Source organism: Opitutia bacterium (genome assembly GCA_016217545.1).
Lineage (GTDB): Bacteria > Verrucomicrobiota > Verrucomicrobiia > Opitutales > Opitutaceae > Didemnitutus.
The window spans coordinates 344,712-402,382 of record JACRHT010000016.1; the positions used below are offsets into that span (position 1 = coordinate 344,712).

The window sequence follows — 57,671 nt, forward strand, 5'->3', positions numbered from 1 at the left end:
CGGCGATGCGACGGCGGGCGAACGTGTGTCCGCGCAAATGGTGTCGGACAACTTCTTCGAAGTCCTCGGCGTCGCTCCCGGTCTCGGACGATTCTTCCGCGCCGGCGAAGGCCTTCATGCCGGCGACGAGCCGACCGTCGTCCTCTCGCACGATTTCTGGCGCAAACGCTTCCACGCCGATCCGGCGATCATCGGCCGCACCGTGCGGCTCAACGATCGCGTCTGCACCGTCGCGGGCGTCGCGCCGCGCGGCTTTTTCGGCGGACTAAACTCGGTGAGCTTCGACGTCTGGGTGCCCGCCGCCTTCGCCCGCGAGTTCCAACCCGGCAGCACCGAGCTCACCGACCGCAAAGCGCGCGGCTACACGATGCTCACGCGCCTGCCGCCCGGCGTCGGCGCGCCGCGCGTGCAGGGCGAACTCGATGCCGCCGCCCGCTTCCTCCTCGAATCCTACCCGGAAACCAATCGCGGCCTCGGCTACACGCTTCTGCCGCTCTGGCGCTCGCCTCGCGGCGGACAGGCGATGGTCCTCGCGCTGGCCACGCTCCAATTGTTTGCCGCCCTCGTCCTCGCGGTCGTGTGCGCCAACACCGCGGGCCTGCTCCTCGCCCAAGCCTCGACGCGCCGGCGCGAGATCGGCGTCCGCCTCGCGCTCGGCGCCTCGCCCCGCCGCATCTTGTTACAGCTCCTCGGCGAAAGCGTCACGCTGTCGGCTTGCGCGATCCTCGGCGGCTACCTCGTCGCCCTCTGGGGCGGCGACATTCTCCGCAACCTGCCGTTCTCGCTCCCCGGCAATTTGCACCTGCGCGTTGCCACCGAACTCAACTGGCCGGCCCTCGTCTTCGGCGGCGGCCTCGCGCTCGTCTGCGGAGTTTTGTTCGGCCTCGCCCCGGCTCTTCAACTCACACGCGCCGACGTCGTCGACTCGCTGCGCAACGGCTCCGGCGCCCTGCCCGGACGCAGCCGGCTCCGCGATACGCTCGTCATGCTCGAAGTCGCGCTCGCGGTCGTGCTTCTCGTGCTGGCGGGGCTCTACTCGCTCAGTTTCCGCCGCGCCCTCGCGGCCAATCCCGGCTTCGACGTCGATCGCGTCCTCCTCGCATCCCTCGACCTCGGGGCCAAGGGCTACAACGGCGCGCGCACGCGCGCGTTCACGCCCGATCTGTTGCGCCGGCTCCGCGAGACGCCGGGCATCACCGGTGCCTCCGTCAGCAACAGCGTGCTCCTCGACCTCCACGGTCTGCCGACCGGCGTGATCGCCGTCGCAGGCTATCCGTTCGATGGCACGGCGAAGATCCGCTACGCCTTCGCCTCGCCGGGACACCTGCAAACCCTCGGCATGCCGCTGCGCGCCGGCACCGACCTCACGCCGCTCGAGCGGGCCGACCTGCCCGTCGACGCCGTCATCAACGAGCGCATGGCGCAGCTCTACTGGCCGGACGTCTCGCCGCTCGGACGCAAGTTCATCGTCAACGACACCGAATACATCGTCAGCGGCGTCGTGCGCGACGCCCGCTACGAATTCCTCAACGAGGCGCCCTTGCCGCTCGCGTGGCTCACGGTGCGCTCGCGCACGCTGGTGCAGCCTGTCCTGCACATCCGCAGCGACGGCGATCCGCGCGCCACGCTCGGCGCCGTGCGCGATGCCTTGCGGCAGGTCGATCCCGCGCTGCCGCTCCTCGAAATCCGCACTCTCGCGCAACACGTCGAAAACAACCTGATCACACAGCGCATGCCCGCGCAGATGCTCGCCTTCCTCGGCCCGCTCTCCCTCGTGCTCGCCGCCATCGGCCTCTACGCCGTCATCGCCTACGCCCTGGCCCAGCGCACGCGCGAGATCGGCGTGCGCATCGCGCTGGGTTCATCCACGGGTCGGGTCGTCGGCCTCATGGTTTGGCAAGGCATGCGCGTCGTCCTGATCGGCGGCGCAGCCGGTTGGGTCGTGGCGCTGACGATCGGCTATTTTCTGCAACGCCGCCTCGTGGGTGTGCACTTCGGCGAACCGATCGTGTATGCAGGCGTGCCGCTGCTCCTGCTCGGCGTCACTGCGCTCGCGTGCTGGCTTCCCGCGCGCCGCGCCGCCCACGTCGACCCGATGGTCGCGCTGCGCTCCGAATGATCACAGCTCGTTCTTTTGCCTCCCTGTCACGTCCGCCCGCTCCCGTGTTTCCCGTCCGCCGTCGCCGTGCGCGAAAACTGACGGTCGCGCCGCGGGCGAAGTAATTTCCTACTTCGCCCCACGCTGATCCTACCCGCCATGATGACCCTGCGCCTCGCCTTCCGCTCGCTGCTGAGAAATCCTGGCTTCACCGCCACCGTCGTGCTCGTCCTCGCGCTCGGCATCGGCGCCACCACCGCCATCTTCAGCGTCATCCACGCGGTGCTGCTCCACCCGTTCCCCTACAAGCAGGGCAACGAGATCCTCTTCGTCGCCTCGATGCGCACCACCGAGCCGGACAGCCAGTTTTCCGTCACCTACCCGGATTTCCTCGACTGGCAAAAGGCCGCGCAGTCCACTGAGGAACTCGTCTACGCCGGCGCCGACGCGGTGACGCTCACCGGCATTCCCGAACCGGCTTCGCTCCGCAACGCCACCATCTCCTCCGGCGCCTGGTCGCTGCTCGGCATGCAGCCGATTCTCGGCCGCGTCTTCACCGCCGACGAAGATCGCCCCTCCGCCACGCCTGTCGTCGTGCTCAGCCACGCCACGTGGAAGAACCGCTTCGCGTCCGATCCGGCGATTCTCAACCGGATCATCCAGCTCAACGGCGTCGCCCACACCGTCATCGGCGTCATGCCGCCCAATTTCAAATTCTGGGCCGGCGACATCTGGACTCCCGTCGGCCTAAACGCCGGCACGCCCATCCTCCAAAGCCGCGTGCTGCGCACCGACGCCTGGGTCGTCACGCGCCCGAAGCCGGGCAAGACCATGGAGGACGTCCGCGCCGAGCTGAACGTCATCGCCGCGCAGATCGCGCAGCAACACCCGGACACCAACAAGGACGTGGGCGTCCGCCTCGAGCGCCTCGCCGCCAACACCGGCTCCCAACTGCGCGACCCGCTCATGATCCTCCTCGCCGCCGTCGGTGGTGTGCTGCTCATCGCTTGCGCCAACGTCGCCAATCTGCTCCTCGCGCGCACCACCGCGCGCCGCCGCGAGTTCGCCCTGCGCGCCGCCCTCGGCGCCGATCGCGGCCAGTTGCTCCGGCAAACCCTCCTCGAGGGCGTGCCGCTCGCGCTCCTCGGCGGTCTCGCCGGCGTGGTCCTCGCTTACTGGGGACTCGAGGCGATCCTCGCCGTGATCCCCGCCGACGCCGTGCCGGCCGAGTCCGAGATTCGCGTTAACGGCCTCGTCCTGCTCTTCTCACTCGCCGTCACGCTCGGCACTTTGCTGCTCTTCGCGCTCTTCCCCGCGCTCGAAGGCTCTCGCGCCGCACTCGCGCCCGGGCTCGCGGACGACGCACGCGGCACCGCCAGCGCGCGCACCGGCCGCGTCCGCTCCGGCCTCATCGTCGCAGAAGTCGCCCTCTCGCTCATGCTGCTCGTCGCCGCCGGGCTTCTCCTGCGGAATTTCGCGCGACTCCAGCGCGTCGATCTCGGTTTCGACCGCGAGCACCTCCTCGTCATTCCCATCCAGCTGCCCGAGTCGCGCTACGCCTCCACCGAGCAATCGACACAGTTTTTCGAGGCCGCCGTCGAGCGGCTCCGCCAGCTTCCTGTCGTCGCTTCCGTCGCACACTCCACCAATGTTCCGATGATGGGCGGCAGCGGCATGCCGCTGGTCGTCGAAGGCAAAACCTACAACTCGCTCGACGACCTGCAGAGCGTCCAGTTCACCTTCGGCACCGCCGACCTCCTCCGCGCCCAGGGCATCCGCCTCAAACGCGGCCGCGGCCTCGAGCCCACCGACACCGCCGGTTCGCAACCGGTGATCCTGCTCAACGAGGCCGCCGTGAAGCGCTTCCTGCCCGACGGCGATCCGCTCGGCAAACGGGTCATGCTCGGCGTTCCCGAACATCTCAACAAGGGCGGCATCCTCCCATCCGAACTGTCGAAAACCCAATGGGCCACCGTCGTCGGTGTCGTCGAGAACGTCCGCCATTTCGGTCCAGTGAGCAGCGATATATTCTCAGCTTACGCTCCGCTGCGCCAGGCGTGGGACTTCCCGCCGCTGCGCCGCGCGGGCTTCCTGCTCGTCCGCACAAAGGGCGCGCCGCTCGACGCGGTCCCGATGGTCCGCTCCACCCTCCGCGCCCTCGATCCCAATCTCCCCGTCGAACGCATCACGACGATGGATCTCACGCTGCGGGATTTCCTCCGCGGCACGCGCTTCAACACGCTCCTTCTCGGCCTGTTCGCCGGCACCGCCCTCGCTCTCGCGGCGGTCGGCATCTACGGCGTCGTCGCGTGGAACGTCACGCAACGCACGCGCGAGATCGGCGTCCGCCTCGCCCTCGGCGCCGAGCCGCGCGCCATCCTGCGCCTCGTCATTTCCCAATCCATGCGCGTCGTCGCCCTCGGCCTCGTGCTCGGACTCGCCGGCGCGCTCGCCACCACGCGTTTCCTCCAGTCGCAGCTCGCCAACCTCAGCGCGTTCGACCCCTGGACGTTCGGCGTGGTCGTCGTCGTGCTCGCCGTCTCCGCGCTGCTCGCCTGCTGGCTGCCCGCCCACCGTGCCACGAAGGTGAACCCCGTCGACGCCCTCCGCGCCGAATAGCGCGCGCACGCGATCGGTTCGCACGCGCCCACTCATCCCGCGGATTGCAGTGCTCGTCCTGCACTGCGGCGGCCTGTCCGCTGTCGCGTTGCCCACCCCGGCGCGCCGCGCCATCAAACGCGCGCCCCTCCCCGCCCCAGCCCGCCCATGCATTCGCTCAAGACCGCTTTCCGTTCGCTCCTGAAATCGCCCGGCTTCACCGCCGTCGCCGTCCTCACCATCGCCGTCGGCATCGGCGCCAACACCACGCTGTTCACGCTCTTCGACCGCCTGATGCTCAACCCCGTCTCGTTCCCCGAGCCCTCGCGCCTCGTGGCCGTGTGGGCGGTGAACAACGAGCGGCAATTCGTCGCGCCCGCGATCTCGTGGCCGCGTTTCGAAGAACTCCATCGCTCCACCGGGAGTGTTTTCGAGTCGCTCACGACGTCGTCGTTCGACTCCCACACGCTCACCGGCAACGGCGAGCCGGAGCAGGTCACGGTGCTGCGCGTCACCGCCGATTTCTTTTCCACGATCGGGATCAAGCCGGCGCGCGGTCGCGCCTTCACCCGCGAGGAGGACCTGCCCAACGGCGCCGCCGTCGTCATCCTCGCCCACGAATACTGGCAAACGCGCTTCGGCGGTCGCGAGTCGATCCTCGGCGAGAACATCATGCTCAGCGGCACGCCGCACCAAGTCATCGGCATCATGCCGCCGCGCCTCGGCAACCCGTTCGTCGGCGCGCAGGTTTTCGTTCCGCGCGTCTTCGAAGTCGGCGGACTCCAGCCCGCGCAGATCCAGGCCGGCGCCGGCTACACGCAGGCGCTCGGCCGCCTGCGTCCGGGCGTGACGCTCGAGCAAGCCCGCGCCGCCTGCGCCGCACACGACCGCGCTTACCGCGAGCAGTTCGCCTCGCGCCTCGACGCCGACAACCAGATGGACCCGCGCGCGTTCACCGAGACGCTCGTCAGCGGACTGCGGCCGACGATGCGCATGATGCTGGGTGTCGTCGCGTTCGTCCTACTCATCGCCTGCGCCAACGTCGCCAGCCTCTTCCTCGGCCGCCTCTCCGCCCGGCAAAAGGAGATCGCGGTCCGCCAGTCCCTTGGCGCCACGCGTGGCATGCTCGTGCGCCAATTCCTTGTCGAAAGCCTCCTCTTCAGCGTCGTGGCGGGCGGGCTCGGCGTGCTGCTCGCCATCTGGTCGCTCTCCGGCATCCGCAGCCTCCTCGCCAACCAACTCCCGCCCGACACGCAACTCGGCGTGAGCCTCCCCGCACTCGTCGCGACCGTCGGCGTGACATTCCTCGTCGGCGTGCTGATCGGGCTCTTTCCCGCGTGGCAGGCTTCGCAAGTCGAGCTCACCGAAACGCTCAAGGACTCCTCGCGCGGTTCCTCCGGCGGCCCGCGCGGCAAACGCTTCCGCGGCGCGCTTGTCGTGGCGGAAGTGGCGCTCTCGGTCGCCTTGCTCGTCGGTTCGGGCCTGTTGCTCGCGTCGTTCCTGAAACTCCAGCGCACGCCGCCGGGCTTCTCGCCGCGCGGCGTGGCCGCCGCGTTTGTCGGATTGCCCAACACGCGCTACCGCACCGGCGCGGAGCAGGCGGAATTTTTCCGGGCCGTCATTGAGCGACTCCAGTCGATGCCACAGATCGAATCCGCCGCCGCCGTCATCGGCCTGCCACTCAGCGGCAACCTCCCGCGTGCGCCCTACACCGTCGGCACCGACGCCGCGCTGCCCCTCCCGCAGCGCCCGCTCGCCGGCCTGCGCATCGTCACTCCCGGTTACTTGAAAACCCTCGGCATCCCGCTCCGCGAGGGCCGCGACTTCACCGACCTCGACCGCCAGGGCGCACCGGGCGTCTGCCTGATCAATGAATCCTTCGCGCGCCGCCTCTTCCCCGGCCAGAGCGCGCTGGGTAAAGTCATCCGTCGCGGCCGCGACGCGGAGTTCGCCCACGAAATCGTCGGCGTCGTGGCCGACGTGCGCTCGCTCGGCCTCGGCCAGCCGCCGTCGGACGAAGTTTTCTACCCACTCGCCCAATTGCCGCGCCCTGGACTCGCGATCGTGGCGCGCACGGCGGGCGACGCGGCGGGCTTGCAGGCGATCATCCGGTCCGCCGTCGCGTCGGTCGATCGCGACCAACCCGTATCGTTCTTCCAAACGATGGAGAACTTGCTCCAGCAGAGCCTCGGTTTTCAACGGATCGTCGCCTCGCTCACCACGCTCTTCGCCGGCATCGCGCTCGTCCTCGCCGCCGTCGGTCTTTACAGCGTGCTGGCCTACTCCGTGGCGCAGCGCACCGGCGAGATCGGCATTCGGATGGCGCTCGGGGCGGCACGCAGCGATGTCGTGGCGATGATCGTGCGGCAGGGCCTCGGGCTCGTCGCCATCGGCTTGGGCGTCGGTCTCGCGGGCGCCGCTGGCCTCGCGCACCTGCTCTCGACGCTGCTCTACGAAGTCCGCCCGTTCGAGCCCGCCGTCTACGCCGTCGTCACCGTCGTGTTCGCCGTCGTCGCGGTGCTGGCCTGCCTGTTGCCGTCGTGGCGCGCGAGCCGCGTCGATCCCTTGGTCGCGCTGCGCACCGAGTGAGGGCACTTTCGGCTTCTCGCGTGGTCTGAATTGGCCCATCTCCTTTCACCCTCCATGCGCCCTCTCGCCCTCCTCCTGCTCGCCGCCACCACGCTCTCGGCCTCGCCCGCGTTCGACGCCGCCGTCGATCTCTACAAGCAGCGCAAAGACGCCGAAGCGCGCGCTGCGTTCGAGTCCCTCCGCAAGGCGGAGCCGAAGAACGCCGAAGTCCCCTACTACCTCGGCCGCCTCGACCTGCGCGCCAAGAAGGTCGACGACGCCGTCGAGCACTTCCAAGCCGCGATCGCACTCGATGGCTCGAACAGCACCTATCACCTCGAACTCGGCGGCGCCTACGGCAATCAGGCCCAGACCGCGGGGCTGCTGAGCAAAGCCTCCCTCGCCAGCAAAGCGCGCACGGAATTCGAAAAGGCCGTCGCCCTCGATCCGCAGAGCTTCGAGGCGCAGAGCGCGCTCTTCCAGTATTACATGCAGGCTCCCGGCTTCATGGGCGGCGGATTCGACAAGGCCCTCGCGCAATCCGAGGTGCTCATCAAACTCGACCCCATCCGCGGCAAGAACGCCAAGGCTGGCCTGCTCATGCGCGAGAAGAAGTTCGACGAGGCCTTCGCGATCTTCGACGAGATGCTCCGCGCCAACGCCGACGACTACGCCGCGCTCTACGGCCTCGGCCGCATGGCGGCGGAGTCGGGCCAGCGCCTCGAAGCCGGCCTCGCGCACCTCCAGAAATGCCTCACGATGACGCCGCCCGCCGGCACGCCGTCCCACGCCGCCGCGAACTGGCGCATCGGCAACATCCACGAGAAGAAAGGCGACAAGGCCGCCGCTCGCGCCGCCTATCAAGCCGCCCTCGCCCTCGACCCGAAGTTCCAGCCGGCGATCGACTCGTTGAAGAAGCTCGGCTGAGCCGCACGGTCATCGCTGCGGGCGGCCTCCGGACGCCGCCGCCTCTCGCCACTTGCCTACCGCAACGCACGCGCGCACCTTACGCGCATGTCCACCGGCCTCGCGCCTGAAGTCTCCGAATTCCTCGCCCTGCTCGACGCGAGCGTGCGCGACGGCACCTTCACGCGCCTCACGCTCGGCAAACCCCGCGGCGGCGACGACGCGACGCTCCAAAACGTCTTCGTCCGCCCCGTGCGCCTGAAATCCGGCGCGCACCTGAGCTTTCTCTGGCGCCACGACCGCCGCGACCTCACGAAAAACATCCCGCCCGCCGACGGCATCATCGAAGTCGGCCGGCTCGTCGGCACGATCTTCCACAGCGCCCACCTCTTCATCGGCGCGCGCACCGCGCAGCTCGAGTTCAACAAGAAGGGCGAACCGCGCCTCACCTTCGGCAAGAACACGCCGCCCGCCGCCGCGAAACTCGTGCGCGAAGACGCCCACGATCGCACCAAAGCCCGCCTGCTGCCCGTCTCGAGCCATGACTGGTTGCACGCCCTCGGCGTCACCAACTCGACCGGCATCGTGCGCGAAGGCATGGCCGACAAGCATCGGCAAATCCACAAGTTCGTCGAACTCCTCCACCACCTCGTCGCCGACGCCACGCTGCCGCACGACCGGCCGATCGAGATCGCCGACATGGGCTGCGGCAAGGGCTACCTCACCTTCGCCACGCACGACTACTTCGATCGCGTCGCCAAGCGCTCGGTTCGCGTGTGCGGCGTCGAGTTGCGCCCGGAACTCGTCGAGCAGTGCAACACCCTCGCGCACGACACCGACCGCGAAAAACTCTCCTTCGTCCGCGGCACCATCCAGGAGGCCACGCTGCCCGCGCCCGACGTGCTCATCGCGCTCCACGCCTGCGACACCGCGACGGACGACGCCATCGCGCGCGGCCTCGCCGCCGGCAGCGCGCTGATCGTCACCGCGCCCTGCTGCCAGAAGGAACTCCGCCCGCAGCTCCGCGCCGCGCCCGTGCTCGCCCCCGCGCTGCGGCACGGCATTTTCCAGGAACGCCACGCGGAATTCGCCACCGACGCCCTGCGCGCACTGCTGCTCGAATGGGCCGGCTACGACACGAAGGTGTTCGAGTTCATCTCGACCGAGCACACGGCGAAGAACCTCATGATCGCCGCGACCAAACGCACCCGCGCCGATAGCGCCGACGAACGCGCCGAGCGGGCGCAGGCCGTTCGCGCGCTGGCGGAATTCTACGGCGTGAAACGCCAGGCGCTCGCCGCCCATCTCGACTTCGCGCTGTCGTTGCCGTGACCGCCGCAGACTTCCGACGTTTTGTCCTCGCCCTGCCGGGCACGATCGAAGGCGCGCATCGCGGCCACGCAGACTTCCGTCTCGGCGGCCGCGTCATCGCCTCGCTCGATTCGCCGGATGTCGGCTGGGCCATGGTGAAGCTCACGCCCGCCCAGCAATCCGAGGTGCTCGGCGCGTCCGCGAGCGGATTTCGCCCGGCCAACGGCGCGTGGGGCGTCCAAGGCTACACCATTCTCTTCCTAGCCGACGCCAAGGCCGAGCCCGTGCGCGCGGCGCTCGCGCTAGCCGCCGCCAACGTCACCGCCAAAAAAAAGTCCCGCGCGCCGAAGCGCCGCTGACGGCGTTTCACGCCCACGCGCAGGAGTGATAAGTGCGGTTCCATGAACCGTCCGACCCCAGGTCCAGCACCGCGAAGCCGGCGCCCGTCTGGTGAAACACCGGCTTGCCCCACCAATCGGCGCTGACCGCCCCGTTGCCGAGATAGTGGACGCCGTCGTAGGCGACGTGGTCCTGCAGATGCAGATGCCCGCTGACGCAGAGCGTGACGCCGCCGCGTTTCCGCAACACCGCTTGCAGCACACTGCTGTCCGTGTGCATGAGCGCCGAGCTCACCACCCTCCCGCCGGAGGCCCGGCCCGGCGCGGGAAAATCGACCACTTTCTCAAGCACCTGTCCCCACTCGTGCACGGCCGCCGACAGAATGGGAATGTGCGAGCAGACTACCAAGGGCTGCGCGGCCGGCGTGCGCGCCACTTCGCCGCGGAACCACTCGAGCTGCTCCGGATCGAGGTGCGCGCGATAGTAGGTCTTCTCGCCGTCGACCACCGGCCGCGTGCTGTCCAGCACGAGAAACCGCCAGCCACCCTGCTCGAACGCATACCACGGGCGCTCCAGCTGCAGCTCATCCATCGCGCGCAGTTGATAGCGGAGCCCGCCGCGTTCGCGCGTCTCGCCGATCCAGATGTCGTGATTGCCGAGGCAAGCGCGCACCGGGGCGCGCAACCGCGCCGCCGCGCCACGCCAGACGTTCCACAGCTGGTCGACGCGCGCCGCGTCGCGCACGGCCCACGAATCCATGATCACGTCACCCGTGTGCAGGATGAAATCCGGCGCCGGATCGAGCGCCGAGAGTTCCGCAAGCAACTGCTCCAAGCCCGCCGCGCAGTTCGGGTTGGTCGTGACGTGGGTATCCGTGATGTGAGCCACGCGCAGCGCGCGCGGGCGGGAGGCGTTTTCCGCGGCAACAAGAAGCGGCGCGGCCGCAGCCGTGCCCGCCAGCGCGCCGAGGGTCCGAACGAAGTGGCGGCGATTCATGCGGCCGGGATGGGACGCGAGAGTCCGCCCGACCGCAAGACTGCGCTTTTCGTGCGCCGGAATCAGTCGACCAACAGCACCGCCTGCACACCCGGACCGTGGACGCCTTCGATCAGGATGCCCTCGACGTCGGCGGTCTTCGAGGGACCGGTGACCCAGATGATGTTCGGATCAGCGGGCAGCGCCGCGAGCGCAGCCGGGATGTCCGGGAAAATATCCATGCGCTTCAGGACGACGATGTGCGCCCACGGCGCCAGTGCCGCAAGCCGCGAGCTCGTGTCGCCGTCGGTCAGCACCACCGTGCCGGTCTCCGCGATCGCCGCCGAGGCGCGTGTGATGCCGAACGCGTAATCGTCGACGCGCGTGCGGTCGAAAGTCGTCTCCACCTGCACGCCGGCGAGCGCGGCTCCGAGCAGCGGCAGCAGCGCCGGATCGCAGTAGCCACGCGTCCATTGGTTCTTCGCCAGCAAATCGGCCAGTTCCGCCGCCGATTGCAGCGGCGTGCCGTTCACGCCCTTGAGTCGCGCGCAGAAGGTCGCGGTGAGATCGCTGGCGCCCTGCATCTGGCGCATGCGCACGAGTTCGCGCTCCCAATCGGGCAGCGCCGCGCGTTGCGGCAACGGCGCAAGGGCCGCGCGGACGCGGCCGAGGATCGCTTCGCGGTCGTTGCTCATGACTTCCTCCGTTGCTTCATCCACTTCCTGAACTCGCCGCCGCGCCACGCGGGCAGCGCGCGCTTCTCCTCCCACGCACGGAGCGCGGGCACGGGAATCAGTTTCGTCGGGAGATAGTTCAGCGCCTTGCCGCCGAACAGCGCGGCCTTCCACGCCGTCGGCTGCGACGCCATGAGCGCCCACGCACCCATCGGCGGCGTGCCGACCGAAGCGAGCGGCGCGCCCTCGCGCTTGCCCTTCTCGCGCAAGCGCAGGAGCAGATCGGGAATCGGGATGTTCACGGGGCAAACCTCGTTGCACGCGCCGCAGAGCGACGAGGCTTTCGGCAAATCCGCCAGCTCCGGAAACTTCTTCCCGGCGAGCAGCGGCGAGAGCACCGCACCGACCGGGCCGGGATAAACGCTGCGGTAGGCGTGGCCGCTCGCCTGCCGGTAGACGGGGCAGACGTTCAGGCAAGCGCCGCAGCGGATGCAGCGCAGGATCTCGCGGCAATCGGAGGCGAGCACCTCGGTGCGTCCGTTGTCGACGAAGATGACGTGCATCTCCTCCGGCCCGTCGGGCTGCGTCGCGCCCTTCGGCCCCGAGATGAACTCGGTGTAGACCGTCAGTTGCTGCGCGGTCGCGGAGCGCGCGAGGAGGTTGAGCAGCACGCCGAGATCGCGGTCGCGCGGAACAAGCTTCTCGATGCCGACGAGCGCAATGTGGACTTTCGGCGCGGCGAGGCTGAAGCGCGAGTTGCCCTCGTTCGTCACGAGCACGATGCGCCCGCTCTCGACGGAGACGAAGTTGGCGCCGGTCAGGCCGACGTCGGCTTCGAGGTATTTGTGGCGGAGAAACTGCCGCGCGCGACGCGTGATCGTCTCGGGATCGTCATTGTAGGCGCCGAGGCCCTCGCGCTCGAAGCTCGTCGCGATCTCGCGGCGGTTCTTGTGAATGATCGGCCGGACGATGTGGCTCGGGTGGTCCTTGTCGATTTGGACGATGAATTCGCCGAGGTCGGTCTCGAGCGCCTCGATGCCGTGCTTCTCGAGGTAGTGTGCGAGCTCGATCTCCTCGGAGACCATCGTCTTCGCCTTCACCATTTTTTTGGCGCCGTGCGCCTGCATGATGCGCAGCACCGCTTCGCAGGCCGCCTCGCCGGTCGACGCCCAGTGGACCTGCGCGCCGTTGGCCTTCAACTTCGCTTCGACGGCGGGCAGCAGCGTGTCGAGGTTCTCGATGACGTGCTGCTTGATCTCGCCCGCGCGCTGGCGCAGTAGGTCGGGATCGTTGAATTGGTCGAAGAGCAGCTTGGTGCGCTTCTCGTGCGTCGCCTTCGTGCTCTGGTAAACCGAGACGCGCTTGTCGGCGGGCAGCGTCGCGGCGGCTTGGTCGATGAGTTGCTTGGCCATGGTCAGCGCAAGAGCCCTCCGTTGCGGAGCGCATCCCGCATCACCTGCGCGATGTGCTGGGTTTTGATCGGCTGGCCGGCCTTCTGCGCGAGGCCGCCCATGTGCATGAGGCAGCTCATGTCGCCCGAGACGAGCACATCGGGCTGCGCGGCGCGGATGTGGTCGAGCTTGAGCGTGCCCATGCTCGAGGAGACGTGCGGGAACGCCACCGAGAACGTGCCGCCGAAGCCGCAGCATTGCTCCTGCTCGCCGAAGGGAACGACCTTCGCGCCCGCGATCGAGTTGAGCAGCGCGAGCGAGGCGGCTTCGCTGCCCGTGCCGCGATTGTGGCAATTGCGGTGAAACGCGATCGTCGCGTCGTAGCGGCCGGGCCAGGTCTTCACGCCGAGGGCATTCACGACGAAATCGGCGAACTCCCACGTGCGTGCGGCGAGCGCTTTCACTTCGGGCAAGTCGGACTCCTTCTCGAACTCCAGCAACGCGCCATGCCGCAGCATCGCCGCGCACGAGCCGGACGGCAGCAGCACCGGCGCGGTGCCGGCGAAGGTGCGCAGCGTGTGCCGCACGACCTTGCGCGAGGCCGGCCAGTCGCCGCCATTGAACGCCGGTTGTCCGCAGCAGGTCTGGCCTTCGGGAAACTCGACCTCGACCCCGAGATGCTCGAGGACTTCCACCGTGGCGCGCGCGACGTCGTCGTAGAACGCGTCGCACAGGCACGTCGCCATCAGCTGGATTTTCGGCCGCTCACCGGGCGCGAAAGGCGAAGGACGGACGGGAGCATGCATCAGGATCGCGGAGTGTAGATGGTCGCTTTGAGTTGGCGAGCCAGGTGGGCACGGAAGGCGTGGATATCACGCACGACGCCGAGTCCGATTAGCTGGTTCGCCAGATTGCCGACGGCGGTGCCTTCGAGCGAATACGACACGACGGGCAGGCCGGCAGCATCGGCGGTCGCCTGGCAAAGCAGCCGGTTCTTCGAACCGCCGCCGACGATGAGGATGCGACGGAATTTGCGGCCGGACAACCGCTCGAAACTCCGCACGGCGTCGGCGTGGCCGCGCCCGAGCGAGTCGCAGATGAGACGAACGTAGCCGGCGAGGTCGCGCGGCGGGCGCGCGCCGTTCTTCTTCAATTGCGCGTCGATCGCGGCGCGCATGTCAGGCGGGTTGAAGAGCGAGGCGTCGGTCACGTCGATGAGCTGCGCCGGCGCGGGCGCCTTTTCGGCGAGCGCGATGAGCTTCTTCCACTGCGCGGCGTTGGCCGGATGCGCGGAGAATGCCGGCAGCGTTTTCTCGAGCAGCCACAAACCGAGACAGGAACACAGCGGCCGGTAACGGCCGTCGCCCATGCGCTCGTTCGAAATGCGCGCGGCGCGCGCCGCTTCACCGAGCACCGGCGTGTCGCTTTCGAAGCCGAGCAGCGACCACGTGCCGGAACTCAGGTAGAGATCGGAGCCGTCGGGCGCCGCCGGCATCGCGGCGAAGGCGCAGGCCGTGTCGTGCCCGGGCACCAGCACCGTCTGGACGCCGGCGAGTTCGGGAATGTCGCGCACCGGACCGAGTTTCTGCGCGGCGAGCGCAGGTTGGCTGAACCAGTGGCGCGGGATGCCGAAGTATTTCATCGCGGCCGCCGACCACTCCGTGCTCTTCACGTCCAAAAACTGCGAGTGGCTGCAGATGGAGATCTCGTTCTCCATGCGCCCCGAGAGCAGGAAATTGAAATAATCCGCGATGAACAGGCAACGCGCCGCGGTGCGCGAGATGCCCGGACACGCGGCGAGCGTCTCCTGCAATTGGAGGCTGGTGTTGAAGACGTGACTGGGCAGGCCGGTCAGCGCGTAGATGCGGGGATAGCCGGTCTGCTCGAACTTCTTCGCGGGTTCCAGCGTGCGCCGGTCGCGGTAGGCGTGCACCGGATAAACGGGACGGCCCGACGCGTTCACCAACACGTGATCGACGCCCCACGCATCGCAGCCGACCGAGGCTAGCTTCGGGAATTGCGCCTTCGCCTTCAGCAGGCCGGCGCGGGCTTCGCTCCAGAGATACGGCAGATCCCAGTAGTCGTTCGCGCCGAGCGAGCGGAACTGGTTCGGGAACCGATGGACCTCGGTGAGTTCGAGCCGGCCCCTCGTCCAAGTGCCGACAATCACGCGGCCGCTCGTGGCCCCCAAATCGATCGCGGCACAATGGACGGTTGCTTTCATAGAATCATCGCAGGAAGGCCTCGTGCAGGCCGCCGTCGACCGTGATCACCTGGCCGGTGGTCTTGCTCAGGCGCTGGGACACGAGGAGGAAATACGCTTCGGCTTGGTCGGCGGGCGTGATCGGCGCCTTCGTCAGCGTGCGGTCGGCGTAGAACTGCGCCAGTTTCTTCACGAGCGACTCGGTCGCCTCGTCGTCGGCGTAGGGAATGTTGTATTTCGCGAGCGAGCCGATGACGCGGTCGCGCGGGAACATCGCGGAGCCCTGCACGACCGTCGCGGGCGCGACGCCGTTCACCCGCACGAGCGGCGCGAGTTCGATCGCGAGTTCGCGCACGAGGTGGTTCGCGGCGGCCTTCGACGTGTCGTAGGCGACGGAGCCTTTTTTCGCGACGACGGCGTTGGCCGAGGTCGTGAGCACGAGGTTGCCGCGCAGGCCCTGCTCTTTCCAAGTCTTGGCCGCCTCGTCGCCGACGACGTAGCTGCCGGTGACGTTGATGGCGAAGGTGAGCGCCCACTTGTCGTCGGGAATGTGGCCCGAGGTGTCGCTCGGCACGAAGATGCCCGCGGTGACGCAGATGGAATCGAAGCCGCCATAGGCGAGCGCGACGTTGTCGAGCATCGTGCGGACGGACGCGCGATCGGTGATGTTCGCCGCGAGCCCGACGGCCGGGCCGCAATTGGAAACACCCGTGCCGGCGACGCCGATGCCGACGCCGTATTTCGACTCGATCTCCTTCGCGGTCGCCTGCGCGGCGGTCTCGTTAAGATCGACGGCGACGATGTGCGCGCCTTCCTTCACGAGGCGGTGCGCAGTTTCCTTGCCGATGCCGGAGCCGGCGCCGATCACGACGACGACTTGGCGCGCGAGTTCCTTCTCGGCGGGCATGCGCTTGAGCTTCGCTTCCTCGAGGAGCCAATACTCGATGTCGAACGCCTCCTGCTGCGGGAGCGCGATATATTTGTCGATCGCCTCCGCGCCGCGCATGACTTCGACGGCGCAGTTGTAGAATTCGGCGGTGACGCGCGACTCGGACTTGTCCTTGCCCCACGCGACCATGCCGAGGCCAGGGATCAGCACGACGGTCGGATTCGGGTCGCGCATCGCGGGCGAGTTGGCGTGTTTGCAGGCCGCGTAGTAAGCCGCGTAGTCCTTGCGGTAGGCTTCGAGGCCGTGTGCGAGTTTCGACTTCAGCTCGGCGACGGTTTCCTGCTGCGGATTCCAGTCGACGTAGAGCGGCTTGATTTTGGTGCGAAGGAAGTGGTCCGGGCACGACGTGCCGAGTTCGGCGAGACGCGCGGCATCCTTGGAATTCACGAAGCGCAGGATCTTCGCGTCGTCCTGCACGGTGCCGATGAAACGCTTCTCCTTGGAAACCTGGCCGCGGAGCCACGGCAGGATCGCGGCGAACGTCGCGCGGCGCTTCGTGTCGTCGAGCGTGGTGTATTTTTGTCCGCCGAAGGCCGCGGCGTCGCCGCCCTTGGCCGCGTAGGCTTTCTCGATGTAGGCGGAGGCTTCCTCAATGAAGGCCAGCGTGTCGGTGTAGCACTGCTTGTCGTCGTCGGCCCACGAGATGAAGCCGTGCTGGCCCATCATGATGGCGCGAATGTTCGGCTGCTCGCGCGCGATTTTCTGCATCGCGAGGCCGAGTTCGAAGCCCGGGCGCATCCACGGCACGTAGGCCATGCGGCCGCCGAAGATTTCCTTGGTCAGCTTTTCGCAATTCGCCGACGCCGCGATCGCGATGATCGCGTTCGGGTGCATGTGATCGACGTTCTTGCCGGGCAGGAAGGAGTGCAGCGGCGTGTCGATCGAGGACGCGCGCGGGTTCAGGTTGAACGTCGCGTGCGTATACATGCCCACCATGTCGTCCTCGGCGGGCGACTTCAGGCCCTTGTCCGCGCGGGCGGCGTAGAGCGATTGGAGGCCGACGAGCTTGCTCTGGTAGAGCGACGAGAAGTTCTCGCGCGTGCTCGTGCGGAGGTCGCCGCCGGAGCCTTTGACCCAGAGAACCTCCGTCGGCTGGCCGGTCAGCGGGTCCTTTTCGGTGAGCTTCGAGGACGTGTTGCCGCCGCCGGTGTTGGTGATGCGTTGATCGCTGCCGAGGAGATTGGAGCGATAAACGAGGCGGGCGACGGGATCGAGGGACGCCGCTTTGGCGTCGTCCCACAGATAGTTGACGAATTGGTAGGAAGGCATCGTGGAATGCGTTGCGTGGAGAGAAAGCGAATCAGCGGCGCTGCGCGAGCACTTCGCGCTCGTAGCGTGTCACCGCCGGGAGCCACTGGCGGTCGCCGGGCACATTGGCGCGGCGGCAGTGCTCCTCCCAGATGGCGCCGAGCGGGAGCGTCTTGAGCTCCTCCAGCAGCGCGAGGCGGCCCGTGTGGTCGCCGGCCGCTTCGAGATCGCGGAGGCGCTGCGACGGCTCGAGCAATGCGGAGAGCAGGCACTTCTGGGCGTTGCGCGTGCCGATGACCCAGGCCGCAACGCGGTTGATGCTCGCGTCGAAGTAGTCGAGGCCGATGGCCGTGCGCGGGAGAAAGCCGCCGCGAACGAGTTCCTCGAACAGCGCCTTGGTGACGTCGTCGAAGAGCACCACGTGATCGCTGTCCCAACGGACGCCGCGACTCACGTGCAGCAGCAGGCCGGGGGCAAATTGCAGCACAGCGGAAATCTTGTCCGCGACCGACTCCGTCGGGTGGAAGTGCCCCATGTCGAGGCAGAGCATCTTTTTCCGGGTGACGGCGTAGCCCAGGTAGAATTCGTGCGAGCCGACGACGTAGCTCTCGGAGCCGATGCCAAAGAGCTTCGACTCGACCGCGTCGCGGTGAACGCGTTCATCGATTTGCTCCTTGAACACGGCGTCGAGCGACTGCTCGAGGCGCTCGCGCGGGCCCTTGCGGTCGGCGGGCAGGTCCTTGTGGCCGTCGGGAATCCAGACGTTCGTCACCGTCGGCGTGCCGAGCGCCTGTCCCATCGCCGCGCCGATGCGGCGGCACGCGATGGCGTGCTCGATCCAAAACTGGCGGATGGCGGGCTCCCGATGCGAGAGCGTGAAACCGTCGTTGGCGAGCGGATGCGAGAAGCACGTCGGGTTAAAGTCGAGGCCCATGCCGCGCTGCTTCGCCCAGTCGATCCAGCTCTGGAAATGCTCCACGCCGATCGCGTTGCGATCGACCTTCTTGCCGCCGAAGTCGCCGTAGATCGCGTGCAGGTTCAGGCGGTGCTTGCCCGGGATGAGCGCGAGCGCGGCGTCGAGGTCGCTGCGCAGTTCGGCGAGCGTGCGCGCCTTGCCGGGATAGTTGCCCGTCGCCTGGATGCCGCCGCCTTCGAGCGTGGCGCCGGCGCGCTCGAAGCCACCGACGTCGTCGCCTTGCCAGCAGTGCAGCGAGATCGGCGTGCGCGCGAGCGTGGCCAGCGCGGCCTCGGTATCGACGCCGAGCGCGGCGTAGGTTTCACGGGCGGAATCGTAGAGCGAGGCAGTCATGGAGGATGCAGCATTTGCCGCGGAGCGGCGGGGTGGACGGAAAGCAGCGTAGCCCGTCAGTCTACAGTGGAGCACAGCGGCCGGGAATCCGCGCGATGATCTTTGGAATACAGAAATTGCCTAGGACATATTCGTCCGGTTTCGAGTCGCCAAGCGCCGCGTCGTCCGTTGAATCCGGCTTGGTCGCTCCTCCCCCGCGGCGGCCGCGCCTCCCATGCCCTGCCCTGTCCTTTTCCGCCGCGGTGTCTGGCTCTGCCTCGCCGCTTTCCTTGCGGCCTCACTGCGCGCCGACGTGCGTTGCGCCAAGCTGTTCACCGACCACATGGTCCTCCAGCGCGAGCGCCCCGTCCCGATTTGGGGCACCGCCACGCCGGGCGAGAAGATCGCGGTCGCTTTCGCCAACCAAACCAAGGAGACCGTCGCCGCGACCGACGGCGCGTGGCGCATCACGCTCGATGCGCTGGCAACGAGCGCGGAGCCGCGCGAACTCGTCGTGCGTGGCGCGAACAAGGTGACCTTCCGCGACGTGCTCGTGGGCGAAGTCTGGTTCGCCTCCGGCCAATCCAACATGGAGAAGCCGCTCGGCGAGCGAAAGGGCCAGAAGCCCACGACCGGCTACGACCTCGAGATCGCCGCCGCGCGCTATCCGCTGCTGCGCCTGTTTCAGGTGCCGCGCACCGACCTCAAGCAGGACGGCGCGGGCGTCTTCCGCTGGTTGCCGTGCTCGCCCGAAACATTGCGCGAGTCGAATTTCTCGGCCGCGGCCTACTACTTCGGCTGGCAGGTGCAGCAAACGCTCGGCGTCCCCATCGGCATCATCCACTCCAGCTTCGGCGGCACGCGCATCGAGGCGTGGCTGCCGCCCGAGGCCTTCGCCGACCCGCAACTCGCCGGACTCGAAAAGGAGCACTACGCCGCCTGGGTGCCCGGCGTGCAACCGACCGAGCTTTTCACGAGCATGGTTCGTCCCTACGCACCGTTCGCCGTGCGCGGCTTCCTCTGGTATCAGGGCGAGACCAACTGCATGGTGCCCGACTCCGACCGCTACGCGCACAAGCTCACGACGCTGATCGCGCACTGGCGTCGCGTGTGGGGAAACGCCGACGCGCCGTTCTACGGCGTGCTGCTCGCGCCGTTCGACTACTCGAAGTGGGAGAAATTCGCCACGACCGAGCTCGCTCTGCCGCGCTTCTGGCAGGCGCAAATCGAAGCGCTCTCCGCCCCGCGCACCGGCTACGCCGTCATCAGCGACGGCGTCGACGATCTCCACGACATCCATCCCGTGAACAAGCGCGTCGTCGGCGACCGTCTCGCGCGCCTTGCGCTGAACGAGACCTACGGCCGCACCGACATCGCCGCGCACGGACCAACGCTCGCGAGTTGGAAAGTCGACGGTGCCGCTCTCGTCGTCACGTTTGCCCACGCGGAAGGCCTGCACACGCGCGACAACCTGCCGCCGACCGACTTCGCCGTCGCCGGCACCGACCACGTCTTCCATCCCGCCCAAGCGACGATCAAGGACGCAACGATCACGCTCACGTGTCCCGAAGTTCCCGCGCCGATCGCCGCACGCTTTGGATGGCACGAGACCGCGCGCCCGAACCTCGTCAACCGCGCCGGCCTCCCCGCCACGCCCTTCCGCACCGACGACTGGCCGGTGAAGATCGATCGTCCAGTTTCCAAGCCGCTCGAGATGCGGCCCTGATCGCGATCACATCCATAAGCGTGAGGCTTGTGTCGGAATGGAAGCGGAGCGCAAATCCGGGGCACAGGCACAACAGCCTTGAGCCTCACGCACTTTGCCGCACCCTCACCGCCACGGGCCAAACCACAGTGAATTTTTTCACTGATGCTGAATAACACTGTTAGGCAAAACCAGCACGTGCTTATCAAAAATTACGGTCGTCTATGGAAGCGCAGCGCCGTCGAATGGCGCGGTGGTCGACTTCGCCGTGGCGCTCTTTTGGGAATCGGAGAAAAAAATAAAAGCGGCGGTGATTTTCGCGACCAGATCGCGATCTACATTCTCCATGACGCGGCGTTTGTGCCGATCTACGTAGGCCAGACCGGCTCGAAGGAAGCGCGGTTGTTTGACCGGCTTGCGGCGCACAATCGCAATCCGAAGATGGGACAGTGGGATTTCTTCAGTTGGTTCGGTTTTCGCGAAATGGATCAAAATGGTTTTCTGGTTGCGCACACCGAATCGACGGCTCTTTCGCGTGCTCAAGCTTTGGATGAAATTGAGTCGCTCCTCATCCTTTTACTAGAGCCGAAGCGCAATCGTCAGACCGGACGATGGAAGAGTGTAGAAGAGTTCTTTCAGATGGCTTCGAAGGAAGCCTGGGGTTATTCGAACAACGACATCCACAAGCGCCTCGTGAGAATCGAAGAGCTACTTCAAAAGAAAGGCCGAACAAGTAGGAATGGGAAAGCGTGAGAGGTCCGCGTTGCCGTAGAGGGCGTGCGGTTCCACTCCCCGCCTTGTGGGCACGAACGAACTGACGATCGGACCAGACCTCGGCCCCCCCGGCATCACATGTGCGTCCTCTAGACTTCGGGCGAGATTCTCACCGAGGAAGTCATCCCCAGCCCCGCGAGTGCCTCGCCGCCGACGCCGCGCGCTAGCGTATGCCAGAATCAGCGCGAGGGTAGAGCGACAATGCGACGGCAAAGCACCGCGACGCCGTAGCGGGGCAGATTGAGCTTGGTCACCTCGCCTCCGTTCAGGACGTCGGTCATCGGTGCGGGCAACGCGATGTCCTGCGGGCCGGCGGAGAAATTCGTGAGGATGTAGACTTCGCGATCGGCCGCGACGCGACGGCCGACGCTGACGCGCTCGGGCACGCCGATGACCGGCGCATCGACCTTTGCGAGTGCGGTCCACTGCTTCGCGAGTGCCTGCATCAGCGGCTGATCGACAACCGCGCCGAGGTAGGTGATCGTGCCCTTCCCCACCGGGCGACGGAGCGCCGCGGGCTGGCCGGCGAGCCAGTCGTTGCCCGGGCCGTAGCGCAACGGGACCTCGATCTCGCCTGCGGAAGCTGAGCGCTGAGGGCTGAACGCTGAAAGCTGCGCCGCGGTCAGCGGCGCCAGCGTCTCCGCCCACACCGTCGCGCGGCCACTGCCCCACTCGCCGGTGACCGGCACGTCTTCGAGCAACGCGTAGAATTGCTCCACGCGACCGCCGAGCGGGGCCACGAGCGGGCCGGGCTGGCGCTGGGTGTTGAGCGCGTTGAATTCGTTCTTCATGCCCGTGCGCGGACCGAGGACGAGATGGCCGCCAGCTTCGACCCATGCGGTGAGCTTCGCCGCCAACTCCGTGGAAACGACGTTGAGGCTCGGGGCGACGATCAGCTTGTAGCGGGCGAGGTCCATCGCGGGCGTGACGATGTCGACCGACTGCGTCTGCTGCCGCAGCGCCTTGTAGTAGCTGTGCAGCACTTCGAGCTGTTCGTAGCGGTTGCTGAAGCGATTGAAGTCGATCGCCCAGCGGCTGTCGTAGTCGTGGATCAGCGCGACCTCCGCGACCGGCGAAGTGCCCGCGATCACCGGCGCCGCCTGCGCGAACTCGCGTCCCGCCTGCGCGGCCTCGGCGTAAACCGGCACGGGCTCGCCGTCGGGGCCGACGAGCGAGCCGTGGTATTGCTCCTGCCCGTTCAACGCGCTGCGCCATTGCCAGTAGGCGACGCAATCGGCGCCGTGCGCGACCGAGTGCCACGCCATCGCGCGCGTCTCGCCTCGGTCGAGCGAGTTGCTGACGCTCGACCAGTCGACGAAACCGGGCGGCATCTCCAGCACCCAGAAATTCCGCTGCTTCCAGCCGCGCACGAGATCGTGCGTCGAACCGCTGCGGTCGGGATCGAGGTGCCCGGTGCCATTGCGCGAATTGTCGGCGTAGCCGGCGCCGAGGTATTCGTCCCACGAGATGACGTCGTAGTCGGCCGCGATGAGCTGGCGGTTGAAACGGTTCGCCCAGCCGACGCCGCCGAGATTGGTCGTGATGAGCTGGCGCGGCTCCACGTGCGCGCGCAGCACCGCGATCTGGTTGCGCTGGAAGGCGAGCCACGTGTCCGTGACGTAGCGCTTGTAGTCGAGCAACAGGCCCGGATTGGCGCGTCCCGTGGTCATCGGAATCTGGTTCCACTGCGAATACGTCTGGCTCCAATACGCGGTCATCCAGTGGCGGTTCAACTGGTCGAGCGAGCCGTAGCGCTGCTCCAGCCACACGTGCCAGCCGCGCTTCGATTCGTCGTCGAACGAGTCTTCGGTGAACTCGTTGCCGATCTGCCACGCGACAACGTTCGGATTCTGGCCAAAGCGCTGGGCGAGCTGCGTGACGATCCGCGCGCAGAGTTCGCGGTATTTCGCGCTCGCGATGGAAAAGTGCCGGCGCGAGCCGTGCTGGAGCTGCTTGCCGTCCTCGCTGACGCGCAGGACCTCGGGATATTTCGTCGTCAGCCACGCCGGCGGCGTGTCGGTCGGCGTGCCGATGATGGTGACCATGCCGTGGCGCGCGGCCGCAGCGACGGCGCGCTCCATCCAGTCGAGTTGGTAATTGCTCTCGGACGGCTCGAGGCTGCTCCACGCGAATTCGCCGATGCGCACCATGTTGAGTCCGGCGGCCTGCATGCGCGCGAGATCGGCCTCCCACGTCGCCTCCGACCACTGCTCGGGATACCACGCCGCGCCATACATGAGCGGCGGGACGTTCGCGGCCCGCGCGACGAGCCCGAGCGTGAGAAGCGTGACGACCGAAACGAGACGGCGGAAGGTGGACATGCGAAGTGTGGTTCAGCGCGCGGCGGCGCGCAGGTTGACGGTGACTGGTTTCAATTTCGGCGCGGAAACCCGCACGACGATCTCGCCGCCCTTCTCTTTCGAGCGAACGACGGCGAGCGCGCGACCTTGACAAAGCGAACGACGCGGCCCGAGATAGGACTCCTTCGACGTGAGGTCGGCGTTGCCGAGCGCGAGCAACGTCGCGGCGCCCGACACCTCGACCGTGACGGGCAAATCCGCCGTCGGCACCCACTCGCCTTTCGCATCGAGCGCCTCGATCGTCACGTAAACCAAATCCTGCCCGCCGGGGCGGACGCGCGTCAGGTCCGGCGTCGCGCGCAGCGCCGTGACCTTTCCGGCCGTGCGCAACGCGAAGCGCTCGACCTCGCGTCCGTCCTTGAGGCCAATGGCCACCAGCTCGCCCGGCGCGTAGGCGACGGCGAAACGCGCGCGGAATTCGTGCGCGCGGTCCGTGGGCTGTTCGCCGAGCGACTTGCCGTTCAGCTCGAGCCGCACCGCGTCGTAGCGCGAGTAGACTTCCACGTTCAGCTCCTTTCCGTCGCGACCGGGCCAGGTCCAGCTGGGGAGCGCGGGCGGCATCGACCACGGCGTGACGTTCCACGGACGACCGTCGGAGGTGGGCGCGACGACGGCGGCGTAAAGTTTCTCGCCGCGATCCCACACGATGTTGCGGTAGTGCGAAATCGGTTTCCGCCAGCCGATGAGATCAATGTCGCCACAGGCCGCGCCGTGCCACGGCCACATGTTGCCCTCCCAGTGCTTCACGGCGGGTTCGTCCGGCGGGAAGACGCGGCCGATGCCGGCTTCGCCGAGATAATCCAGCGCGCTCCACACGAAATCGCCGACGACGTAAGGCTGCTCCTGCACGATCATCCAATTGGCGAACACTTCGGACTGATACGATTCCGCCGCGACGATGACGCGCTCCGGCAGACGCGCATGGTCGCCCGCGTGCTGCGCGGCCAATTCATAGTTGTAGCCGGCGAGGTCGAGCGCGGCGAAGAGCGGATCGAGTTGCTCCCAGTTGCCATTCTTGCCGGCCCCGTTCACGCCCGCCGACACGGGGCGCGTCGCGTCGAGCGAACGCACGCGACCGGCCAGCTCACGCGCGATGCGCTGGCCGTCGGCGGTGGTGCGCTCGAACATCTCGTTGCCGATGCTCCAGATGACAACCGACGGGTGGTTGCGGTCCCGCTTCACCCACGCATCGACGTCGCGCTGCCACCACTCGGCGAAGAGCACGCTGTAGTCGTGCTTGGTCTTCCCCTTCGCCCAGCCGTCGAAGATCTCGTCCATCACGAGCACACCGAGCCGGTCGCAAGCGTCGAGGAACGCCCGCGACGGCGGATTGTGCGCCGTGCGCACCGCGTTGAAACCCTCCGCCTTCAGCAGCTCGACCTTGCGCTCCTCAGCGCGATCGAACGCCGCGGCACCGAGGATGCCGGTGTCGTGGTGCACGTTGCCGCCGTTGAGCTTGATCGGCGCGCCGTTGAGTTCGAGGCCGCGCGCGGCCGTCCAACGCAGTGTGCGAATGCCGAAGACGGTCGAGTATTCGTCGACCAGCTCCTTGCCGTCAGTGAGGCGCACGGCCGCGCGATAGAGCGCGGGCGACGCCGGCGACCACGCCTGCGGTTGCGGGATTTTCGCCGTGACGCGAAACACGGAGTCGACGCCGGACGGCGCCACGACGGCGGTTCGCGTCTGTGCGACGCGTTTCCCCGTCGCGTCGAAAAAGCTGATCTCGGCCGCCAGCTTGCGCTCAGTCTCCCCGCGATTGGTCACCGTCGTCTCCACCTCGAGCGTCGCCTCGGCGGCGCTCAACGCGGTCGTGGTGACAAAAACCCCGTCCGCCGCCACATGCACCGGCGCGGTGACGTGCAGCGTCACGTGGCGATAGATGCCGGAGCCAGTGTAGAAACGCGCCGTCGGCTGCGCCGAGTGGTCGACGCGCACGGCGAGCAGGTTCTCGGCCGCGAGCTTCAGGTGCGGCGTGAGTTCGACCGTGAACGGCGTGAAGCCGTAGGGATGCCGCCCGACCGAGACTCCATTGATGAAAACCTCGGCGTTCATGTAGACGCCCTCGAATTCGAGCGTCACGCGCTGGCCCGCCCACGATTTCGCGGCGCGAAACGTCTTTCGATACCAGCCGATCCCGTTCTCGAAAAACCCGCCGTGTCCCGCGGAAGCGGCGTCCTTTCGCACCGGCAACTCGATGCTCCAGTCGTGCGGCAGATCGAGCGCGCGCCACTTGGCGTCGTCGAAGCCCACCCCGGCCGCGCCGGCCGGATCGCCGAATCGGAACTTCCACTGCGCGTCCCACAGGTAGCGCTCCCGCGCTCCCGCCCACGGAGCGACGAGCAGGATCAGGAGGACCGCGACGAAGCGAAAACGGAAGGGGTGAAGAATCAGCATGGACGCGAACGGAAGTGTTGCCGAAACCGCCGGGGTGACGAGTGCGCAATCGCGTGCAGTTACTGTATGGCAAAGGCTTGCCCTCGGGAATATCCGGCCTGATCTTTGGCATCCAATAAATGCCCAAGCCGCCGCCCGACTATTTTCGCTACTTCCCGGACCACCCGGATATCGCGCGGTGGGGTGTCGGTGTCGCGGCCTGCGGCACCGCCCGCGTCGCGCCGGGCGCCCCCTACCCGCCCCAGCAACACCCGGCGGATCACCATTTCGACTGGTCGCACGGGCGCGTGCTCGATGCCGTCCAGATCGTGCTCATCACGTCCGGCCGCGGCACGTTCGAGTCGCGCGAGCTCGGACGCCACGAGATCGAAACCGGCACCGCCGTGCTGCTGCTGCCGGGCATGTGGCACCGCTACCGGCCCGACGACAAAACCGGTTGGTCCGAGAGCTGGGTGGAATTGCGCGGCCCGGTCGTCGACACGCTGCGCAAGTCCGGCGTGCTCGCCGTCGGGAGCGCGATTCGCACGGCCGCGCTCGCGGCCGGGTTGGACGGCGCGATGGACACGTTGCATCAACACGCGCGGCGCGCGGGGCCGGGATTCGATCCGGAGATGTCCGCGTTCGCACTGAGCATCCTCGCCGCGTGGGTCCGCGCGGGCGAGACGGCGCCGGCGCGCGCGCGCATGGTGCGCGCCGTCTTGCAGGCGGAGCGGTATTTCGCCGACCACCACACCGAAGCGGTGAACGTCGAGGCGTTGGCCAAGGAGCTCGGCGTCGCCTACTCGCACTTCCGCCGCGAGTTCAAGGCCCAGACGGGATTCTCGCCATGGAACTACGTCGTGCACCTGCGCCTGTCGCGCGCGCGCCGTCTGCTCGCCGCCGGCGACGCGACGCTGGACGACATCGCGGCGCGCCTCGGTTTCAGCTCGGCATTCCACCTCTCCAGCGCGTTCAAACAGGCCTACGGCATCGCCCCGCAGCACTGGCGTGACCAACTGCGAAAGACCTCGCGACCGGGGGGAATCCCTCCCGAACCGGCCGGCTGACGCTGTTGGCATTTTTTGTAGGCAAATGATCAAGCCCCCCATGGCCACCGAGCCCGCCATGCGGTATGCTGCCAACGTCGGGAGGGGATTCCGGCGCGCCGCGGGGGTGGCGCGCCGGTTTTCTTCTCCGACACCCCTCGCGGAGCCACATGCCTCCCCTCACCCCGAATCTGCCGCGCGGCTCCGCTGATCCCGGAAGCTTTGGGCAACGCACCACCACAGCCGTCGCGCTGCGTCACGACGGCGCCATGACCGCCTCGCACTGCGGCCCGCTCCCGTCCCGCAGGCCCTGCGCCTCATCCGCCGCTGCGTCTATCGCCTGATCCGCCATGCACCTCGTCGACACTCACCAACATCTCTGGGACCTCGACCGGCTCCCGTATTCCTGGTGCGCGAGCATTCCCGTCCTGCATCGAAGCTTTTCCCTCGCCGACTACCGCGCCGCGAGTGAGAGCACGGGAATCACCAAGACGGTTTTCATGGAATGCGACGTGGACGATCCCCATCAGCGCGCCGAGGCGGATCACGTCCAACGACTCGCCGACACCGACCCGCTCATCCAAGGCATCGTCGCGAGCGGACGACCGGAAAACGCGGGTTTCCGCGATCATCTCCGCGCGCTCGCGCGGCTGCCGCGCCTCCGGGGCATTCGCCGCGTGCTGCACGTCAAGCACGACGACCTGTGCCTCGAACCCCGCTTCGCGGAAAACCTCCGCCTGCTGCCGGACTTCGGGCTGACGTTCGACGTGTGCGCCTTGCCCCGACAACTGGCCAACGTGCGCACGTTGGCCGAGCGCTGCCCGCAGGTGACCTTCATCGTCGACCACGTCGGCGTCCCCGACGTGAAAAATCGCATGGACGAACCGTGGCGCAGCGGGCTGGCGCGCCTCGCCGACCTGCCCAACGTGAATTGCAAGATCAGCGGCCTCGTCGCCTACGCCGACGCCGCAACGTGGACGCCCGAGCATCTCCACCCGTATTTCGAGCACGCCGTCGCGTGTTTCGGTTGGGAGCGCCTGGTGTGGGGCGGCGATTGGCCGGTGTGCACGCTCTCCGCGCCGCTCGCCCGCTGGGTGGACGCCACGCACGCGCTCACGGCCAGCGCCACGCCCGCGCAGCGCGCCCTCCTCTACCACCGCAATGCCGAGCGCCTCTACCGGGTTTGACCCCACGCGCTCCGCGGCAACATCCCGCTCGACCGAAGTCGACTCGCCCCCGCGAACCTCGTAACACCATCGCGAACCGCCCCGCCCGACCCATGCGACCCCTGCTGCCCGCTCTCGTGTTTCTGGCCTGCGCGCTCGTCGCCACCGCGGCGCCACGTCCCGAGGTGATCCCTTTCCCGACCGGAAAACCGCGACTCGTCGGAGCCGAAGCGATGCAACGCATCCACGACGAAGTGAAAACGCCCTTCAAATACGGCGTCGTGCTCCGCGGCGAACCGGGCGAACTCGTCGATTGCCCCAATGTGTTCCGCCGCGACGGCCGCTGGTATATGGTCTACGTCGCGAACAAGGACAAGGTCGGCTACCAAACCTGCCTCGCCCGCAGCGACGATCTCCTCCACTGGGAAAAACTGGGGCCGATCCTCTCGTTCCGCCGCGAGGGCTGGGACGCCTGGCAGGCCGCCGGCGGACTCGCGCTCTACGACACGCGCTGGGACGGCACGCACGAGCTGACCGCGCACGACGGCCGCTACTGGCTCTCCTACCTCGGCGGCGCGAAGCAAGGCTACGAACCCGACCCGCTCGCCATCGGTCTCGCGCACACCGACGATCCAACCGCCGTGCGCGAGTGGACGCGCCTCCCGGAAAACCCCGTGCTCGCGCCGGACCAGAGCGACACGCGCGACTTCGAACACGTGACGCTCTACAAGAGCGCGATCGTTCGCGACGAGGCGCGCACCCTCGGCGCGCCGTTCGTGATGTTCTACAACGGCAAATCCGCGCCCAACGGCGTCGAGACGATCGGCCTCGCGATTTCAGACGACCTCCACTCGTGGCGCCGCTTCGGCCACGGCCCCGTCGTGGCCAACATCGGCGCCGCGCCGTGGGCGATCAGCGGCGACCCGCAGCTCACGCGGATCGGCGACGTGTGGGTGATGTTCTATTTCGGCGCGTTCTGGAAGCCGGGCGCGTTCGACACCTTCGCCTGCTCCTACGACCTCGTGCACTGGACCAAGTGGGACGGCCCGCACCTCGTGGCCCCGAGCGAGCCCTACGACCGGCAGTTCGCGCACAAGCCGTGGGTGTTGAAACACGACGGCGTCGTCTACCATTTCTACTGCGCCGTCGGCGCCGAGGGCCGCGTCATCGCCCTCGCGACCTCGAAAGACCTGCACGCCCCTTCCCCATGAGACTCCTCGCGCTCGCCCTCGCCTTGCTCGCCTCCGCGGCGTCCACGCTCGCGACTCCGTCCGACGACTCCCGCTACGTCCTGCTTCATACTCCGGGCGAACACCTCTTCGAATCCTCGCCGCTCGGCAACGGCCGGCTCGGCGCCGCGCTCTACGGCGGCATCGACGAGGAGCGCATCGTGCTGAACGAGTCCGGCATGTGGTCCGGCTCGCCGCAGGACGCCGACCGCGCCGACGCCCACCGCGCGCTGCCGGAGATCCGTCGCTTGCTCCTCGAAGGCAAAAATCACGACGCCGAGGCGCTCGTGAACGCCAACTTCACCTGCGCGGGTCTCGGCTCCGGCCGCGGCGCGGGCGTGAACACGCCCTACGGCTCGTATCAGATCCTCGGCGATCTCCGGCTGAAGTTCCTCGGCGCCGACGCGCCCGTCACGAACTACCGCCGCACGCTCGACCTCGCCGACGCGACCGCGCGCGTCTCCTTCGAACGCGGCGGCGTGCACTTCGTGCGCGAGGGCTTCGTCAGCGCGCCCGCCGAGGCGTTCGTGCTCCGACTCAGCGCCGACAAGAGAGGCAGCCTGTCATTCGATGCCACGCTCGCCCGCGCCGAGCGCGCGCGCATCGAGGCCGCGGGCAGCGCCGGACTTGTGATGCACGGCCAGCTCAACGACGGCTACAACGGCACCAACGGCGTGCGCTACGCCGCGCGCCTCGAGATTCGCGCGCAGGGCGGCACAATCGACGTGTCCGGCTCCGCCGTGCGGGTGCGCGACGCCGACGAAGTGATTCTCTTCGTCACCGCCGCCACGGACATCAAACGCCGCAGCTTCGCCGGCCGCGACGTCGCCGATCCGCGCGCCACCGCCGAGGCGGATCTCGCCGCCGCACTGAAATCCGATTTCGCCGCGCTCCGCCAGGCGCACACCGCGCACTACCAGAGTTTCTTCAACCGCGTTGCGCTCGCGCTCGGCGCACCGAACCCCGCCGCCACCGCGCTCTCCGCGCCCGAACGCCTGCAGCGTTTCTCCGCCGGCGCCGCCGACCCCGGGCTCGCCGCGCTCTACTTCAACTTCGGCCGCTATCTCCTCATCTCGTCGTCGCGCCCCGACGGCTTGCCCGCCAATCTCCAAGGCATCTGGGCCGACTCGATCCAGACACCGTGGAACGGCGACTGGCACTCCAACATCAACGTGCAGATGAATTATTGGCCGGCGGAGACGACCAACCTCTCCGAATTGCACGCGCCGCTCTTCGCGCTCGTCGATTCGCTCGTCGCCCCCGGCGCAAAAACCGCCAAGGCCTACTACGGCGCGCGCGGCTGGGTCGCCTTCCTGCTCAACAACCCGTGGGGCTTCACCTCGCCCGGCGAGTCCGCCAGTTGGGGTTCGACCGTCTCATGCTCGGCGTGGCTCTGCCAGCACTTGTGGGACCACTACCAGTTCACCGGCGACCGCGCATTCCTCACGCGCGTCTGGCCCACGCTGAAAGGCTCCGCGCTTTTCTACCTCGATATGCTCATCGAGGATCCGAAGACCGGCTGGCTCCTCACCGCGCCGTCCAACTCGCCCGAGAACGCGTTCCTCCTCGACGGCCAACCCGCGCACGTCTGTCTCGGCCCCACGGCGGACATGCAGCTGTTGCGTTACCTCTTCGACGCCTGCATCCGCGCCTCGGAGATTCTCGGCACCGACGCCGACCTCCGCACCGAACTCAAAGCCAAGCGCGCCCGCCTCGCCCCGACCCGCCTCGGCGCCGACGGCCGCGTGCTCGAGTGGCAGCAGGAATACCCCGAAGCCGATCCGCAGCACCGCCACGTCGCGCACCTTTGGGGCCTTTATCCCGGCAACGAAATCACGCCCCACGGGACGCCCGACCTCGCAGCCGGCGCGCGCAAGACGCTCGATGTGCGCGGCGACGCCAGCACTGGCTGGAGTCTCGCCTACAAGATGGGCATGTGGGCCCGCCTCGGCGACGGCGACCGCGCCCACCTGCTCCTCCGCCACGCGCTCAAACCCGCCAACGCCTCGACCTCGAAGCAGCAGTTCAGCGGCGGCACCTACGCGAACCTCTTCGATTCGCACCCGCCTTTCCAGATCGACGGCAACTTCGGCGGCACCGCCGCCATCGCGGAAATGCTCCTGCAAAGCACGCCGGACGAGATCGTCGTTCTCCCCGCGCTGCCCTCCGCGTGGCCCGACGGCAGCGTCACGGGCCTCCGCGCGCGCGGCGGCTACGAGGTCGATCTCGAGTGGCGCTCCGGCAAACTCGTCCGCGCGCTCGTCCGGAGCACCGGTGGCGAAGGCACGCAACTCCGCTACGGCGCAACCGTCGTGCCCGTGACGTTCCCCGACGAGAACATGTCCACCTTCGTCTTCACTCCGTGAACCCCGCGGTTCCCGCCCGACGCTAACGTTTGACCGCGCGCTCCGTTGCCGCCCGCCGCCCGCTCCCTAACGGTCAAGTTAACCCCGAGTCGCCGAACTCCCCCGCGTCGCTTTCCTTGTTACCCATGAAACCCCACCCCGCGTTGCTTCCGCTGGCTCTCCTCTGTTGCGCGCTGGCGCTCACCGGCTGCGGCCCGAAATCCGACTCCGCCGCCCACACCGCACCGACTCCGGCGGCTCCGACCAAGATCAAGCTCGGCTTCCTCGTGAAGCAGCCCGAGGAGCCGTGGTTCCAATTCGAGTGGAAAGGCGCGGAGAAGGCCGCGGCCGAACACGGCTTCGAACTTCTGAAATACGGCACGGCCGACGGCGAGAAAGTCATGGCCGCCATCGACAATCTCGCGGTCGCCGGCGCGCAGGGCTTCGTCATCTGCACGCCCGACGTCCGCCTCGGGCCGCAAATCGTCGCGCGCGCCAGGCAGAAGAACATGAAGATCGTCACGGTCGACGACATGTTCGTCCAGCCCGACGGCAAATTCATGACCGAGGTGCCCTATCTCGGCATGTCCGCCTCGCAGATCGGCGAATCCGTCGGCCGGGCCCTCCACGTCGAAGCCACGAAGCGCCATTGGAACCTCGAGGAAACCGGCGTCTGCCTCATCACGTTCGAGGAGCTCGATACCGCTCGCGAGCGCACCGAAGGCGCCCGTCGCGCGCTCGAAGCCGCCGGCTTCCCCGCCGCCCGCATCTTCAAGGCGCCGCAAAAGACCACCGACATCCCCGGCAGCTTCGACGCGGCGAGCTCGCTGCTCACACGCCAAGGCGGCATCAAGCGCTGGCTCATCGCCGGCATGAACGACAACGCCGTGCTCGGCGCCGTGCGCGCGATGGAAGGCCGCGGCTTCAACGCCGAGACGGTCATCGGCATTGGCATCAACGGCACCGATTGCATCGACGAACTCCGCAAGCCCAAGGCGACCGGTTTCTACGGCTCGATGCTCGTCTCCGCGCCCTTCGAGGGCTACGAGACCGCGCGCCTGCTTCACGTCTGGGTGAAGGACGGCCAGCAACCGCCGCTCGAGACGCGCACCCCCGGCATCTTCATCACGCGCGAGAACTTCGAGGCGATCCTCAAACGCGAAGGCATTCTCCAGTAGCGCAGGCTTCCAGCCTGCCTCTGCCATCGGATCCGCCCGCTCCCTCCTATCCCTGCCGCACTCTCGCGCGCCGCGTGACGCCTTACCTCCAGTTCGCCTCCGTCACTAAGTCCTACATCGGCGTCACCGCGCTGCAGGACGTCACCTTCGACGTGCGCGAAGGCACGGTGCACGCGCTCATGGGCGAGAATGGCGCCGGCAAGTCCACCTTGCTCAAAGCGCTCAGCGGCGCGCACCGGCCGACTTCCGGCCGGATTCTCCTCGGCGGAAACGCCCACGACTTCGCGTCGACCTCCGCCGCGCTCGCCGCCGGCGTCGCGGTGATCTATCAGGAACTTCACCTCGTGCCCGGGATGACCGTGGCCGAGAACATCTTCCTCGGCCACCTCCCGCAACGCGGCGGCATCATCGATCGGACGACGCTCCGCGAGCGTGCCACGCAGCTGTTGCGCCGGCTCGGCGAGGACATCGATCCCGACACCAAACTCGCGCACCTGCCCATTGGCCAGCGCCAGATGGTCGAAATCGCCAAAGCACTCAGCCGCGGCGCCAAGGTGATCGCGTTCGACGAACCGACGAGCAGCCTGTCCGTGCGCGAAATCGAACGCCTCTTCGCCGTCATCCGTGAACTGCGCGCGCAGGGCTGCGTCATTCTCTACGTCACGCACCGCATGGAGGAGGTCTTCGCGCTCTGCGACGCCTGCACCGTGCTCCGCGACGGCCGGCACGTGCGGACCTACGAATCGCTGCGCGAGATCACGCCCGCGAAGCTCGTGCAGGACATGGTCGGGCGCGACATCGCCGACGTCTACGCCTACACGCCGCGACCGCACGGCCCCACGGCGTTCGAAGCCCGCGCGGTGACCGGGCCGGGCCTGCGCGCACCCGTTTCGCTCTCGGTCGCGCAAGGCGAGATTCTCGGGCTCTTCGGCCTCGTGGGCGCCGGCCGGACCGAACTCCTGAAACTGTTCTTCGGATCCGAGCGCGCGACCTCCGGCTCCGTGATCGTCCACGGCGAAGCCGTCGCACTGCGCTCGCCCGCCGCCGCGATCGCCGCCGGCATCGTCTACTGCACCGAGGACCGCAAACGCGAAGGCATCGTCCCGATCCTCTCCGTGCAGGACAACTGCAACCTCGGCATCCGCGCCCCGCACACGAGCTGGGGTGGATTGATCGACGGACGCTGGGAGCGCGAAAACGCCACGGCCAAGGTTCGCGAACTCGCCGTGCGCACGCCGTCGGTCGAGCAACTCATCAAACACCTCTCCGGCGGCAACCAGCAGAAGGTGATCCTCGCCCGCTGGCTCTCGACGAAGATTCGCGTGCTCCTGCTCGACGAGCCGACGCGCGGCATCGACGTCGGCGCCAAGAGCGAAATCTACCGCATCATCCTGCGCCTCGCCGCCGAAGGCGTCGCCGTGATCCTCGTTTCGAGCGACCTGCCCGAGGCGCTCGGCCTCGCCGACCGCGTCGCCGTCATGCGCCAAGGCGAACTCGCCGCCATCCTCGACCGTTCCGCCGCCACGCCCGAACGCGTCCTCTCTCTCGCCCTGCCCCAGGAAAACGCCCCCGCCACCGGAGTAACCTAATAGGTTACCCCTCCGCCCGGCCGCACTGCTTCGCACCACCGACCACGCCCCTCCTTTCCGAGCGCTCCATGAGTTCCCTGCCGAAACCCTCCGCCTCCTCCCTCGCCCACACGCTGCTCGACCGCGGCGGCATGACGCTGGTGCTGTTCGTGCTCGCCGCCGTCTGCTGGGTCACGGTGCGCGGCTTCGGCACGCCGGAGAACCTGATGAACCTGCTCCTGCAGGTCTCGATGGTCGGCACCGTGGCGACGACGATGCTGTTCTGCCTCGCCTCGGGAAACTTCGATCTCTCCGTCGGCACGATCATCCCCGCCGGCGGCGTGCTCTGCGCGTTGATCCTGCGCCAAACGAACAATCTCTTCCTCGCGCTCACCGCATCGCTGGCGTTCGGCGCGCTCGTAGGCCTGATCAACGGCACCATCGTCGCGCGCCTGAAGATCAACCCGCTCATTACGACGCTCTCGACGATGATGATGGTGCGCGGCATCGCGTTCGTCTTCGCCGACGGCAAATCGATCGGCATCGCCAACGACGCGCTGCTCAACCTCGCGAGTTGGGCCTTCCCCGTCATTCGCAACGACGCGGGCTCGGTCGTCTTCCAAATCACATTCCCTGTCTGGGTGTGCCTCGGACTGTTCGCGCTGTTCGGCTTCGTGCTTCAGCGCACCGCCTTCGGTCGCAACACGCTCGCCATCGGCGGCAACGAGGAGGCCGCGCGCCTTGCCGGGGTGAATGTCACCGGCGTGAAGATCGCCATTTTCACTCTCCAGGGCCTCGTCGCCGCGCTCGCCGGTGTGCTGCTCGCCGCGCGCCTCGGCATCGGCGATCCGAAGACAGCCCAAGGTAGCGAACTCTCCATCATCTCGGCGTGCGTGCTCGGCGGCGTCTCGCTCTCGGGCGGTGTGGGCCGCATGAGCCACGTGATCGCCGGCGTGTTCATCATGGGCGTCGTCGAGAACGCGATGAACCTGCTCAACATCGACTCGTTCTACCAATACATCGTGCGCGGCGCGATCCTGCTCGCCGCCGTGATGCTCGATCAGCTCAAGCAACGCCGCGGGTAGAGCATTTTCAAAAAATAGTTCAGCCGGGGTCGCTGACCCCGGAAAGAGGCTTTCGCAACGGCAGAAGCGCCGACCGGGCTCAGCGAGCCCGGCTACAGAAAAATAGAAAAGACTCTAGACGAGTCCCTCTGGTTCGACGCGTGACACCGCCTCCGCAGCAGCCGCGATGGTGGCGTATTACGCCACCATCGTCACCGCGCGAGAATGCGCGTTCTCACTCGGGGAAACTCACCCGCACCGGATTCAGCAATCGCACCGGACCGAGCAAGCCCGAGGCAACGAGCGGCTCGTTCTTGTCGTAGAAATTCCACGCGGAGAACGTCACGCGTCCGCCCGGCGGTTTCGGCTTTCCGTCGCGATACCACTCCGGCAAACGCACGATGCCATGCGGGTCGTTTCCCTGCTCGTCGCGGATGCCGTATTCGTTCTCCACCGGCAGGAACTCGTCGCCGATCAGCCGATTCGTCCAAAGATTCGTGACCGCGATCTCGAGCGTGTTGTCTCCGGCGCGCACGAGTTCCGTCACATCGAGGCGATAAGGTTCCTTCCACAAACTGCCCGCGTCCTTTCCGTTGACGCGCACGGCGGCGATCACCTCGACGCGTCCGAGATCGAGAATCACCCGCTTGTTTTCGCCGAGGAACTCCGCCGGCACGTCCAGTGTTCGCGCGTAGGTCGCGGTGCCCGCGAAGAACTTCACGGCCGGATTGTCATGCAGGTGCAGCGACTTCAGGCGCGGCAGCTCGATCGACTCCGGCGCGCCACGACCGGGTTGGAAGCGCACTTGCCACGCGCCGTTGATGACGCGCGGCGCCGCCACTTGCGCAACAACATCGCTGCCGCCGTCCAATGCGTAACGGCCGCTCTGCCACGCGAGCGCGGTGGCGCGACCATCGCGGCGGCTCAAGTCGGTCACGGTGGGAATGTCGGGAGCTGGGACGCCGCCTAAGATCAGGCGCTTCAGATCATCGCTCGTGAGCGCGTGATCCGCCTCCTGCGGCGGCACGAAGTTGCCTTCGAAAAAGAAGACCTGCCCGCGCGACGGCGGCGGCGGCTGGCGGGCGAGTCGGGTCAGCGCCTCGATGGCGGGGAAATTCAACATGTAGTCGACCGGTGGAGGCGGCGACCCCACGCCCGAGTGCACGATCTTGCCCGACACGAGTCCCTCGCGCACGAGTTCGCCGTTCACGAAGAGCTGCGGTCTCCCGGCGCGGTAGACGACCGCCACGTGCGTCCAACCCGAGACGGGCTTCTGCCAGACCAAGACGGCGGGACAGGTCTCGAGCGAGCGCTCGACGACGAAGATGCCGTTGCGCCCCACGGCGAGTCCCGCCGTCGCGCGGCCGGCGCCGAAGCGCGCGTCGCCCGGGTCGGCGGGGATCGCGTAGAACTTGCCCACCTCGTCGATGCGCCCCGTCGTCCCCTCGGTGGGGAAGGCGCGCAGATCGGTGTCGGGCTTGACCCAAATCGCCATGGTGAAATCACGCGCCGGCACTCTTTCGCGACGCGCCGGTTTTAACCCACAGGCCACCGAAACCAGTGCTTCCGCGCCATCGCGCGTCAGACTGCTGAAGCCTTTTGCCGCCTCGCGCCGGAAGAGCACGAACACCGATTCACCCGGTTCCAACCGCAACGGCACCACGGCGCGGCCGTCCCGCTGGGCGAAAACCACGGCGTCGCTGCGCTCCCCGGATTCGGTGCGCCAGATTTCCGGTTGCCGGCCGCCCATGCCGCGAAACACGGCGTTCAGCTCCTCCACCCGCCGTTGCCGGTTGCCGATGAAATACAGATCGCCCTCGGGCGACCGGCGGTGCTGCCAAGAGAACGACGCGCTGCCGTCGGGCGACAGCGCCTCGAAATCCGGAGCGAGCGCGCGCTGCGCCAAGGCCTCCGCGATCGTCGCGCGTTCGAGCACGCGTGCATTCGCCCAGAGTTCCGCCGCCTCGCGCAGCATCGCCCGCTCGCTCTCCGGATAGCCGGCGAGCGTCGGGGAAAATTGCGGCCGTGGACCAACAAGCGTCGCTCCCGCCGCCACGAATGCGCGCAATTTCTTCAGCAACTCGGGCCGGATGGCCTTCAGGTCCGGCGGAAGCACGAGCAGCTTGTAGCGCCCGCCCTCGGGCAACACGTAGTCGCCGCCGTCGACGCGCACGCGGTTGAGCAGGACGTCGGTGTTGACCAAATCGTAGGTGTAGCCGGGCGGCAGGACGGGCAGCGCCATGGACGACGCGTCGGGGCTGCGCTCGCCGGTGAAATAGAGCACGTCGGCCGCGTAGGTGCCTTGCTGGAGCATCCAGTGCGTGCGCGCGATGCAGTCGAGCCATGGCTTCGCCTCGCCGAACCACGTGTTGGTTCGCTCGAAGAAAAAGCCGTAGGGTCCGAGCGACACGCCGGGCATCGCCGTCGGATGCGGCTGATGTGCGTAGCGGTGCATGAGAAAAAGACTCACGCCCTGCGCACTCATCTCGTCGCCGAGCATCTTCAGCGCGTAGGGATATTCCAGCCACCGCGAGGTCTTGAACTCACCCGTGAACGCCTCGGAGCCGACGATGGACTTGCCGTAGACGTGCGCGGCCGACGTCACCATCTTCACGGCGCGGTTCGGCGTCCACGGCGTGCGCGTCCAGAACTCGGTCGTGGGCACATCGGAGAGCCCGGCGACGCGCAGCTCGTCAAAGTTTCCCGCGCCGTAGCCCTCGACGTAGAACCTCATCCCGCGCTCGCGCGTGAGCGCGTGCATCCGCTCATAGTAGTTCTCCGCCATCAAATCGGCCTGCACCCGGCGGAAATCGAAAAGAAACCGCTCCGCCACGCCCGCATCGCCGACGACGCGCCCAAACAGCGCCGGCAGGTAGCCGAGAATGTCGTAGCCCGTGCGCCTCCGAAATTCGGCGGGGAATTCGTTCGTCCAGTTCTGCATGCCCGCCTCGTAACTGTCGATGATCACGCTCGCCGGCCCTTTCGCACCCGCCGCCTTCGCGTCCGCCGCGACGCGATCGATCACGTGTTCGAAATGAAACTGCGTCGCCGCGGCGCTGAACTTGTCGATCTCGAGCCCGCGACCGGCCGCGGAGGCCGCGACGTTGTTCTTCCCGGTCGATGTCTGCCCGATCCGAAGAATCGTCCACGTGCCGGCGGGCGCCTCCCAATCGAGTTGGTCGCCGTGCAGGCGCGACGTCAGATCGACCACCGTCGTCGGATCGATCGTGGCGTCCGCCTGCACCGATGCGGGCACCGCCAGCTGGCCGGAGACGCGGTAGTCGAAATTCGCCTTGGCCACCCAATCCTCGATCCGCGGCGTGCGATGCAGGATGAATTCCGCCAGCTCACCCGCCGATGCCGCCGTGACGCGCACGAAACGCACGTTCGCCGACGCGAAGCGGCGCTCCGCCGGGGCGAGAATGCCGTGGCGGCCGGGCGTGCCGACGGTGCACAGCGGACGAAACTCGCGCCCGTCCTGCGAGGCTTCGACGGTCAGCTTCGGGAAACGTCCCGCGGAACTGGGAAACGCCGTGAGCCCGTGCAATTCCGTCGGCGCGGCGAACTCGAGCAGCAGCGGCTTCGCGGGGTCCAGCGCGAGCTTCGTGGCGAGCGAGCCGTCGCTAAGGATGCCTTTCTCCACCGGCGCCATGCCAACGCTCACACGCGCCAGCGCGTCCTCGTAGCGCACAGTCTCGGCCCGCAGCGCAGGAAACGCCACGACGAACGCATCGCGATAGTAGCCGAGATTCACCTGCGGCCGCGCGAGGTCGACCGCGACGGGTTTTCCACCCGCAACCGTCGTCTCCGTCCAAACGAGTTGCTGCATCGACATCGCGGGCGTCACCCACGGGCCGCCGCTGCTGGACCAGCCGGGCGCGTTGGACATGCCGATGTCGACGCCGAGTCGGTCTCCCTCCTTGAACGCGTGGTTCATCAACTCGCGCCAGTGCGGCTCGAGGTAATTGGCCGATCCGGCGGGCAAGTAGTCGCTGCCGTCGAAAATCAATGCCCCGGCGACGCCGATCTTCGCCATGGCCTCGAGATCGAGCGTGATGCCCTCGCGCGTGACGTTGCCGTTCATCCAATGCCAGAACGTCTGCGGACGCGCCGTGCGCGGCGGCGCATCGAAGCCGGCGGCCAGCGGATCGGCGGCAAACGCGCTCAGGACGGCGAGCGGCAACAGCAACGCGAGCAGACGACAGGAAATCACGGCGGCAGGTTGAGCGGAATCAGAGCGCACGGCGAGCGGAGGATCAGCGGACCACGTCGATGAGGTATTGGGTGGTGGTCTGGGCGCCGAGTTCGACTTCCCAGCCGTCCTCGAGCCGCCGAGCCATCACGGCGCGGGCGAGCGGCTTCGCGGCGCCGTCGAGCGGCGTCACCAGCACGGCGACGGCGCCGTCGAGTTCGCGCAGTTCCAGCCAGCCGGTGACCGGCTCGATCAGCGTCGGGCCGTGGCCCCACTTTTCCCAGAGCGTGTGACGGTCGTTCCACACCGAGCCGGTGTTCTGCCAGCGCGCGCAGGTCGTGAGCAGGAGGCGGATGGAGCGCTGGATCGGCTCGCTCGTCAGCGACGACAGCGTGATCGCCACGAACTCGTTTTTGATTTCGGGCTTCAGGTGTTTCGTTGTGTGCGCGTGCGCGCGGAGAAAGCCGACGAGGCCCTGCGAACGCGGCGTGTCGATGGCAACGACGCCCTGTTTGCCGTCGTGCAAGCGCCAGACGAGTTCGCCGGTGTCGGAGACGAACGGCGCGTCGGCCTCCGCGGGGAACGCGCTTGTCCCCTGCCCTTCGAGCGTGCCGATCCGCGAGCCGTGGCGCAGCGGCAGCGAGCGCGGGAAGCCCGGCGTGAAATACGGCCGCTCGCTCTCGGGCAGGCGCATGGCCTCGTTGACCTGTTCGTGCGAGTAGTCGCGCACGAAGGTCTCCTTCGCCGGGCTGACGTCGGCGCGCGAGAAGAGCAACGCGCCCACGGCCAGCTGCGACATCTTCACCGGATCGAGTGTGAGATCGAATTCGTCGGCCACGTAGCGCTGGAAGTCCGGCAGCGCCTTCGGCTCGAAGGTGTAGAAATAGATGCCGTCCCAATCCTGGAAGGCGGCGTAAGACGCGAGCAGCGGAATCATCTCGACGACGTATTCGTTCGGGTTCGGGTGGTTCACCTCGCTGACGGTGAACGGCCGTCCGGCCATCGGCGCGCGCGCGAGCTTCACGATCGTGGAGCGCGTCGGCTGGTCGACCATCGGCGAGTTCCGCGCGCCCCAGATCGCCGGATGCTGCCAGTAGACGTGCGCGTCGACGAAATCCAGGAGCGAGTTCGCGCGCAGCATCGGCTGGCCGGGAATCCAATACGTGTGGTCGGCGTTGCCGATCACGAGCGACTGGACGCCGAGTTCCTGTTTCAGGAAACGGCCGAAGTCGGTGAAGAACACTTTCTCCACGTCGCCGTAGAAATCGGCCTCGGCGTGAAAACGTTCCTTCGGCGCGAGGCTGAAATCGCCGCGGTGCAAGCGTGGCACGGACGCGCCCGCGGCGACGCCGGCCTGTTGGCGGATGAGCGCGAGTTGGTCGGGCGTGCGGTTCTTCGCCAGCCATTGCTGAAACATCGCGTCGAGTTGCGCCGCGTAACGCGGCGTGAAGTCGAGCTGGTAGCGCGGCGCGTCGGGCTTGAGTTCGCCGCGGAGCCAGTTGCGGAACCAGAATTCGTAGAGCGAGTTCTCGTTCACAATCTCGACCGTCGCGATGGCCGGCTCGTGGCGATACTCGGTGTTCGTGTAGGGATTGCGATGCGTGAGCAGCCGGCGCGCATAGTCCTTCTGGAGTTCGATCAGGCGGTCGCCGATGTAGGTGTAGGCTTTCCAGAGCTGAACGACGTCGTTGTCAGGCACGCCGTCGGCGGCCTTGTAGCGACGACCGACGTTCAGGTTCAGGTTTGTGTAGATGCCGACCTTCTTCAGCTCGGCGATGAAGTTGTCGAGACGATCGAGCTGCTCGGCGTCGAAGTCCGTCGTCGTGTCCTTCGTGCTGTCGATCAGGCCGGCGGGCGGCACCTTGAAGCGATTCCCTTCGGCTTCGGCGCGGTTGCGCTCGGGCTCGAGCGCGGCTTCCTGCGCGACGGTGCGCGTCGGCATGTCGAGGAAGTGGAAGCGCACGCAGTTGATGCCGTGGCGCGCCATGATCTTCGCCCACTTCGCGGCCTCCGACTTCGGCGGCAGGATCGTCGAGCCGCGCGTCCAACCGGTGAGATTCACGCCCCAGATGCGGAAGCGCTCGCCGTTGCCTTTGACGAGGTGGCCGTCCTTGACCGTGATGAAGCCGTCCGCGCCCGCGGGCTGGTCGCCGAGCAGGAATGAGACGTCGACGGGCGAATCCTCGCGGTCGAGGTGGTCGATGACGAAGGGCTGGAAGTTGATCTCGCTCGCGAGGAGTGGCGCGACAACGAGCAGAGCGAGGGGCAACAACAGGCGCGGCTTCATTGGAGGGTGATCTTGAAGGCGATGACGTCGGCGCAAGGGAATCGGGCAGGCTTTTCGATAACAAGTGCGTCGGCCTCCTGGCGCCAAGCCATCGTCTCGTTCGAGCCGACGAGCGAGATTTTCGCGATCTTGGCGCCGTAAGGTGCGGAAGTGCCGAGCGATTTCACGCGCACGGCGGTCTCGGGGAGCCGCAGCACGAACGCGTAAAGCGCACCGCGATTGGCCGTGAAGCGAATGTCCTCCGACGTGAACGGCAGCGGGCCGTCCGAGCCACGCCCCGGCGGAATCTGCGTCGGGCCTTCGCCGTAGACCTTCCAGGACCGCGAGCCGAAAATGGCCTCGCCGTTGACCTGGTTCCACGCCGCGAGCCCCTTCAGGAACGCGCGCTCGCGATCGTCGATCGTGCCATCGCCGCGAATCGGAATGCTCAACAGGAACGTGCCGTTCTTGCTGACCACATCGACGAAGTTGCGGACGACCTGCGTGACGGTTTTGTAGTCGATGTCCTGCTTGTAGTGCCATTGGCCGATGCAGGTGTCGGTCTCGAACGGCAGCTCCTGAACGCCGCCCTGCCCGATGCTGCGCTCGAAGTCCTGGACGACCGCCGGACGGCGCTCCGCGCGCAGGCCTTTGGCCGTGAGCACGGCGTCGAGCTTGCCGCCATTGCGCGCGATGTTCGCATTGTAGAAATGCGCGGCAATATCGAGGCCCGCCTGACCGAGGGGCAGCTCGGTGTTGTCGAGATAGAGGAAGTCCGGCCGGTATTTGTCCACGAGGTCCTGGATGCGGAAAAACCAGTTGTTCACGAACTGCGGATCGTTCGGCGGAGGCTCCTCGGTCCACGGGAGATTGTGGGCATCGTGCCACGTGCGAAGGTCCTTCACGCTCCTGATCCCATCGGGAATCACCATGCCCGGCTGCGGGCGGCCATAGAGGTCCTGCGGGTCGAGTCCGTCCCACCACATGCCTTTGCCGTCCTCCTTTTTCAGGCGGGCCGCGTCGTAGCGCACACCGGCCTTCGGGCCTCCGGCGTCGTAGCCGTAAGCAGTCTGGAACCAGTGCCACGCGTGCGAGGCATGATTGGAGACGCCGAAGCGCAACCCGTGCGCGCGCGCGGCCTTCGCCCACTCGCCGATGATGTCGCGCTGCGGGCCGACGTTGACGGAGTTCCACGCGTGGTAGCGCGAGGCGAACGCGTCGAAGTTGTCCTCATGCGTCGCCATCGCGACGAAGTAGCGCGCACCGGCCTCGACGTAGAGCTGCATCAGCTCGTCGGGATTCCAGTGTTCAGCGCGCCAGCGGTGGTCGATCTCCATGAAGCCGAACTCCGACGGGTGACCGAAAGCGGCGAGGTGCGCGTCGTATTGCTTGTGGCCCTGCAAATACATCGAGCGCGCATACCAGTCGCCCTCGCCCGGCACGCACTGCGGGCCCCAATGCGCCCAGATGCCGAGCTTCGCGTCGCGGAACCACTCCGGGCAGCGGTAGTTCGCGACGAGGGATTCCCATGTCGGCGCGAAAGGTCCCGGCGCGATGGTGCGCCTTTCCGGCAAGGACTCCGGCGCGGCGATCGGCGCCGCCGCGGCGCGCAGCCCGACGACCGTTGCGGCGACTAACGCGAGCGTGCGAATGCACCGGCACGTGTTCAAGGGAAGCATGGGGAGATGAACCAAAGCAGCGGATCGGCAAAGGGGTGAACCGCGCGCCGACACTCTACTCCGCCCGCCGCCAATTGCTGCCGGGAAACACGCGAAAGCGGCCGGTATCCTAAGGGCGCGCGTCAGCGCACCGGCGTGATTTCGAGGCCGTATTTCCCCGGCAACTCGCGCAACAAGGCCGCAACCGAGTAGATGGCGGCCGATCGCTCCGCGCGCAGCTTCGCGTCGATTTTGGAAGTGAGCTTCAGCTCGACGAACGCAATGTCGATCCGCACCGGCGCGCTATCGCCGATCAACGAACGCGCACGGGCCTGCATCTCCGCCTGGTCGCGGCTGTAGTCGCCGACCATCGGTTGGGACACGAGCGGCGACTCCGGAGGAGCTTGGTTGCCGCGGCGGAAGCTCGGCTTCGTCCATGCACGCTCCTGAATGACGGCGAACTCTGCGTGGCCACTGGCGCGCGCCAATTCGGCGGCCCGCAGTAACGCCAGATCGCGCAACTGAGCCGCGTTCGCGCCAGGCTCGCCTGTGAACTGCACGAAGTAGACTTCGCCCGATTCCTGCCAGGATTCGTAGCCCGGCTCCATGGCACCGACGCGCGGCTGGTAGAGAAGGCGCTGCTGGCACCCCGCGGCTGCAAACGCCAAGGCGCCCGTGAACAGCACCGTTGCGAAGAGGTTCGCCCTCATGGGGAACGTTGCCGGGCTACTTCTGCCCGTAATAGGCGCCGGGGCCGTGCTTGCGCTTGAAGTGCTTCGCGAGCAACTCCGGCTCGATCGTCTTGAGGCGAGGTGCGAGCGCGAGCGACATGAACGCCATGTGCGCGATGCACTCGACCGCGACGGCGGTCTCCACGGCCTTGGCGACGGTCTTGCCCCACGTGAATGGCGCGTGGCGGTTCACCAACACGCCGGGAAAATCGAGCGGATCGAGTTCGTCGTCGAGGAAGCGCTCGACGATCACGTTGCCCGTTTCCCACTCGTAGGCACCGCCGCCGATTTCCTTTTTCGTCATCTTCCGCGTCACCGGGATGTCGCCGTTGAAGTAGTCGGCGTGTGTCGTGCCGAAGATCGGAATCTCACGTCCCGCCTGCGCGAACGCCGTCGCATGCGACGAGTGCGTGTGCACCACGCCGCCGATTTCGTGGAACGCCTCGAAGAGCCGGCGATGCGTCGGCGTGTCGGACGAGGGATTCAATTTCCCCTCGACGATTTTGCCTTCGAGATCGACGAGAACCATGTCCTCGGGCTTGAGCGCCTCGTAGGCCACGCCGCTCGGCTTGATGGCGAAGATGCCCTTGGCGCGATCGATAGCGCTGGCGTTGCCGAAGGTCAGGTTGATTAACCCGTGCTTCGGCAGGGCGACGTTGGCCTCGTAGGCCTCGCGTTTGAGTTCAGTCAACATGGCGTGCAATATCTCCTACCACGAAGGACACGAAGTGCACGAAGGAAACCCCAAGGAAACGCCCTTCGCGTTCTTCGTGAACTTCGTGGTTAATTTGCCTGCTCAGACGCGAAGGCCCTGTGCGAGGTGGTAGTAGACCTCGTTGTTGCGGAGGTCTTGCTTCAGCTGCGGGAGCGTCGTGTCGGCGTTGATGTGGACCGTCTCGATTCCCGCGATGGTGGCGAAGTCTTCGAGCATTTCACTCGTGACGACATAGCTGTAGCCGGTGTGATGCGCACCGCCGGCGTAGATCCACGCCGCGCAGGCGGTCTTGAAGTCGGGTTTGCATTCCCAGACGGCGCGGGCGACGGGGAGTTTGGGGAGCTTCGGCGTCTTGACGGCTTTGACTTCGTTGACGACGAGGCGGAAGCGGTTGCCGAGGTCGACGAGGCAGGCGTTGAGCGCCTCGCCGGCCGGAGCGTCGAAGGTGAAGCGCACCGGGTCCTCTTTGCCGCCGATGCCGAGCGGATGGATTTCGACGGCGGGTTTTCCGGCGGCGATCGACGGACAGATCTCGAGCATGTGCGCGCCGAGGACCTGGTGGCCTTTGGGCGAGAGATGGTAGGTGTAGTCCTCCATGAAGGAGGTTTGCTTGCCACCGGCCATGACCTTCATCGCGCGAACGAGCGCGGCGGTCTTCCAATCGCCTTCGCCGCCGAAGCCGTAACCGGCGCCCATCAGACGCTGCGTGGCCATGCCGGGGAGTTGGCGCAGGCCGTGAAGGTCCTCGAACGTGTCGGTGAAGGCCTTGGCGCCAACCTCGGAAAGGAATCCGCTCATGCCGAGTTCCAGACGCGCGCTGTAGCGGAGTTCGTCGTGACGCTTGCCGCCCTTCTTGAGCGCGGGAACGACGGCGTAGAGCTTCTCGTAATCGGCGCAGAGCGCGTCGATATCGGCGTCGCTGACGGCGTTCACCTTGGCGACGAGGTCGCCCACACCGTAGGTGTTCACTTCAAAACCAAAACGGATTTCGCTGCCGACCTTGTCGCCCTCGGTGACGGCGACGTAGCGCATGTTATCGCCAAAGCGCACGACCTTGGCGCCCTGCCAATCGTGCCAGGCGTGCGCGGCGCGCATCCAGACACCGATGCGGTCCTGAACTTCGCTGTCGGACCAGTGGCCGACGACGACCTTGCGGCCGAGACGCAGGCGCGTGTGGATGAACCCGGCTTCGCGGTCGCCGTGGGCGGCCTGGTTGAGGTTCATGAAGTCCATGTCGATCGTCGACCACGGTAGGTCGCGATTGAACTGGGTGTGGAGGTGCAGGAACGGCTTCTTGAGCTGGGTGAGGCCGCGAATCCACATCTTCGACGGCGAGAAGGTGTGCATCCAGAGGACGAGACCGGCGCAGTTGGCGTCGGCGTTCGCCTCGACGCAGACCTTGGCAATCTGGTCGGCGTCCACGAGGAGCGCCTTGAACTTCAGCGGAAGCGGGAGCCGCTTGGACTTCACGAGGCCGTCGACGACGGCTTGGGCGTTGGCGGCGACCTGCTTCAGCGGGCCGGGACCGTAAAGGTGCTGCGAACCGCAGACGAACCAGATTTCAGGAGTGGAGAGATTGACGACGGACATGGTGGAAAAGTTGAGAGATGAGGGACGAGAATTGAGAACGGACGAGCCGGCCGGTTGACAACTGGCCGCACGGCCGACGAGCAGGGCTACTTCGCCGCGGATTCCTTGATCGCGAGCAACTCCTTCATCACGCCGGAGAGATCGGCGGACTTGTTTTTGCCGCCGAAGCTGTCGTGCAGCTGGCGGTAGAGCGCGTAGAGCTGGTCGTAAGTCTTCTGGGCGGGCTTGCGCGGCTTGTAGGCGACCTTCTTGAGCGACGTCATCTTGCGCTGCGCCGTCGGGAAATCCGCATGCACGCCCGCGAGCACCGCAGCGCTGACAGCCGAGCCGAGCGCGCAGGCTTGCGACGAACCGGCCACGAGCATCGTGCAACCGGTGATGTCCGCGTAGATCTGCATCAGCAGCGGGTTTTTCTCCGCGATGCCGCCGGCGCAGACGACGCGATCGATCGGCACGCCGTATTCCTTGATGCGCTCGATGATCGCACGCGCGCCAAACGCCGTGGCCTCGATGAGCGCGCGATAGATTTCCGCCTGCGTTGTCGCGAGCGTCTGGCCAAGCAGCAGTCCGGTCAGACGCTGGTCGACGAGGATAGTGCGGTTGCCATTGTTCCAATCGAGCGCGAGCAGGCCGCTCTGGCCCGGCGCGAGCTTCGCGGCGTCGGCGGTGAGGGCGGCGTGGAGCTTCGCGTCCTTCAGCACGCCCTCGACATACCATTTGAAAATGTCGCCCACGGCGGACTGCCCCGCCTCGATGCCGTAGTAGCCGGGCAAAATCGCGCCTTTCACGATGCCGCAGATGCCCGGAATGTCCGGCACGGTCTTCGCCGCCGACACGACGCCGCAATCGCACGTCGAGGTGCCGATGACCTTCACGAGCGTGCCTTCGCGCACGCCGCTGCCGATGGCGCCGTAGTGGACATCCATCTCGCCGATCGCGATCGGAATGCCGGCGGGCAGCCCGAGGATCTTTGCCGACTCCGGCGAGAGCTGCCCCGCGGACTCGGTGGCGTCGTAGGCTTTTTCGTAGAGTCGGTCGCGCAGATCGGCGAGGCGCGGGTCGAGCAACGCGAGAAATTCCTTGTCGGGCAAACCGCCCCAGTCTTCCGCGTAGAGCGCCTTGTGTCCGGCCATGCACACGCCGCGCTTGATCGCCTTCGGGTCAACGACGCCGGCGAGCACGCTCGGAATCCAGTCCGCCAGCTCGACCCAGGAATACGCCGCGGCGAACACCTTGGGCGCCACGTTCGCGCAATGCCAGATCTTCGCCCAGAACCACTCGGAGGAATACGTGTTGCCGCACTTCGCGATGAACTGCGGGCGATGCTGCGCGGCGAGTTCGGTGATCTTCGCCGCCTCGCGCCAGCTGGTGTGGTCCTTCCAGAGCCAGCACTGCGCGTTCAAGTCCTTCGCCCACTTTTTGTCCAGCGCCAGCGGGACGTTCTTCGCATCGACCGGAATCGGGCTGGAGCCGGTCGTGTCAACGCCGAGGCCGATCACCTGCGCCGCGGAGAACCCGCGCTGCTTCTTCGCCTGTGCCAGCGCGCCGCGCACGGACTTTTCCAAGCCGAACAGATAGTCGCCGGGATGCTGGCGGGCGACGTTGTGATCGCGCGGATCGAGCAACACGCCCTGCGCGCCGCTCGGGTAGTTCACGACGCAGGAGCCGAACTCCGCACCGTCGCGACAGCGCACGACGAGCGCGCGAACCGAGTTGGTGCCGTAATCGATGCCGATTGAGAAAACGTCTTTAGCCATGGGGAAAGGACAGCCCCGTCAGCCTAAATGTCTCACCCTTTCGGGCGATGCCCCGGGCACTTGACCGTCAAGCCCCGGCCTCTACCGTCGGTGCATGGGATCGATCACGATGGCCACCCTCGCCCGCGAACTGAACGTGTCGAAGAACACCGTCTCGCTGGCGTTGCGCCACGATCCGCAGATTCCGCCCGAGACGCGCGCGCGCGTCCACGCCGCCGCGGAACGCCTCGGCTACGCACGCAATCCCGTCGTCGCGCACCTGATGTCCGAGCTGCGCAAGCACGCGCAGGGAAAATCCAAGCACACGCTCGCCGTGCTCAATGCGCACCGCGACCGCGACGCTTTTCGCACGCATCCGACGATCCCCACTTACGTCGCCGGCATCCGCCGCCGCGCGACCGCGCAAGGTTACAGCATCGACGAGTTTTGGCTGCACGACCCGCAGCTCGACGGCGCGCGACTCAACCGCATCCTCCGCGCCCGGGGCATTCGCGGCGTCATCGTGGTCGGCCTCATGGAGGAAAACCGCTTGCCCGAGCGTTTCGCGGGCACATGGAAAGCCCACGCGTGCGTTGTTACCGGCGTGCGCACGCACGAGCCGACGCTTTCGTTCTGCTGTGTCGATCACCACGCGCTCGTGCTGCAGGCCTGCGAACGCGCGCTCGCGCTCGGCTACCGACGGCCCGCACTTGTGATCGACGAACGCATCGATCGGCTCGTCGAGGGACGCTTCACGTCGGGCATGATGATCGGGCAGCAAGGTTTGCCGGCCGCCGACCGCGTCGCGCCCTTCTACGCCGTCGAGGCGGCGCGGCAGGACCCGCGCGAGTTCTACGCGTGGCTCGAGCGCGAGCGCCCGGACGTGGTTTTCACGCTCTACCGCTTCGTCCGCCGCTTGATAGAGGCGCGTGGGCTCAAGGTGCCGCGCGATCTCGGCCTGCTCCAGCTCGAGCGCCGCGCCGAGGACCGCGATTGGGCGGGCATGGACCAACACAACGACCGCACGGGAGAGGCGGCCGTCGACATGGTGATCAGCCACCTGCACAACAACGAGTGCGGCGTGCCGGAGTTCCCGCGCGCGACGCTCATCGGCGCCTCATGGCAGACGGGAAAGACGTTGCGCCGCGTCACGAAGCGCGCCGGCGCGGCGGCGGTGCGCTAGCGTTTCTCCTCGGCGGGCGGCGGCGCGTCGTCCGGCGGGCGCTTATGCCAGAAGTTCGCGAGGATCGAGCCGGAGATGTTCATCCACGGGCTGAAGATTGCCGGCGCCAAGCCGACCGTGCCGAGCTTGCCCATCGCGCCCGCCAGGCCGGACGCCATGCCGCCATTCTGCAGGCCGACTTCGAACGCCACCGAGCGCGCTGAGCTTTTATCGAGGCCCGCCGCGCGACTCAGCCAGTAGCCGAAAAAGTAGCCGGCCGCGTTGTGAATCACTGAGGCAATGAAGAGCAGCGCGCCAACCTTCAGGAGGTTGTCGCGGCCGGCCGCGGTCGTGACGGTCGTGAAGTAAACAATGCCCGCCATCGAGAACAGCGGCATCAAGCCATCGAGTTTCGGCAGCAGGCGCGTGAGTTGATGGTAAGCGACGCCGACCGGGATGGCGGTGAGCAGGAAGCCGGCAAGCTCGAGCGCAAGTTGCGCGGTGGCGGGCCACGCCGTGACCGCCGGGGCGTCGTGCACGACGAAGATCCCGATGACCGCCGCGCCCGCGGCGAGTTGCGCGACGACCCACCGCCGGTAGCTCGCCGGCGTAACGTGCTTCAGGTGGTCGTGAATGAGCGCCGCCGCGATCGGCACGATGACGATCTTGATGATCTCGATCATCATGTTGAGGAACTTCACCTCGACCAGCGTGCCCGCCAGCAGCTTCATCAGCAGCGGCGTCATGAACGGCGCCACGAGCGTCGTGATCGCGGTGACGGTGACCGACAACACGAGATTCGAGCGTGCGAGATACGCCATGACATTCGACGCGAGCCCGCTCGAGCACGAGCCGATGAGAATGATGCCGGCGGCAATTTCCGGTGGGAACGCGAAGAGCTTCGTGAGACCGAAGCCCACGAGCGGCATCACGGAAAAATGGCAAATGATGCCGACGAGCACACCGCGCGGCGTTTTCACGACGCCCGAGAAATCGTGCAGGCTCATCTGCGTGCCCATGCCGAACATCACCGTTTGGATGACGAGAAGGATGAGCCACTTGTTGCGCAGATCGAAGTCGCCGACCTTCAGAAACGCCGACGGGAAAATCATCGCCGCCACAACCGCGGTGACGATCCACGCCGTGAACTGATAGCCTTTGAGCGACGGCACGGCGCCGAGGCCGATGGCGAGCGACGCCGTTGCGACGACGGCCGCCGCCGACCACACCGACGTCAGGCCGAGCGCCAGACCGGCGAGCAGGGCGAGCGCAGCGGCCGCAGCAAGGCCAAGACAGAGTTTGCGGAAAGCGAGCATGGGGTATGGGAAAATTGGGGTGGCGCAGGCGTCTCGCCTGCCTCGTTGACGCGGGCGGAACGCTGGCGCTACGTCAGCAGCTTCGCGAGGTGCGCGATCGCGAGCGGCGGACTGGCGAGAATCGGGATGCGACGATCCTCCGGCGCGAGCGTGTCGACCACGCGCGCCATCGAGGCCTGCGCCAGCACGATCACGTCGACTTGCGCCACGAGCTGCCGCAACGCGGCGGAGACGAGCGCGTCGTGCTTCGCGGCGTCGCCGGACATCAGCGCTTCGAAGGCGCCTTCGACGAGCACCGCGGTGAGTTCGATGTTCTTGCCCGCGGCGGCGGCGCGACGCTGGACGAGATCCTTGGTCGGATTGAGCGTGGTCGGCAGCGTCGCGATGACACCGATGCGTTTGCCCGTTTGCACCGCTTGATCGGCCATCGGCTGGTCCACACGGAGCACCGGCACCGCCGAGAACGCCGCCGACGCCTCGACCGCCGGCCCGATTGACGAGCACGTGACGAGCACGTAGTCGGCGCCGCCCGCCTCGGCGGAAGTGATGTAAGCCTGCACGCGGCGCGCAATGTCCGCCGTGAGACTGCCCTTCGCGCCGATGGCGCGGACGAGGCTGTCGTCGACGATGTTGAACGTGTCGACGTTCGGCAGCTGCGCCTTGCAAAGCTGCTGGAAGACCGGGACGAGCGTCGCGGAAGTGTGGACGAGAGCGAGCGTCTTGCGTTTCATGGGAAAATTCAGAGCGCGCCGCGTTGCACGGCGCCGAAGTAGTCAGGCGCACCGACCTGGCCGCCCTTGAAATTCACCTCGAGTCCGTGCACGGCGCGCTGCCTCGAATGCGCGCGGCATAACGGCGCGCCGGGTGCGAGCGGGGCGACCATTTCGACCGCCTCGATGCCCAGCGCGCGCGCGGCGTAACTCGAAGTGTCGCCACCCGCGACGAGCACGCGCGGGAGCGACTCGGACTCGACCAGCGTGCGCGCAATCGTGCCGAGGGCTGTGCCCAGCGTGACGGCGGAGGCGGGCGCGCCGGTTTGCTGCCCGCGCGCGGTGAAGACGAGCGGGCTCTTGCCGGCGCGCAGCGCAGTGCGCGCAGCGGCGATCGCTGGGTCAATCTGCGGCGCCTGCGCATCGAGCGGGATGCCGACGAAGCCGTTGCCCAGCGCCCAATCGATTTGTCCCGCCGTGACCGGCGAGCAGCTGCCGGAAACCACGAGCAGGCGTTCGACGCGGGCCGCCGGCGCCCACTCGGTGCGCGGCTGCAAGCTCCCCTGCTCTGCCCAATGCGCGCCAAGCGCCATCTCGACGCCGGACGAGCCGACGGAGAAAACCGGTGCGCCGCCCGTCGCGGAATCAATCAGGCCGCCGATGCGCGCGAGCTGGCTCGCTTGCATGACGTCGAAGAGGACGACCTCCGCTCCGCCACCGACGATGCGCTCGAGCGCCGCCGCCGCTTCCGTCGCGGGAAGCTCAACTTTCAGGAGATCGAACAAGCCGATGCGCTTCGCCGTTTGCTTCGCGAGATGCAGGCGCAAATCCGCCTCGTCCGCCGGCGTGACCGGATGCCGGCTCATCGACGGATGGCGATCGAGTCGGTAGATTTCGCCCGCACTGCCGATGCCCATCCGCGCGAACAGGTTTCCGAAGGCACAATAACGCCCTAGCGCCGGAGCGCCGACGAGCAGCGGGACGTAGCGCCCGCCGAAGAGTGCAACGCCAACGTCGATCGCGCGTCCGATGCTGCCCACCTTCGGAGATGAGTCGAAGGTCGAGCACACCTTGTAGTGCACGTGACGCGGGCCGAGTTCACGCAGCGCCGCGAATGCCGGACGCAGCACGGCTTCCATCTCTGTCGGCGGCAACGAGCGCGTGAGTCCGGCGACGCCGAGGGCGTCGAGCGCGGGCATCGCCGCGAGCCGTTCGCGCGACGGCGGTTCGAGGAAGAGCGCGGTGCGCAGGCCCGCGCGCGAGAGAAATTCCAGCGCGTCGGTCGACCCGGTGAAGTCGTCGCCGAAATACGCGAGCCGGAGCTGTGCAGGCTTGCCCATTACTTGCTGCCGAATTTCGCCTGCGACTTTGCGAGCAGTGGATGTATCGCGACCGCTTGCTCGACCGTGAGCCCTGCGACGGCAGCTTCCCACCAGAGCTGTAGCGAGCGCACGCCCGCTGCGGCACCATCCGGGTGCGCCTGGATGCCGCCACCAGCCATATACAGGAGATCAACAGTCTGCGTGCGCCGCCAGGTCTCGGGCGCCTGGCCGCCCCACTGGCCGGAGGAGACCACCGACAACAACGGCTTGCCGAGCGGTTCGCTCGCGCGGCACGACGCGATGGAGCGCACGACCGAATCGTCATTTTCCCAGAACTTGTTGGCGATGCCGTTGACGTGGAGTTGGTCGACGCCGGCGAGACGCTGCAGCTTTTGGTAAGCGGGAAATTCGATGCCGAGCAGCGGGTGGCGGTTGAGCATGCCCCAGCCGTTGCGATGCCCGTGGATGGAGAGCTCGCCGCGATCGCACAGCTTCTTCGTGGCGGCGAGGCCGACGCTGTTGATGCTGATCATTGCGCACGTGCCGCCGCTCGCGACGACTTTGTCGTAGTGGCGCTGCATCGCATCGAGTTCGTCGGAGATGTTGAAGGCATACATGACCTTCTTGCCGGTGCGCTGCGCGTGGTCGTTGATCACACGCATGATGGCGTCGACCCGCGCGTCGAACGGCGAGTGCGGCGGATCGGCCATCAGCTCATCGTCCTTCACGAAATCGATGCCGGCCTCGACAAGCACGCGGACCATCTCCGCGGTCTGCGCGGGCGAGAGGCCGATGCTGGGCTTGATGATCGTGCCGATGAGCGGCCGGCCCTCGACACCGGTGAGACGGCGCGTGCCGGCGATGCCGAACGCCGGACCGCGGAACTTCGCGGCGAACGATGGTGGCACGTCGAAGTCCATCAGCTTGAGGCCGGAGAACTGCGCGAGTTCGTAGAGATTGCCCTGGAGCGTCGAGACGAGCGTCGGGAGATTCGTGCCGAAGTTCTCGATCGACCACGACACCTTCACCTCGGCGCGCCGATAACTCGCCGCGGGCGCGCGACCGGTCGGGATCGCCGGCATCGCGACCGTGTCGAGCGGCTTGATCGCCTCCACCCGCGCGGCGAAGCGCTGCTTCAGCTCTTCGGTCTCGCCGGGCACGGCGACGAAGGTGCCGGACGATTGCTCGCCGGCGAGTGTCGCGGCGGCTTTTTCGACCGGCAGCGCCGTCTCGATGAGATAGGTGGCGGTGACTCGCTCCATGGATTTTGGGTTAACCACGAATGGACACGAATAGACACGAATGAAAACCGGCGGCGTCACGAAAGCTCGCCACGTTCAGCCGACTTTCAGCTCTGTGTCTGGATTCGTGTGCATTCGTGTTCATTCGTGGTTTCTGTCCTGATCGGGTCTCAAAGACGGTTGATCTGCTGCAGCGCCGCGAGCGTGGGTTCCATGCCGGCGCCGGGTGCTTCCGGCGCGACGAAGTGGCCGTCGCGGATCTGCGCCGGATGCTTCATCCAATCGTGCAGCCACGGAATATACTCGAGCAGCGCGCAACCGGGGTGCGCGAAACAGAGGTGTTGGTGCACCTGGCACATGTCGCCGACGTGCGGCACCACCGGCAGGCTGTAGCTGTGGGCGAGATCCGCGACCTGCCACCACTCGGTCACGCCGGCGAGGCGGACGACGTCGGGCTGCACGTAATGCACCGCGCCCGCATGGATGAAGTCGCGGAACTGGTGCGCGAGGTAGAGCTGTTCGCCCAACGCGATGGGCGTCTCGATCGTCTCGGCGAGGCGACGGTGGGCGAGCACGTCGTCGAACGTCGTCGGCTCTTCGAACCACACCACGTCGAACTCCGCGAGGCGACGGCCGAGGCGGATCGCGTCGGGCAGCGCAAGTTTGCCGTTCGCATCGGTCATGATGCGAATCTCCGGCCCGAGCGCGGCGCGGACGGCTTCAAGGCGGCGGAGATCGGTGGACGGATTCGGACTGCCGACCTTGATTTTCACCGCGCGGTAGCCGCCGGTTTCGACGAGGCGTCGGCAATCCGAGACGAGCGTCTCGATCGGCCAGTTGAGCCAGCCGCCGTCGGTGTTGTAGGCTTCAACGCGCTTGGCCGCGGAGCCGCCGAGCAATTTCCACAACGGCAAACCGGCGGCCTTCGCCTTCAGATCCCAGAGCGCGATGTCGATGGCGCCGAGCGCGAGATGCGTGATGCCGGCGCGGCCAACCCAGTAGATCGGCGAGTGCTTGTGCAGCTTCTCCCAGAGCGCGCGGACCTCGCGCGGATCCTCGCCGATGAGCAGCGGGCCGAAGGAGTCGACCGCGCACTCGACGATGAGCTGGTCGGTCGGCAGGTGCGCGTGCGTGCCGGAAAACCCGTAGCCCACGAGACCGGTGTCCGTGTGAATCGCCACGCCGGGCGCGCCCCAGTGCGTGATGCTGTGCGTGCTGTCCGCGATGCCACCGCGCGTGACGGGCGCGTGCAGGATGATCGGTTGGAGGCGAGTGATTCTCATGCGAGCGCCAGTGTGCTGGTGAACGTATAGGTGCCCGCCGGCGCTTCGCACACCGCGAAACCGTCAGCGCGCTCGACGACCGTGAGGCCATCGCTACCGACAACCACGCCGGGCGCGCAGGGAATGTGGACGCGCGCGCTGGTGTTGGCCGGCACGGTGACGGTCCACTCGAAGCGCGCGCCCTCGCGGCGCCATGCGCTGCGGATCTCGCCGTTGATCGAGCGATAGCTGCCGCTCGCGTGAGCGAGCCCCTGCCCCACGAACGGCCGCAGCACGAAACGCTGGTAGCCGGGCGCGTCCGCATCGAGCTCGATGCCAAGGACGTGGCGGAACAGCCACTCGCCCACCGAGCCGAGCGAGTAGTGGTTGAAGGAGTTCATGCCGTCCTTGTGGAAGCCGCCGGCGATCGTCCAGCTGTCCCAGCGTTCCCAGATCGTCGTCGCGCCCTGCAATACCGGGAACAGCCACGACGGATAACTTTCCTGCAACAGCAGCCGGTAAGCGACGTCAGCGCGGCCGGCGAGTGTGAGCTGCGGGTTCAGATGCCCGATGCCGACGAAACCGGTGCTGAGGTGCCAGTCGAGGTCGCGGATGTTCGCCACGAGATGCTCGGCGGCCGCGGCGCGGAGATTTGCCGGCAGGAGATCGAAGGCGAGCGCGAGCAGATAGGCGGTCTGCGTTTCGACGGCGATGCGTCCGTCGGGGCGCACCCACTCAGCTTGGAACGCGGCGCGCACTTTCTCGAACATCGCCTGGAAGCGCGCGGCGTCCGCGTGGCGGCCGAGCGCGCGCGCGAGCCGCGCCATCTTCGCGGCGTCGTCCGCCCAGTAGGCGGTCGCGAGCAGGTTCTTCATCGGCGAGTGCGTGCCGAAAGACGTGTCGCTCGGGATGCAGAGCCAGTCGCCGTAATTGTTGCCGAGCTGGTTGAGGCGAAGACCGTCCGGGTTGTGGCGCTCGATCCAGTCGAGCCAGCGCACCATCGCGCTCCAGTGGCGCTCGACGAGGCGCAGGTCGCCGTAGACGCGCCAGAACGTGTAAGGAATAATGATGCCCGCGTCCGCCCAGCCGGCGGCGCCGCCGAGATTGCCGAGGCCGACCCAGTTGATGTCCTCGCGCAGGCGCGGCGCGATGTCGGGAAAAACGCCGTCCGGCGTCTGCGCGTCCTCAACGTCGATCATCCACTTCGTGAAGAACGCCGCGACGTCCATGTTGCACGTCGCCGTGCGGAAGAACACCTGCGCGTCGCCCATCCAGCCAAGGCGCTCGTCGCGCTGCGGGCAATCGGTCGGCACCGAGAGAAAATTATCGCGCTGCGACCAGACGCCGTTGAGCCAGAGGCGATTCACGCCGGCGTGCGAGCACTCGAAATGCCCGGCGGGCGGCGTCGCCGAGTGGATCACGCAGCCCGTGATCGTCCCGAGCGTAGGCGTGAACCGGTAACCTAATAGGTTACCGTTCTTGGGGACGGTCGCGGTGAGTTCGACGTATTGGAAACCGTGGAAGGTGAAATGCGGCTCGAAGATCTCGAGGCCGCCGCCGCGACACACGTAGACGTCGGTTGCCTTCGCGCGGCGCAGATTGGCGGTGTAGAGCGTGCCATCGGGATTGAGCCGCTCGCCATGGCGCAACTGGACGCGCGTGCCAGCCGGCGCCTCGACGGCGAGACGAATCCAGCCGGTCATGTTCTGCCCCATGTCGTAGAGATGCACGCCGGGACGGATCTCCGTGCGGGAAACCGGGGCCCGCATCTCGGTGACGCGGACGGGCTCGCTGCGTTGGGCGACGAGCGGCGCCGCAGGTGCAGCGACCTCTCGCGCCGGCAGCCAGTCGCGCGGCGCGCGGCGGGCGTCGTAGACTTCGCCCATCTGCATGTCCGAGGAAAGGATCGGACCGGTGGCGCAACGCCACTGTCCATCTGTGCCCAGCGTGACGCGCGAACCGTCTGCCAGCTCAACTTCGAGTTGCAGCCGCAGGCTGTTCTCGAGCGAACCGTAGCGGCCCTTCGTCTCCTGCCAGCCGACGAAGCCCGACCACCAGCCATCGCCGAGCGTGATGGAAAATTCGTTGGTCCCGGCGGCGAGCAGCGCCGTGACGTCGTAGGTGCGGTAATGGATGCGCTTCTCGTAGTCGGTCCACTCCGGCGCGAAGAGATCGTCGGTCACACGGTGGCCGTTGGCGCGGAGGTCGAGCAGTCCGCGCGCGGTGGCGAAGAGCGTGGCGCGCTTGATGGCGTCCGGGAATTGGAACTCCCGGCGGAAAACCGCCGGCGTGCCGGGCTCGGTGAGGGTGGCCGTGATGGCCTCTGGATCCAGGCGGGTGATGGCGGGATCGGCCGCGATCCACTTCGCGCTCCAATCTCCGGGTTCGAGCAACCCCATCGTCCAGAGTGCGGG

At 67.2% G+C, this 57,671-nt stretch carries 38 protein-coding genes (2 of these 38 cut by a window edge); 16 read left to right on the top strand and 22 right to left on the bottom strand.

Translation table 11 applies throughout. The annotated features are described in order from the left end of the window. From HZA32_14065 to HZA32_14090, 6 genes are all read left to right on the top strand, one after another. Positions 1 to 2,119, top strand: the 3' portion of a protein-coding gene (locus tag HZA32_14065; protein MBI5425199.1) for an ABC transporter permease. Its footprint begins 296 nt before the window's first position; only the last 2,119 of its 2,415 coding nucleotides appear in the window; its start codon lies off the left edge, out of view; it ends in the stop codon at positions 2,117 to 2,119. A 138-nt stretch (positions 2,120 to 2,257) separates the two neighbouring features. Next, entirely contained in the window at positions 2,258 to 4,717 is a 2,460-nt protein-coding gene (locus HZA32_14070) for an ABC transporter permease (protein MBI5425200.1), read from the top strand. A gap of 147 nt (positions 4,718 to 4,864) precedes the next feature. Further along, the gene (locus HZA32_14075; protein ID MBI5425201.1) at positions 4,865 to 7,285 is read left to right on the top strand and encodes an ABC transporter permease; all 2,421 of its coding nucleotides are present in this window, start codon (positions 4,865 to 4,867) and stop codon (positions 7,283 to 7,285) included. 54 nt (positions 7,286 to 7,339) lie between these two features. Then, the gene (locus HZA32_14080) at positions 7,340 to 8,191 is read left to right on the top strand and encodes a tetratricopeptide repeat protein (protein MBI5425202.1); all 852 of its coding nucleotides are present in this window, start codon (positions 7,340 to 7,342) and stop codon (positions 8,189 to 8,191) included. Positions 8,192 to 8,278: 87 nt separating this feature from the next. Continuing rightward, the gene (locus tag HZA32_14085; GenBank protein ID MBI5425203.1) at positions 8,279 to 9,502 is read left to right on the top strand and encodes an SAM-dependent methyltransferase; all 1,224 of its coding nucleotides are present in this window, start codon (positions 8,279 to 8,281) and stop codon (positions 9,500 to 9,502) included. Then, positions 9,499 to 9,840 carry an MmcQ/YjbR family DNA-binding protein gene (locus HZA32_14090; GenBank protein ID MBI5425204.1) on the top strand — a complete coding sequence of 114 codons (342 nt, stop codon included), beginning with the start codon at positions 9,499 to 9,501 and terminating at the stop codon, positions 9,838 to 9,840. Before HZA32_14085 ends, HZA32_14090 begins: the two co-directional genes overlap by 4 nt. Positions 9,841 to 9,847: 7 nt before the next feature. Here HZA32_14090 and HZA32_14095 read toward each other — a convergent pair whose 3' ends face one another. From HZA32_14095 to HZA32_14125, 7 genes are all read right to left on the bottom strand, one after another. Next, positions 9,848 to 10,816 (bottom strand): metallophosphoesterase, encoded by a 969-nt coding sequence (locus HZA32_14095; GenBank protein ID MBI5425205.1) that lies wholly within the window; start codon positions 10,814 to 10,816, stop codon positions 9,848 to 9,850. Between the two features lie 62 nt (positions 10,817 to 10,878). Further along, the gene (locus HZA32_14100; protein MBI5425206.1) at positions 10,879 to 11,490 is read right to left on the bottom strand and encodes an LUD domain-containing protein; all 612 of its coding nucleotides are present in this window, start codon (positions 11,488 to 11,490) and stop codon (positions 10,879 to 10,881) included. After that, on the bottom strand, positions 11,487 to 12,881 hold the full coding sequence (locus tag HZA32_14105; GenBank protein MBI5425207.1) for an iron-sulfur cluster-binding protein: 1,395 nt from the start codon (positions 12,879 to 12,881) through the stop codon (positions 11,487 to 11,489). The genes HZA32_14100 and HZA32_14105 overlap by 4 nt, the downstream gene beginning before the upstream one ends. A gap of 2 nt (positions 12,882 to 12,883) precedes the next feature. Beyond that, a complete protein-coding gene (locus tag HZA32_14110; protein MBI5425208.1) occupies positions 12,884 to 13,666 on the bottom strand; it encodes a (Fe-S)-binding protein in 783 nt (260 codons plus the stop codon). Further along, entirely contained in the window at positions 13,666 to 15,084 is a 1,419-nt protein-coding gene (locus tag HZA32_14115; GenBank protein ID MBI5425209.1) for a rhamnulokinase, read from the bottom strand. Before HZA32_14115 ends, HZA32_14110 begins: the two co-directional genes overlap by 1 nt. 4 nt (positions 15,085 to 15,088) lie before the next feature. Beyond that, positions 15,089 to 17,281: a bifunctional rhamnulose-1-phosphate aldolase/short-chain dehydrogenase gene (locus HZA32_14120; GenBank protein ID MBI5425210.1), complete on the bottom strand. Its 2,193-nt coding sequence runs from the start codon at positions 17,279 to 17,281 to the stop codon at positions 15,089 to 15,091. A 31-nt stretch (positions 17,282 to 17,312) separates the two neighbouring features. After that, entirely contained in the window at positions 17,313 to 18,569 is a 1,257-nt protein-coding gene (locus HZA32_14125) for an L-rhamnose isomerase (protein MBI5425211.1), read from the bottom strand. Between the two features lie 214 nt (positions 18,570 to 18,783). On the opposite strand from HZA32_14125, the gene HZA32_14130 reads away from it, so the two are divergent. Both HZA32_14130 and HZA32_14135 read left to right on the top strand, forming a co-directional pair. Then, positions 18,784 to 20,274 (top strand): sialate O-acetylesterase, encoded by a 1,491-nt coding sequence (locus HZA32_14130; GenBank protein ID MBI5425212.1) that lies wholly within the window; start codon positions 18,784 to 18,786, stop codon positions 20,272 to 20,274. Between the two features lie 144 nt (positions 20,275 to 20,418). Next, positions 20,419 to 21,006, top strand: a complete 588-nt coding sequence (locus tag HZA32_14135) for a hypothetical protein (protein MBI5425213.1) — start codon at positions 20,419 to 20,421, stop codon at positions 21,004 to 21,006. 200 nt (positions 21,007 to 21,206) lie between these two features. On the opposite strand, the gene HZA32_14140 is transcribed toward HZA32_14135, so the two are convergent. Next, positions 21,207 to 23,348 carry a beta-galactosidase gene (locus HZA32_14140; protein ID MBI5425214.1) on the bottom strand — a complete coding sequence of 714 codons (2,142 nt, stop codon included), beginning with the start codon at positions 23,346 to 23,348 and terminating at the stop codon, positions 21,207 to 21,209. 12 nt (positions 23,349 to 23,360) lie between these two features. Further along, positions 23,361 to 25,781, bottom strand: coding sequence for a glycoside hydrolase family 2 protein (locus HZA32_14145; GenBank protein MBI5425215.1), 2,421 nt, complete (start codon positions 25,779 to 25,781; stop codon positions 23,361 to 23,363). A gap of 119 nt (positions 25,782 to 25,900) precedes the next feature. Between HZA32_14145 and HZA32_14150 the strand changes: the two genes are divergently transcribed. The 7 genes from HZA32_14150 to araH all read left to right on the top strand — a co-directional run bounded on the left by HZA32_14150 (position 25,901) and on the right by araH (position 35,377). Further along, positions 25,901 to 26,827, top strand: coding sequence for a helix-turn-helix transcriptional regulator (locus HZA32_14150; protein MBI5425216.1), 927 nt, complete (start codon positions 25,901 to 25,903; stop codon positions 26,825 to 26,827). A 329-nt stretch (positions 26,828 to 27,156) separates the two neighbouring features. After that, a complete protein-coding gene (locus HZA32_14155) occupies positions 27,157 to 27,993 on the top strand; it encodes an amidohydrolase family protein (GenBank protein MBI5425217.1) in 837 nt (278 codons plus the stop codon). Positions 27,994 to 28,085: 92 nt separating this feature from the next. Continuing rightward, complete coding sequence (locus HZA32_14160) at positions 28,086 to 29,183, top strand: glycosylase (GenBank protein MBI5425218.1); 1,098 nt, start codon at positions 28,086 to 28,088, stop codon at positions 29,181 to 29,183. Then, complete coding sequence (locus HZA32_14165) at positions 29,180 to 31,567, top strand: glycoside hydrolase family 95 protein (protein ID MBI5425219.1); 2,388 nt, start codon at positions 29,180 to 29,182, stop codon at positions 31,565 to 31,567. Before HZA32_14160 ends, HZA32_14165 begins: the two co-directional genes overlap by 4 nt. A gap of 125 nt (positions 31,568 to 31,692) precedes the next feature. Then, entirely contained in the window at positions 31,693 to 32,724 is a 1,032-nt protein-coding gene (locus HZA32_14170) for an arabinose ABC transporter substrate-binding protein (GenBank protein MBI5425220.1), read from the top strand. A gap of 20 nt (positions 32,725 to 32,744) precedes the next feature. Next, entirely contained in the window at positions 32,745 to 34,313 is a 1,569-nt protein-coding gene (gene araG / locus HZA32_14175) for an L-arabinose ABC transporter ATP-binding protein AraG (GenBank protein ID MBI5425221.1), read from the top strand. Between the two features lie 68 nt (positions 34,314 to 34,381). After that, complete coding sequence (araH, locus tag HZA32_14180) at positions 34,382 to 35,377, top strand: L-arabinose ABC transporter permease AraH (GenBank protein ID MBI5425222.1); 996 nt, start codon at positions 34,382 to 34,384, stop codon at positions 35,375 to 35,377. A gap of 214 nt (positions 35,378 to 35,591) precedes the next feature. Here the strand turns inward: araH and HZA32_14185 are convergent, their stop codons facing one another. The 7 genes from HZA32_14185 to HZA32_14215 form a co-directional block, all read right to left on the bottom strand. After that, the gene (locus tag HZA32_14185; protein MBI5425223.1) at positions 35,592 to 39,569 is read right to left on the bottom strand and encodes an alpha-L-arabinofuranosidase; all 3,978 of its coding nucleotides are present in this window, start codon (positions 39,567 to 39,569) and stop codon (positions 35,592 to 35,594) included. Between the two features lie 43 nt (positions 39,570 to 39,612). Then, the gene (locus tag HZA32_14190; protein ID MBI5425224.1) at positions 39,613 to 41,835 is read right to left on the bottom strand and encodes a hypothetical protein; all 2,223 of its coding nucleotides are present in this window, start codon (positions 41,833 to 41,835) and stop codon (positions 39,613 to 39,615) included. After that, positions 41,832 to 43,493, bottom strand: a complete 1,662-nt coding sequence (locus HZA32_14195; protein MBI5425225.1) for an alpha-L-fucosidase — start codon at positions 43,491 to 43,493, stop codon at positions 41,832 to 41,834. Before HZA32_14195 ends, HZA32_14190 begins: the two co-directional genes overlap by 4 nt. A 122-nt stretch (positions 43,494 to 43,615) precedes the next feature. Next, positions 43,616 to 44,182 carry a hypothetical protein gene (locus HZA32_14200; GenBank protein ID MBI5425226.1) on the bottom strand — a complete coding sequence of 189 codons (567 nt, stop codon included), beginning with the start codon at positions 44,180 to 44,182 and terminating at the stop codon, positions 43,616 to 43,618. 16 nt (positions 44,183 to 44,198) lie between these two features. Beyond that, complete coding sequence (gene araD, locus HZA32_14205; protein ID MBI5425227.1) at positions 44,199 to 44,894, bottom strand: L-ribulose-5-phosphate 4-epimerase AraD; 696 nt, start codon at positions 44,892 to 44,894, stop codon at positions 44,199 to 44,201. Positions 44,895 to 44,999: 105 nt separating this feature from the next. Further along, complete coding sequence (araA, locus tag HZA32_14210; GenBank protein MBI5425228.1) at positions 45,000 to 46,508, bottom strand: L-arabinose isomerase; 1,509 nt, start codon at positions 46,506 to 46,508, stop codon at positions 45,000 to 45,002. A gap of 86 nt (positions 46,509 to 46,594) precedes the next feature. After that, positions 46,595 to 48,265 carry a ribulokinase gene (locus HZA32_14215; protein MBI5425229.1) on the bottom strand — a complete coding sequence of 557 codons (1,671 nt, stop codon included), beginning with the start codon at positions 48,263 to 48,265 and terminating at the stop codon, positions 46,595 to 46,597. Between the two features lie 109 nt (positions 48,266 to 48,374). Here HZA32_14215 and HZA32_14220 point away from each other — a divergent pair, with 109 nt between their 5' ends. Then, a complete protein-coding gene (locus HZA32_14220; GenBank protein ID MBI5425230.1) occupies positions 48,375 to 49,427 on the top strand; it encodes a LacI family DNA-binding transcriptional regulator in 1,053 nt (350 codons plus the stop codon). On the opposite strand, the gene HZA32_14225 is transcribed toward HZA32_14220, so the two are convergent. The 6 genes from HZA32_14225 to HZA32_14250 form a co-directional block, all read right to left on the bottom strand. Next, positions 49,424 to 50,722 (bottom strand): bile acid:sodium symporter family protein, encoded by a 1,299-nt coding sequence (locus tag HZA32_14225; protein MBI5425231.1) that lies wholly within the window; start codon positions 50,720 to 50,722, stop codon positions 49,424 to 49,426. The genes HZA32_14220 and HZA32_14225 overlap by 4 nt on opposite strands. Before the next feature lie 68 nt (positions 50,723 to 50,790). Further along, complete coding sequence (locus tag HZA32_14230; protein MBI5425232.1) at positions 50,791 to 51,453, bottom strand: Asp/Glu/hydantoin racemase; 663 nt, start codon at positions 51,451 to 51,453, stop codon at positions 50,791 to 50,793. Between the two features lie 8 nt (positions 51,454 to 51,461). Further along, entirely contained in the window at positions 51,462 to 52,772 is a 1,311-nt protein-coding gene (locus HZA32_14235) for a four-carbon acid sugar kinase family protein (protein MBI5425233.1), read from the bottom strand. After that, the gene (locus HZA32_14240; protein ID MBI5425234.1) at positions 52,772 to 54,016 is read right to left on the bottom strand and encodes a ribulose-bisphosphate carboxylase large subunit family protein; all 1,245 of its coding nucleotides are present in this window, start codon (positions 54,014 to 54,016) and stop codon (positions 52,772 to 52,774) included. The genes HZA32_14235 and HZA32_14240 overlap by 1 nt, the downstream gene beginning before the upstream one ends. Before the next feature lie 149 nt (positions 54,017 to 54,165). Further along, positions 54,166 to 55,278 carry a mandelate racemase/muconate lactonizing enzyme family protein gene (locus HZA32_14245; protein MBI5425235.1) on the bottom strand — a complete coding sequence of 371 codons (1,113 nt, stop codon included), beginning with the start codon at positions 55,276 to 55,278 and terminating at the stop codon, positions 54,166 to 54,168. Further along, positions 55,275 to 57,671: the 3' portion of a family 78 glycoside hydrolase catalytic domain gene (locus HZA32_14250; GenBank protein ID MBI5425236.1), read on the bottom strand. It continues 333 nt past the right edge of the window; only the last 2,397 of its 2,730 coding nucleotides appear in the window; its start codon lies off the right edge, out of view — the gene reads right to left on this strand; its stop codon occupies positions 55,275 to 55,277. The genes HZA32_14245 and HZA32_14250 overlap by 4 nt, the downstream gene beginning before the upstream one ends.

Bases quoted from the DNA above. Each gene is read 5' to 3' on its own strand.
- HZA32_14160 (MBI5425218.1), top strand. From the start codon at position 28,086: ATGCGACCCCTGCTGCCCGCTCTCGTGTTTCTGGCCTGCGCGCTCGTC.
- araH (MBI5425222.1), top strand. From the start codon at position 34,382: ATGAGTTCCCTGCCGAAACCCTCCGCCTCCTCCCTCGCCCACACGCTG.
- HZA32_14220 (MBI5425230.1), top strand. From the start codon at position 48,375: ATGGCCACCCTCGCCCGCGAACTGAACGTGTCGAAGAACACCGTCTCG.
- HZA32_14240 (MBI5425234.1), bottom strand. From the start codon at position 54,016: ATGGAGCGAGTCACCGCCACCTATCTCATCGAGACGGCGCTGCCGGTC.
- HZA32_14080 (MBI5425202.1), top strand. From the start codon at position 7,340: ATGCGCCCTCTCGCCCTCCTCCTGCTCGCCGCCACCACGCTCTCGGCC.
- HZA32_14200 (MBI5425226.1), bottom strand. From the start codon at position 44,182: ATGAGGGCGAACCTCTTCGCAACGGTGCTGTTCACGGGCGCCTTGGCG.
- HZA32_14130 (MBI5425212.1), top strand. From the start codon at position 18,784: ATGCCCTGCCCTGTCCTTTTCCGCCGCGGTGTCTGGCTCTGCCTCGCC.
- HZA32_14225 (MBI5425231.1), bottom strand. From the start codon at position 50,722: ATGCTCGCTTTCCGCAAACTCTGTCTTGGCCTTGCTGCGGCCGCTGCG.
- HZA32_14115 (MBI5425209.1), bottom strand. From the start codon at position 15,084: ATGAAAGCAACCGTCCATTGTGCCGCGATCGATTTGGGGGCCACGAGC.
- HZA32_14215 (MBI5425229.1), bottom strand. From the start codon at position 48,265: ATGGCTAAAGACGTTTTCTCAATCGGCATCGATTACGGCACCAACTCG.
- HZA32_14105 (MBI5425207.1), bottom strand. From the start codon at position 12,881: ATGGCCAAGCAACTCATCGACCAAGCCGCCGCGACGCTGCCCGCCGAC.
- HZA32_14125 (MBI5425211.1), bottom strand. From the start codon at position 18,569: ATGACTGCCTCGCTCTACGATTCCGCCCGTGAAACCTACGCCGCGCTC.
- HZA32_14110 (MBI5425208.1), bottom strand. From the start codon at position 13,666: ATGCATGCTCCCGTCCGTCCTTCGCCTTTCGCGCCCGGTGAGCGGCCG.
- HZA32_14195 (MBI5425225.1), bottom strand. From the start codon at position 43,493: ATGCTTCCCTTGAACACGTGCCGGTGCATTCGCACGCTCGCGTTAGTC.
- HZA32_14070 (MBI5425200.1), top strand. From the start codon at position 2,258: ATGATGACCCTGCGCCTCGCCTTCCGCTCGCTGCTGAGAAATCCTGGC.
- HZA32_14235 (MBI5425233.1), bottom strand. From the start codon at position 52,772: ATGGGCAAGCCTGCACAGCTCCGGCTCGCGTATTTCGGCGACGACTTC.
- HZA32_14245 (MBI5425235.1), bottom strand. From the start codon at position 55,278: ATGAGAATCACTCGCCTCCAACCGATCATCCTGCACGCGCCCGTCACG.
- HZA32_14190 (MBI5425224.1), bottom strand. From the start codon at position 41,835: ATGAAGCCGCGCCTGTTGTTGCCCCTCGCTCTGCTCGTTGTCGCGCCA.
- HZA32_14170 (MBI5425220.1), top strand. From the start codon at position 31,693: ATGAAACCCCACCCCGCGTTGCTTCCGCTGGCTCTCCTCTGTTGCGCG.
- HZA32_14165 (MBI5425219.1), top strand. From the start codon at position 29,180: ATGAGACTCCTCGCGCTCGCCCTCGCCTTGCTCGCCTCCGCGGCGTCC.
- HZA32_14140 (MBI5425214.1), bottom strand. From the start codon at position 23,348: ATGTCCACCTTCCGCCGTCTCGTTTCGGTCGTCACGCTTCTCACGCTC.
- HZA32_14150 (MBI5425216.1), top strand. From the start codon at position 25,901: ATGCCCAAGCCGCCGCCCGACTATTTTCGCTACTTCCCGGACCACCCG.
- HZA32_14095 (MBI5425205.1), bottom strand. From the start codon at position 10,816: ATGAATCGCCGCCACTTCGTTCGGACCCTCGGCGCGCTGGCGGGCACG.
- HZA32_14145 (MBI5425215.1), bottom strand. From the start codon at position 25,781: ATGCTGATTCTTCACCCCTTCCGTTTTCGCTTCGTCGCGGTCCTCCTG.
- HZA32_14155 (MBI5425217.1), top strand. From the start codon at position 27,157: ATGCACCTCGTCGACACTCACCAACATCTCTGGGACCTCGACCGGCTC.
- HZA32_14135 (MBI5425213.1), top strand. From the start codon at position 20,419: ATGCTGAATAACACTGTTAGGCAAAACCAGCACGTGCTTATCAAAAAT.
- HZA32_14100 (MBI5425206.1), bottom strand. From the start codon at position 11,490: ATGAGCAACGACCGCGAAGCGATCCTCGGCCGCGTCCGCGCGGCCCTT.
- araA (MBI5425228.1), bottom strand. From the start codon at position 46,508: ATGTCCGTCGTCAATCTCTCCACTCCTGAAATCTGGTTCGTCTGCGGT.
- HZA32_14085 (MBI5425203.1), top strand. From the start codon at position 8,279: ATGTCCACCGGCCTCGCGCCTGAAGTCTCCGAATTCCTCGCCCTGCTC.
- HZA32_14075 (MBI5425201.1), top strand. From the start codon at position 4,865: ATGCATTCGCTCAAGACCGCTTTCCGTTCGCTCCTGAAATCGCCCGGC.
- HZA32_14120 (MBI5425210.1), bottom strand. From the start codon at position 17,281: ATGCCTTCCTACCAATTCGTCAACTATCTGTGGGACGACGCCAAAGCG.
- HZA32_14230 (MBI5425232.1), bottom strand. From the start codon at position 51,453: ATGAAACGCAAGACGCTCGCTCTCGTCCACACTTCCGCGACGCTCGTC.